The following is a 41,849-nucleotide window of genomic DNA, read 5'->3' on the forward strand; positions in this document are numbered from 1 at the left end:
GATTTATATATAGATTCTATGCTTTTAGAAGCTAAGATTATGGCAGCAACTCCCCCTCAAGGCTATCCTAATGCACCTACTTACTATATACCAGAGTATTTAGATGAACTCTATGAAGCAGGCAAACTAGATAAAAAACTAAACCCCACAATCCCAGCAATGTATAGAGAATCTTTCCCACAAGAATTACGTGATAAAATAGAATCTTATGCCAAAAAGCATAATATTAAATAAAAAGAAGTATTAATAAATGCTATATAAGGTTTCAATAATATAATCTACCACAAAGGATAAGCAATGCAAAAGAATAACTCTAGAAATACGCTCCCAAACATATTGTCAAAAAATGCTCACATAGATTCTAAAAGACGCGAAGCTATTAAAGATTTAAAAGACTTAAGCTTACTTGGTGTAGGTAGCATACTAGGATTGCAAATATATAAAGATTCTAAGACTCATAGCATAGAATCTCATTTCTTAGATTCTTACACAAATACATTAGATTCTACTTCTCTCTTAGAATCTAATACCCTAGATTCTCTGCATTCTCCCTCTTATTCTAATATCCCCAGTGAAATCCTCTCACTCCCTCTTAAATACTTTAATGTGCCACAAGCATACACCATGCTTTTAGAATCTAAATTTTCAAGAAATCAAAGAGAAAATCTACTCTACATCGTGCCATTACTTACAAGCAAAGAATTTAATCATACAATGCCTAGTCTCTATCATAACTATAATGTAGAAAATAATACACATAGAATCTATAATAAGACAAGCCAGTTTTTACAATACCACTATGATACTTTAGGTTCTTTACTCAAGGACCTACAATCTTATAACTTTATCATAAGAGATTTTAGGGTATTGGCACAAGATTTTAATAACTTAGATTCTAAAGCACTCCTACATAAAAAGATACAAGAGATTTTAAAGCTTATAATCATTGATGAAAAGCGAGAGGCAAAAACTAAAGAGGATTATGAGATACATTACAACAAGCAAGTGCCAGATTATACATTCTTTAATCACAAAGCCCTAGATAGCAAAGGCAATATCATAGATACAACAAGCCATATATCCCTCAATGATATACGCAGATACCAAGTGCCAGAGGGAAGTAGTTTGTATCAAGAATTTAAGGCTTTAGAAGAAGAGGATCAAGAGTCCGCCATTGATGCCTATAATGAAGCCTTAGAAATCCTAGCAGATTATAAAGACTACTTTTTTACCAACACTCCAAAGAAAAATGACCAAGGTAAGATATTAAGCTACAAAGATGATAAAAACAAAGCAAGGAGATTATTGCAATGCCTTAATACCATAGGGCAGAATAATATTAGGGCGTTGTATGTAGGGGTGAATGAGAGAGAGAATACAAACAATGCGCCAACAACACATCTTGCAGAGGCGACCAATAGCAAAGACAAAAATAACAAGAAACGTCCTAAATTCATAGGGCGTCTAGCTACCACTATTATTATAGAAGATGGATTGTGGTTGGGATAAGATTAAAATAATAAGATAAGGAGAAACAATGAGTGAGACATATCAAATCTATACGCCTAATGCATTGTCATTAAAAGTAGATAAGGGAACGAATAAAATTCATTTTACCCCTCGTGATCCGTATGTAGAAACAGGCAAATACACAGAGGAATATTCCAAAGCCCTGCTTGAAGCTTGGCAGATAATGGAAAAAGCAAAAAAACAATACAAACCCATCTACTTTGACCCAACACTTAAGACAAATCCAAATCATTTTAAAGAATTTAAAAGCTTTCGTGATCTCTATCTTAAAGATCCTATAAAAAAAGCCATAGCCCCTTGGACTAAAGCTGAAAAAGCCTATTATGAATCTTTACAAACCAAAAGAGAAAGATATCAATACCTAGTGATTAGAAGTGGATTAAGAAGTGCAGTCATAGATATACCCTTTGATGCTATTGGTGGAGTAGATGAACATGGTAGAGTAATCAATGAAGAATATGAAGAGATTTTTTATCAAGTAGATAGGAATAAAGATACATTAAAATCCTATCTACACATACAAGAATGGGGCATAGCCGCAGGGATACTAGGGAATCCAAGATATCTCTCAAGAGATAAAATGGGCTTTCAAGCACGACATATACAGGCTCTTATATTAAAAATGCAGCTTGATGCGACTACTATTACCTTTCAAAATTTAAATTATTTTGAGGCATATATAAAGCATATCATAGGCAACCAACGATTAGGATTACGCAAAAACCCCTTACGCCAACAACAGCTTAGAGCCATAGCCAAAAAGATAAAGCCAGATAGATTTGGTATGCTCCCATACATAGATGAGATAATAGGAGTGGATTGGGTGATGGATTTGAATATGTTATACGGGTATTCTGTGGATCAGAGCGGAGAAACTCTAGAAGAAATATTTGAAGAAATACAAGAGGGCAAACTCTTAGACCCAAGGGACCCTAGAGCTACAGAACAAACACGACGAGCCTTTCGAGAAAGAATAAAGAATATAATATTTTGGAGATATGATGTTGATTTATCTAGCGAAAGAACACAACAATCAGCTGATTTATATATAGATTCTATGCTTTTAGAAGCTAAGATTATGGCAGCAACTCCCCCTCAAGGCTATCCTAATGCACCTACTTACTATATACCAGAGTATTTAGATGAACTCTATGAAGCAGGCAAACTAGATAAAAAACTAAACCCCACAATCCCAGCAATGTATAGAGAATCTTTCCCACAAGAATTACGTGATAAAATAGAATCTTATGCCAAAAAGCATGGGATAAAATAGGAAGTTTTACATTGTAAAAAAGATTTATAAAAGAGGGTGTAAGCTATAAAATAAGCTTTAGCAACCTACTTGAGCCCTAACTTTAGTAAAATACACAAGCAATTATTAAAGAATAATAAATAAAAAGTTTCTTTTTTACTCGCATAATCAATTTCAATACCACATAGTTTAAACAAAAATGCTCATTATAATCTTAAAGAATCCATAATGTGCAAGTCTCCACTTCATGATAAATTTTTAGAAAAATTGTAATAATGGAGCAAAAGGTATGTTACCAAAGAAGAACACATGAGCAACGCAATAATATCTAAAAAAAGAAAAGTACAAAACCCTAACACATACCTTACACAATCGTATTACACAAACTAAGAATATATTCTATAATAAAAGTAATAAAAAAGGAAATTCTTCATAACACACATTTATAAATACTCTTTTGTTGCATGACAATATGGTATTATTAGGATGTGAGAATCATAAAATAAAACGATAATATTTTATCATGAATCATAAATATTAAATCTATACGAGGAAGCATATGCAGCTATCAAAATTTAGCGACTACTCATTTCGAGCATTAATCTACCTTGCACAACACAACGATGCGTTAAATACCATAGAAAATATGGCAGGTGAGCTTAAAATTTCACAAAATCATCTCAAAAAAATTATTCACAAGCTCTCAAAAGGTCATTTTATTGAAACTTTTAGAGGAAGAGAAGGTGGCATAAAATTAGCTAAAGAACCAAAAGATATTGGACTTTTTGATGTATTGCTCTATACAGAGATAAATACCGATTTTGTTGAATGCTTGAAGCATAATGCGAAACACACAAAGTGTCCCTATCAAATCAACTGCAATCTCAAAGCAATCATCCATAAAGCAAAAGATGCTTTTATGCGAGAATTTCAAAAATATAGTTTGCAAGACTTATTGCAAACAGATAATATTGTGTAATTATGTATAAAATGACCATATTAAGAGTTTGTAACATTTTGCAATACATCAAAGCCCTTTAGCCCCCTCCCCTTGCTTTATAAATCGCAAATCCGTGCCGATATGCTCATATAAGTGAAAAGGGGTGGATACATGATACAGCCAACACATATTCAGAATCTATTAAGCCAAATGGCAACAACCACGGGCAATAAGGAGATCAATGCTACTTTACCCATGCTTTTACGCATACTTGATAAAAAAGGTGCAGATAGATATCTTGTCCAACTCGGAAAACTCATAATTGAGACACAAAGCAACAAAGAACTTCAAATTGGAACAAATTATTGGGCAAATGTTAAACAGAGTAAAGATGGGTTATTAATTTCAGACCTCATTAAGCAACCAAAAATGCTTGAAAATCTAGCGCATGCAAAACTTAAGTTAAGCTCAAACGACTTAAAAGAACTACTTAATGAAACGCATAAAAATGGCAACACGCTTGAATCTGTTTTTAAGGAATTTCTACTAGAGAGACTGCCTCTTGCAACAAGCAAACAAGAATTTTTGGAGTTATCAAATCTGCTTGTGGCTCTGCAAAATGGTGTGTTTAGTATGGTAATACAAGAAGATAATGGCAAAGAAAGCTTAGTGCAGCTTAAAAAACAGGTGGAATTCTTAGAGTTTTATAGCATCTTCCATCACTTAGGTGAAATTAATGGTATTGTGTCACTTAATGAGGAAAGTAGCGTGTGTTTGCGACTTTGTGTTATGAGCGAAAAAGTGAAAAAGATTCTTGAAAATAGATTGCACGAATTACAAGGATTTGAAGAAATACAAATTGATGTTGGGCAAAATGAACCTTTGTGGGATTTAGAATCCTTTGAGCCATCATACATCCTTAATCTTAAAGGCTAAAATTTTTAAATCTTGTATCTTATGACATGATTTTAGCACATTACCTGTGTTTGCCTTAGCTTAAAATCACATCCTACAAACTCATTATACAAAAAAGGTTGTTTCTAAACAGGGCTACATTGCCTAAATGTATTGGATTTCATTCATTACTCACCTTGCAAAGCCTTAATATACCTTCTATGCAAACAAACCTAAAACCTATGAATTTTTCATATTAATCTATAATCTAGAAACAATCAACTTTTATATACTCCTTCATAAGCATTTTAAGAATTACTCAAGGATACAAGCACTAAAAGTTATCTAGTAAATGTTTTTTTGATATATACACGTAGCTCATAGATTTAAATGTGGTTATATATCAGACTAAGCCCTCCCCTTTTTTCAGATATACTCTAAAAAATATGTGCTAAATATATAAATAACAGACACAGAAAACTAGACTCTAATATTTGACTTTAATGAGTTACGCCTCTTTAGGAATTAAATCTAGGATTCTCTATCTCTATTGTAATAAGTCCTTTTGTGAAGGAAATAAAATCAATCCAATTGGACTTCTCTATGATTCTTGAAATCTATTTAACCACACTCTAACATCATGTTCGTCAGCCTCTTATACACATCTTATGTCCTCTTTCAGACAAATCCCACTAACTAAATCTAGCTTTATGAGCGATAATCTGCATTAATTTTAATGTAATCATAGCTTAGATCACAACCCCAAGCTTTTGCGCTATAGGTACCATCTTGCAAATCAATAAGGATTTTAATGGTATCTGCACTTAAAATACTCTTTGCCTTATCTTCACTAAAAGTCGTTCCTACACCATCTTTTACGATTGTAATTTTTCCTTTTTTACTTGCAAATGCAAGATTAAATTTGTTCGCATCAAAGTCGGCATTACTATACCCCATAGCACAGATAATGCGCCCCCAATTTGCATCCTTACCAAAAATTGCAGTTTTAACAAGATTTGAACCAATAATAGCCTTACTTAAGGTCTGTGCTTGTTCTAAACTTTGTGCATTCTTAATGGACACTTCAAGCAAATGTGTAGCACCCTCACCATCTCGTGCAATCTTTTTAGCAAGATTGACACATACTTTTCTTAAAGCTTTTTTAAAAATCTCATAATCTGCATTTTTGCTCGAGATCATCTCATTTTTTGCTGCACCATTTGCAAGAACAACCACCATATCATTTGTTGAAGTATCACCATCAACACTTATCTGATTAAAAGTCTGTGCATTAATTTCGCTTAAGGCTTCCTGCAATAATTCCTTAGAAATCGCTATATCAGTCAAAATAAAGCCAAGCATTGTCGCCATATTCGGATGAATCATACCTGATCCCTTTGCCATACCAAAGATTCTAAATTTATGACTACACCTTTTTCCTGCTTTTGCTTTCTTATTATATGCTTGTTGGGATTGGCAATCTAATTGCACCTGCATATTATTTACGTTTGTCTCACAGCTCTTAGCTTCTTTAGCATATTGCGCATCAACTTTAGAATCTTGTACTTTTTTACTTGAGTTTGCCTCTGTCTTTCCTGCAATCTTATCCTCACTATGAGCCGTATTTAAATCATTAGAATCTAAACCACTTGATCCTTCTAGTTGGCAGGTTATACCAAATGTCTTTGGAAAAGTATCTGTTGTCATAATGGCACGACTGGCAAGTTTTACAGAATCTTTACTATTGTTTTTTTGTGTTACCAACTTAGGAATAGCCTTTAAGATTCTAGACATTGGCAATTGAACTCCGATTACACCTGTTGAAGCAAGTAAAACATGCTTAGGATCTATGTGCAATACCTCCGCCAATGCTTCTGCACTTATCTGACAATTCTCTTCACCCTGTTTTCCAGTGCAAGCATTTGCACAACCCGAGTTAATCATAACTGCGTGGATGTCATTTTGTATCTTAGCCTTATTGTGAGTAATACAAGCTGCCTGTACGCTATTTTTTGTCCACACACCAGCACTCTTGCAAGGCTCATGCGAGCAAATAAGAGCAAGATCTAGTCGATTTTTATACTTTATATTTGCCTTTACACCAGATAGCTCAAAACCTTTAGGAAGCTTCGTATTTTTTTTTGCCCTAAGTTTTACTTGTGTTACCATACCATTCCTCACTCTTTAGAATCTGCGAGGATTCTAGCGAAAAACCTGCGAAGATTCTACTTTTTCAAAAGCTCATACCTATGGTATAGACCTAATAGGTGTAAAAAATTCACAATATATTATTTTTTTACCATATTATTTAATCAAGTTTAAATAACGTTTGTTCTAATGGACTTATGTCAATTTGTCCTGAAAGATAAAAATATTTGCGTAATACCAAAAGATTTAATAAGCCCTCCAACCTTTTATCATAAAATTTCATACAAAAGGCATGTGCATTTTGTATGATTTCTTTTGCTTCATTTGTGTGCGTCTTGTAGTATTCAAGAACAGAATCTAAATCACTATAATCGCGATTTATTGCTGCAAAATGCACTCCTTTTTCTAGCCTTTGCTCCATGAACCATGTTTCCATTTCAGGTTCTGGCATAATACAAAGTGAGTTTGAGCTTAAAACCCACTTCAAATTACTCGCCACATCATAACCCTCAAGGCTTAGTAAAAACTTGTAAGGCAAGTGCTCTTGTATTGACAGTTTATTTTTAATCCATTGTGGAGTAGAATCAGGTCGTCCAACATGTCCAATATCACAATTTGGATTTGTAAAGTGTTTTTCAAAAAAGCGGATTCTATGGTCTTGATACACCGCACCACGAAACAATAGTATATCTTTTTTATCTTCAAATCTTATTGGATCATGAATGAAATGAAAATGACGATACTTTTCAAGTTGCAGTAATACGGAATTGTTGTTGCAAGAAATAATAGGACGAGACTTGCAAATAGCAGGAAAACTCAAAAGATCACAAACATCATAAAACATATATGCCCAACGCAAATCGTCTTTAAAATATCTAGTCCATTCATAAGAATCATAAAAATATACCGATCCAGCCTTATAGGTATTATTTTTCAATATATCTATATTTGGTACAAGTTGTTGTAAGTTTGATAATCGACTAGGATAAGGTGGCAACGCGACTTGCAATGGCTGCACTTGCGCTAATTTATCTTGTGTTGAGGGTATACAAAAAGGCTTATCTAGCTTATTATAGTAATTAATGCGATTACTGATAACTTCTAGCTCTTTGTCATAGGTTTGCAGCAGTTTTTGTATTTTTACCTCAAGTTGCTTTTGTGTTATTATACGCGGTATCATCATACGCATGATACCTTTGAGATTATAGATAAAACGCGAACCTCTAGTTTGCAATAAATAACCCTCCAATACTGAACTCAAAAACTAACAACATAATACTATAAATAATACTATAAAACGTTGGCAAGACAATAATCTAGGCTAAACTTAATGTCATGTGTCATGAAACAAATTCTGAAATTCACAAGGCAGGTTTAAAACCATAGAAACTAAACTTTTCTTATTGATACCTCAAACCCACACCCACAACAAGACTAAAGCCCTAATTGCCAATTTATAGACATAGAGGATAAACAGCAATCAGACTGCAACAAACCCGATAAATCCAAAACCTGCATAACTCACAATGCATTATGTAATTCAAACATAAAACCCCTTGCTGCTTAACAAGGTTTGATCCCTTAGGATTTCAATTACTTGTTCACTGCTTCAAGTGCTTTTTGATAGTCTGGCTCGTTTGTAACCTCTTCGCATACTTCCACATAAGACACCTCGCCTTGAGGATTTACTACAATCACAGCACGTGTAAGCAATCCTGCGAGTGGAGAAGATTCTAAAATTAGACCATACGCTTTACCAAAATCTTTTGCTCTAAAATCACTTAATGTTATTAGATTTTCAATTCCTTCTGTGCTACAGAATCTTCCTTGTGCAAAAGGTAAGTCTAGAGATACAGCATATACCTTTGCATTTGCCAACTTTGTTGCCTCTTCATTAAATTTGCGTGTCTGAGTTGCACATACACCTGTATCAAGGCTAGGCACAACATTAATAATTTGATACACACCACTTGCACCGCCTACTTCTACTTGCGATAAGTCCTTTGCTACAAGGCTTACCTTTGGAGCTTTGTCGCCAAGCTTTATTGTGTTTGCACTTAATTTAGCTGGATTACCTTTAAATTTTACTTCCATAATTTTGTCCTTTTTCACTTTAATAATATCCTCAAAATGAATTCTTTAACTTAACTAATTTATTTTTATTTTCTCTTTTAAGGATTGGTGGTATTCTAACAAAAATATGTTAACTCTTTTCACACAATATCACATGTTAATCCCAAAAATCCAAGTAAGTGGTAGCATAATATCTTTTAGAGTTGCACATCCTCAAAAGCAATAATACATAATTTAATATATATATATATATATATATATCTAAACATTCCAACATCATTATATGCCATTTTAAATATCAGGTAATACCAACATTTTAATAACCAAATGTAGCAGCTGTTTTTCTTTGATTTTTTGTTCAAGGAATTTGTTGTTACCATTTTATGTTACAATGCACTTACTTTGTTCCAAAACATTTATTGCATTTTTTAAGGATACAAGATGTCATTAGTTATTGCAGGAAGGACCTTTAATTCCCGTCTGATTGTAGGTAGTGGAAAATACGAAAATTTTGAAATCACAAAAGAAGCTACACTCGCAAGTGGTGCCGAAATGATTACCGTTGCTGTGAGACGTGTAAATATTTTGGATAAAAATACACCAAATCTTATGGATTATTTCAAGGATACTGACATTTCATTTTTACCAAATTCTGCTGGTTGCACAACCGCAAGGGAAGCAGTCAATATGTTTGAGCTTGTGAGAGAAGGCACTGGGATTGACTTTATTAAGCTAGAAATCATTGGCGATACACAAAAAACACTCTATCCAGATGCAGTGGAGACGCTAGAAGCAACAAAAATTCTAGCAAGTAAAGGTTTTAAGATTCTAGTGTATACCAATGATGATCCTATTATGGCAAAAAGATTAGAAGATGCTGGAGCAGCTGCCATCATGCCACTTGCCGCACCTATTGGTAGTGGGCTTGGAGTGCAAAACAAATATAATATCATGTTTATAAAAGAAGCTGTAAAAATCCCTGTCATCGTGGATGCTGGTGTAGGCTGTGCTAGTGATGCTAGTATCGCTATGGAGCTTGGAGCAGATGGTGTGCTAAGCAACACTGCAATTGCACAAGCAAAAGATCCTATAAAAATGGCAAAAGCCATGAAACTTGCAGTTGAAAGCGGTAGATTGAGCTATGAAGCTGGCCGCATAGCAAAAAAACCTTTTGCCACTGCAAGCTCACCAACAGACTACATGCCCGCTCTCTAGTTATTTCCATTTTTAAACTTTTATCACTATATTGTCACAAGGAAGAAATTAAAATGTCTTATCCACTCAACAGAGAATCATTTGATATCTCATTACGATTTTGGTTAGAACGATTCTTTTACACAAAACTTATGGGATTAACCGCACACAGAGTAAAAGATAAAGCAATATTTGCACAAATTGTTCAAGATATACAAAGCGGTGGGTTAAATTCAATCGATGAAATTCACTCTATTTGTAAAAAAGCAAGAAAGATAGGATTGCTTGGGATTAATACTTATGCTAATCCACTTTTTACATTTTATAACTATTGTATGCGACTTGGCTTTTCAGATATGCGTGATATATATGTTGAAAATGTGCAGGAATTTTTAAGCATTTATACAGCAAATCTAAGCCTTACGACAATACGAAATTACCAGTTCGCTTTGACAAACTTTTTTGATTTCATACAAAGGCAAAATACCCTAGAAAATGGTGCAGCCCACGTTTATAATATGGATGTTTCACTAGCAAAGCGATCTGTATCGCATGATCTACCTGAATTTTTAACAGAGACAGAATTAAATGCGTTTTTAAATGCACTAAAAAGTTACAACATTAAACAGAAACATATAAATTCAATTGTGAGACTTAGAAATCAACTTGTAATTTTAATGATTGTGTATAGTGGTGCCCGTGTGAGCGAGATATTAGAAATTGGCTATAAAGATGTATCCCTAGAGGGAGATTATTATATGCTGCGTTTACGTGGCAAAGGCAACAAAATGCGTGTTGTTTTTATCGCAAAAACATTGATACAAGATTATTATAATGACTGGGTGGCACTGCGTGCTACTTTTCCTCATGTAGCCGATGATATGCCCTTGTTCATCAATAAGAAATTTCATATTCCTGCACAATCCTACATTTATATGGTGATTGAGAATCTGCTTTTAAGTGCTGGTATCCGTAAGGCAAAAAATGGTGCCCATCTATTGCGGCACAGCTTTGCTACCATGCTTTACAATAAAAGCAAAGATCTCATTTTAGTCCAAGAAAGCTTAGGGCATAGCAGCATTGAAACAAGTAGAATCTATACACATTTTGATAATCAACGATTAAAACATGCAGCAAATGTAATCTCAAATCTTAGTGATGAGAGAGATAATCGCCTAAATTAGCTAATCATTCAGAGAATGATTATATGTCCTCTAGCGCCTTGACTTGCCTTTTATGGCATGTCTGTCATCTTACGCATTGCTAGACAACTGCAGCTCAATAGCCTCGCTATGCCATTTTCAACAATATTTTCTATTGTTTTAACTTAGGTTGCTTATACGCCTCTCTTTTAACAAAGAATAAATCGATAATATATTAAAGCTCTTAGAACATAAATCATCAAAGAGCGTTTATCTGTGATGTTAAGCCGCATGAGAATCAACAAAGTGATTTTTCACAAACACCACATTACAACAAAACCCCTAATTTCATATAACCTATACTTCAAAATCAAGTTCAAGTAAAAATAAAATAAGCCTAAAATTTCTTAAACAAATTTTAGAATCTCTTAACAAAAGCGCTTACTATAAATTCCACACAAAGCTTTTAGTATTATAAAACAATAGATTTTAAAAATCACGCAAAAATGCTTTTTATGTATAAATTATCTTAACACCTCTAAATAATTTTACATTATGATAAAAAATATAGCCATAAAAGGTTAATTGGTATAAGTCAAGAGGTTTTTAGCATCAAAGATTAACATTAAAAGCTAAATAAAAACCAAAGACATAAGAATCCAAGTAATACGAAGTGAGTAAAGATTCTAAGTAGGTTTAGAATCTTAATATCTATTCTTTAATGCCCATTTGACTAATAAAACTAGCACCGGCACTTCTACAAGTGGTCCGATAATCGCCCCAAAGCTTTGTGGAGATGCAATCCCAAAGCTTGCGATACAAATCGCAATTGCAAGTTCAAAATTATTACCACTTGCGCTAAAAGAAATCGAGCAAGTCTTTTCATAGTTGATTTTGTTTTTGCGTGAAATAAACCAAGAAAAGAAAAACATACATACAAAATACAAAATCAAAGGCAAGGCAATTTTTAATGTATCTAATGGCAAAGTAAAGATAGCATCAGATTTATAAGAGCACATCATTAAAATTGTAAAAAGTAGAGTAATAAGCGTTAGCGGACTAATGAATGGAAGGAATTTTGTTTCATACCAAGAAGCTCCCTTTGTCTTTAGTAAAACAAAACGGCTTAAAAACCCTAACACAAAAGGGATTCCAAGATAAATAAAGACATTTTTGCTAATTGCACTAATGCTAATATCTATACTAGAATTTTCCATTTTTATGCCAAGTATTGAGGGTAAAAAGTCAAGATAGAAATATGCCAAGATTCCAAAAAATAGGATTTGAAACACACTATTAAAGGCCACAAGCGCACTTGTATATTCTCTATTTGCCTTTGCTAGATCACTCCATACCACAACCATTGCCACACATCTAGCAAGTCCGATAATAATCACACCTTGCATATATTCTACTTGATCTCTTAAAAAAATATAAGCCAAAATAAACATCAAACTAGGACCAACAATCCAGTTTAAAAAAAGTGAAAAAGCTAGAATCTTTTTATCATCAAAGACTTGTAGCATTTTGGCATATTCTACTTTTGCAAGAGGGGGATACATCATTATGATAAGACAAACAACCAAAAGCATATTTAGAGAGTTGTATTCAAAAATCGCCCAAAAATTATTGATATTTGGAACAAGATAGCCAAGCAATAAGCCCGCAGCCATTGAAAGAAAAATCCAAAGACTAAGGAATCTATCTACTATACCTAGCATACAAAACCTTTGAGTGAATTTGTCTTGATAGCCTGCAGAAGTGCATCAAGTTTAGAATCTAGTGTTTTTATAACTTGTTTAAAAGTCTCATCATCGCTTCCACTTGGATCCATTAGGGCAAAATCAAAAAAATATTCTGCCTTAAGGCTTGGACAAGCGACATTGCACCCCATGCTTACAGCAATATCTATATCTTTTGGTAGGGTATCTATAAGCTTTGCATAGTGATTTGTCATATCAAGATTATAAAGCTCATTAATAAGCCTTATAGCTTGGGGATTTACTCCCTTTGATGTGTCGCTTCCTGCAGAAAAGATCTCTAAATCTAATCCTAGATTCTTTGCCTTGTGTTTAGATAGTGCTTCTGCCATTTGAGAGCGACAACTATTATGCACACAAATAAATGCAATTTTCATCTCATCTCCTTAGAGCAAGCAGTTTTCTTTAATGGAGGTAGCAATAATCTAAGATTTTTGATTGCCTCTAAGCATTGTTTGTGGAAAGTAGAGAGTTCTTCTTCTATACTATAATATGCCCAAGTTCCCTTGCGATCGACAGATAAAAAGCCAGAATCTTTTAAGATTTTTAGATGGCGTGAAAGGCGTGATTGTGTCATTCCCAAAGAGATTTGCAAATCACATACACAAAGCTTGCCATTTTTATCTAAAAAAGCTAGTATCAAAACTCTACTTTCATCATTTAATGCGCCTATTATATGTAAAAAATTATTCATTTTGCCTCCTTATAAAACGTAAATAACTCCACCAAAACATATAGAAATAAGAAGAACTAATCCAATAAAAATAGCTAAAAATTTTGTCTTAAACATACTTTTTAATAAAATCAATTCAGGCAAAGAGCAGCCTGCGCCTGCAATCAAAAAGCTAAAGATCATACCCTCATTTACTCCTGCTTCAAGCAGTGCAATGCCAATAGGAATAATTGCTTCTACTCGAATATAGAGCAATACCCCTATGAGTGCTGCAAAAATAATGCTTAAAATCCCAAAATTTAGAGCATTTTGCAAAAAATCCTGTGGTGCAAATCCATGAATAAGAGCGCCTATCCCCATACCTATAGCAATATAAGGGATAAGTTTTTTATAATCTTTCAAACTTTGATAGAAAAGAGTTTTTAATAAATTATTGTTTTTTGGTTTTTCGCAACAAGAGTTTTTAGAATCGCAACAATTTGTTGCTGGCTTTGTTAAGCTAAAAGTAGTAATTTTAGTAGGCTTAAGGCTAAAGTTAGAAACATTAGGTTTTATTTCTTGTTTTAAAAAGTTTTTAGAATCTAGACTTTGTAAAAATAGAGCAATAATAAAAATTGCAATATAAAGAAAAATAATATAAAAGAGTGTGAGTTTTAGGCCAAAAGCCAAAAAAAGCATCACCACAATGATGGGATTGATAAGTGGTGAAGTAAAAAGATAAGCCATACATACACCAAAAGCCACATTTGCATTTAGTAATGCGCGAAGTAGTGGAATGGTAGAGCAAGAGCAAAATGGCGTTAGAGAACCAAGAAAAATAGCTTTAAAATAACTAAAATAAGAATCTTTGCTTAAATGTTTTTGGAAGGTGTTTTTGTATTTTTGGTTGATAAAACCTACAATCACAGAGATAAAAACAAAGAGCAAAGAAAGCTCTATAAAATAAACTGAAAAAAGTTTTAGTGATTGCATAAATACTCCTTTTGTTTTTTGTCATCTTGAATATTAACATAGTTATATCGATATATCAAGATATATTGATATATAAATTTACCAACAAGCTCGTTGTTTCTAAAGTAAGAAACTTCAAATAGATAGAAAGATTTAAAAATTTTTACCTATTTTCTTCTCCCCATTTGCACAATGCATCAAGCACAGGTATTAGTGTCTTTCCTCTCTCAGATAGGCTATATTCTACCTTTGGAGGGATTTGTGGATATTCTTTGCGATTAATTAAGCCATCTTGCTCCAATTCACGCAAAACATTAGTAAGTGTCTTGAAAGAGATGGGAGCTAAAATCCTGTTAAGTTCATTGTATCTTACAATGCCATCTTTATAAAGGCAATAAAGCACGCTCATTTTGTATTTGCCAGCTATTAGCGAGAGAGTATAGTTAAAGCCACATTCTTGATAATTACAGCTTGATTTTTTAGTATTTTGCACTTTTGTTTCCTTTAATACTATACTTTTGGTTAGTAACTTTCTTTATTTTATGTATTGACATTATAACTTGTATTACTTAAAATTCCAATTCAAATTAAATAAAAGGAATTATGTATGGAAACAATCAAACTAAATGATGGCAATACCATGCCAATCTTAGGATACGGTGTATTTCAAATTGATAAAAATCAAACTCAAAAATGCGTAGAAGATGCACTAAGTGTAGGCTATAGATTAATAGATACAGCAGCCATCTATGATAATGAGGAAGGCGTTGGCACAGCGATTAAAGCAAGCGGTATTAAGAGAGAAGAGTTATTTATCACTACAAAACTATGGATTAACAATATTAGCAAGAAAAATGCCAGAGGTGCATTTGAAACTTCATTAAAAAAACTTGGTCTTGATTATGTAGATCTCTATCTTATTCATCAACCATTTAATGATAGCTATGGTGCTTGGGAAGTTTTATGCGAACTTAAAAAAGAAGGATTAGTAAAATCAATTGGTGTGAGCAATTTCTATCCTGATAGATTGAGCGAATTTTGCTTCCACAATGAAATTAAACCCGCATTAAATCAAGTAGAATGCCACCCTTTTTTACCACGCTTTGATTTTGAAAATACAATGAAAGATCTAGGGATAACAATGCAATCTTGGGCTTCTTTTGCAGAAGGACAAAATGGTATATTTGATAATGAAATCTTAAAAGCAATTGCTTCTAAATACAACAAAAGTGTAGCACAAGTAATTTTACGATGGCTCATTCAAAGAGGAATTGCAGTAATTCCAAAAACACTTAGCAAAGAAAGAATGATAGAAAATATTAGTGTTTTTGATTTTGCGCTTGATTCTAGCGATATGGAAAAAATTGCAGAAATAGGCAAAAATGAATTTATTATCTGTAATCACAGGGAATTAGAGACTATAAATTTTTTATTAAATTTAGCAAAATAGTTAAAAAAACTCTATTTGATGTGCGGAATATCAAGGAGGAAGCATGACAATGGAGTGTAGAGAATTTAAAATAGCATATTTAGAGGAATGCTCCTCTTTATATGTGAATGTATTCAAAAGAGAACCATGGAATGAAGATAATAGTCTTGAAGATGTCAGAGGGTATTTTTTAGCACTTTTGGAGATGAATACATTTTTTGGATTTGTTTTGATGTGTGGGGATCATGTTGTAGGTGTATGTGTTGGTTATATAAAACCTTATATATTTAATTGCAGTGTATCCATGGAATATGAAATAGAGCAATTCTTTATTGCTAATGATTATCAAAACAGAGGCTATGGTAGGTGGTTTTTAGAAACTATAATACAACAGCTACAATCTTGCAAAAATAAACATAATATAAATGCTGTTATTCTAAATACACATATGGCTTATCCTGCTTTCTCCTTTTATAAGAAAGTTGGTTTTGACATTGTTGATGATTATTGTATTCTTGCGCGCTATATATAATTATTTGGAGCTATCATGAAAACTACCAATTTTATTCCTATTGATTTTGAATCATACAAAAGAAAAGAGCATTTTTTATTTTTTAAATCCAATACTTGCTCGTTTTCTTTAAGTGTAGAGCTTGATATATCCAATATTCTACTATTTAAAAAACAGGGAAGTTCATTTTTTGCTTTGATGCTTTATTGTATTTCTAGAAGTGTAAATGAATTTTTGGAATTTAAGATGGATTGCCAAAATGGTGTTTTGGGATATTATGAGATCATCCATCCAAGCTATACTATTTTTCATAAAAATAGTGAGACTTTTAGCTCTCTTTGGAGTAAGTATGATGAGGATTTTGTCAAATTTAACAAGAATTTGCAAAGTGATAAGACTAAGTTTGGAGAGAATCTAAGCTATGAAGCAAAGGCGATAAATTTACCAAATTTATTTTATGTCTCATCAATTCCTTGGATTAATTTTACTGATTTTAATTTGCAGATTGATAGGAGTAATTTTTATGCTCCAATTTTTACTTTATCTAAGATTAAAGATTCAAATATTCTGCTTAATATTAATGTAAATCACGCTGTTTGCGATGGTTATCATGTATCAAAGTTTATAGAAACTTTGCAAGAGAGTATTAATACTTTGGAGTTTGCTTGATGATTATAAAAGCGACAAAGAAAGAGGTTGGAACAATATCAAAACTAGCATTATTGCTTTGGCAAAAACATAATATAGAAGAATTAGAGCAAGAGTTTTTAGAAATTTTAGATTCTAAAAACTCTGCTATTTTTTTAAAATATATTGATGAAAATATAGTAGGCTTTGCTTATGTGAATTTAAGAAATGACTATGTAGAGGGTTCTCTTAGATCTCCTGTGGGTTATCTTGAAGGAATTTTTATCAAAGAAAATTTTCGCAAACGAGGCTTTGCCAAAGAATTACTAGAGTTTTGCGAAAAATGGGCAAAAGAACAAGGCGCAAATGAATTTGCAAGTGATTGTGAGCTAGATAATCAAAAGAGCTTTAGTTTTCACAGAGCTTTGGGCTTTAGTGAGGTAAATAGGATTATTTGTTTTATTAAGAAATTATGAAAGGAAAAAGTGATGAAAAATATACTTTTATTAAATGGCGGAAAAAGTTTTGGTCATTCTACTGGTAGATTGAGTGAGACTTTGCATAATGTAGCAAAAGAGACTTTATGTGATTTAGGATTTAATATAAGCGAGACACATATAGATAAGGGCTATAAAGTAGAAGAAGAATTACAAAAGATTCTAGATTCTGATGTTATCATCTATCAAATGCCTGGTTGGTGGATGGGTGAGCCTTGGATAGTAAAGAAATATATTGATGAGGTTTTTACTATGGGACATGGTAAGCTCTATACAAGTGATGGAAGATCAAGAAATGATGAGAGTAAAAAATATGGTAGTGGTGGTCTATCGCAAGATAAAAAATATATGTTTTCTCTTACTTGGAATGCACCGCTAGAAGCATTTGATGATAAGGAACAATTTTTTGAGGGCGTTGGTGTAGATGGTGTGTATTTGCACCTGCATAAAGCTCATCAGTTTTTGGGAATGCAACCACTACCTACATTTATATGTAATGATGTCATTAAGAATCCTCAAGTAGAACAATATATAAAGGACTACAAGGCTCATTTACTCAAAGAGTTTCAAGCTTAGAATAGTTTCTAACTACCCTCTTTGGACAATATTTGAAAACTTATTAAAAAGCCATTATGATTTGCATTTTTGCGTTAGGAGGAAAAATGCAAGGCAATACGCAAAGGCATATTAAACTTATAAAAATAGCAGCATTAAGCAGCATGGGGCGTTGCTTGTTAGCTTTTTTGTAGATATTGTATGAGGTTTTATTTTTGGTGTGCCTTTAGGTTTAATATCTGTAATAGGTTTTTAACCACTATTTATGAGGTTACAAAGCATTCAAGTGCAAAATATTATTTACCATTTTTTTATAATTGCTTATATTTTTATTGTTTTCGTAGTTTATATCACTGGTTTTAGCACGAGGTTTTGCTTTGGTGTGGATATAAATTATTGGCATATTACTCCTCTTAGCATGATGTCTTTCTTTGTGTTTGCTTGTGCGATTTTTATATCATTTAAGAATCTACATTATGAGCTTGCAAGAGTGATTTCTCAAAAAAACTTTTATCTATGCTTTTTGGTATTATCTTATAGCGATTTTTCTTGTGGCAGTTTTTCCATTCTTTGCACAAATTTATTATGAGGTTATATACATTAGAATTTGTAGCATTGTATTTATTATTGCCTTTATTATTCATAAATGTGATTTTTTATATCATCGCTTGGAGTAAGGTAAAAGAGCTTTCCTGTGAGAATAAAGAGATAAAAGAGTATCAAACCTATAAAGGCAATTTAACTTTTGTAAAAATACTTTTTGTTTTAGTTGGAATCTTGCTTGTATGCAATACTTTACATATATTTAGATATTATATGAAGATTTTGGCGTTATGATGGCAATTACTGGGCTTATAGCTTGTGTTTTGTTGGCTAAAAATACTTAAAAATGGCTTTTAGTATTGTATTGGATACTTATGTTTTTACCTCCAATGCTTATTGCTTATTATATATTGTATTTTGAGTGGTTGTTTGTGTTAGCTAACATTGCTATAATCTTGCTTTCTTTACATCCCAGTAAAATTACTCAAATAAATTCGTTTAAGAGTATTGCATATATCAGTGCATTTTTATGTGTTATAATAAGCGTATTAACCTATTGTGCTAGGAGATATTAAGTTCGCACTTTCAAGTCCTGTAATGTCTGAACTCACAATGTTGCGAGTTTTACTCGTTGGTGTATTGTTTATACTTGGGGCTTTGATGATGAAGAGAGAGAATGAGACTTTAAACCAATAGGTGCTACCTTAGATAAAAACATTATCTCTGCGGTTTGTAAATTTTGTGAATGAAATTTGCATGAGAATCTTGTATGGTTTGCACATTTTTAGAAGAAAGGCAGGAATGAAAGAGCGTCATATCTATATTTTATTAGTTATCGCAATGTTTTTATGGGGGCTATCTTGGCCTGTTTCTAAGATTTTGACTACCTATGCACCTCCTTCGGTTATCACCTTTTGGCGTTTTTTCTTTGTATGTTTAGGTTCACTCGTTATGCTTCGTTTCTTAAATATCTCACTTAAAATCCCTTGGCAGACTTTTAAATGGGTATTTTTGGCTGGGATACTAAATGGGCTTTATATGCTTATGTTTTTTATGGCATTATCCTACGGAGAAGCTGGAAAGGGTGGCGTGATTGTTACGACGATGATCCCTATGTTTTCTTATGTCTTTTTTATGCTGGCTGTAGTGCTTAAAAAAGGTGATAAATTAAGCAAGAGAGTTAGAAGAAGTGAGGTTTTAGGGTTAATTTTGGGCTTATTTTCAGGACTTTGTCTGCTTAATATTGGCTCACCTAACGAGATTTTTAGCAAGTTTAACACGCTATTTTTACTCTGTGCGTTGGCGTGGTCAAGCATCACACTCTTTACACACAAAGCTAAAGGGGCACACCCTCTAACAATAAATCTTTATATTAATTTCGTTTCCACATTGATGTTTTCATGGGTTTTGTTTCTAGATGATCCTTTTGCTGCGCTGCAAAGTGATGTGAAGTTTTGGATAAATATGTTTGTTCTGGTATGTTTATCTACGATAGTTGGCACGAGCATCTATTATTATGGCATACATAGGCTTGGCAGCGTAAGGGCGAATTCTTTCATTTTGATTACACCTATAAGTGCGCTTATATGTAGCTTTTTACTTCTAAATGAAGTGCCAAGTCTGCTCACTTTGCTAGGCTGTGCTTTAGCATTGTTTGCAATATATTTTATTAATATATATGGCAAAGCACAATTCAACAAATAATCTTAGAATCCGTTGAATTTTACAATGTTATCAAAATGTCTTTAGCATTAAGAATAGCTTTTACTCCCTCCCCTCCCCTACAAAATGACCTCCAATATTTGTTTGGATAAATTTGGTATTCAGCTTTTTACAAGTCTTTCTTTTATTGTACCTAGCACAATCTTGTCACCTTTTGTGCTTATGATAGTTTTTGCATATATTATTTTATATAGTGTAAGTATCATTTTGTGGTATTTTGTGGGTAGATTTTAACATTCTAAAGGTTGATAGCACTTGTGGTATTTATCTTATAAAACTAGATAGCAGAAATTGGTTTAAAACTATATTATTGGAGAGAGATTAGAAAGATAGCAATAGTATCATTAATATTTTTAGTGCAACAATACATATGGTTATACTAAAAACATTAAAGAAACAAAAAGTTTATGGTTAATTCTACAGAAGAATAGTGCAGTGTGTTAAACCAAGAAACTAGTTCAATGATATTAGTTTTGAATTCACTTGTTAGATTTAAGGTTTTTAATAAATATTGAAATGTAACTTTTATTTTTGTATTTATGTGGTATGACATTAATGTCATATAGTTCATGTTAGCTGTGATGTAAATTATTGTTTTATAGCTATCTCTTTTATAATCTTAGCTGGATTTCCACCTACTATTACATTGCTAGGCACATCTTTAGTCACTACTGCACCTGCTGCGATGATTGAGTTTTCACCTATTGTTACACCTGGACATATCGTAGCATTTATACCAATCCATACACGATTGCCTATATGTATTGGTTTGCAAAATGTAGTGGCTCGATTATAGGGATTTATATCATGATTTATCGTGGTCAGACACACTTTTGGAGCGATATATACATCATCTCCTATTGTAATTCCTCCTCTATCCATGAAAGTGCAAGATGAATTAATAAATACATTTTTGCCAAATTTTATATTACGTCCAAAATCAGTATAAAATGGCGGCATAAGCCATAGGGTAGAATCTATCTCTTTTCCCATAAGCTCACTTAATATATCACGAATAGAATCTGGCTCATGATAGCCACTATTTAGCTTAGCTACACATTTTTGTGCATGTATTATAAGAGGGAGAATCTCATTTTCAAATTCTTCTCCTTTGTTTTCTACTCCAAGTCCTGCTAAGTCTTTTTCTAGTAAAGTCATTTTTATTCCCTTGTTATTTTTACTTTAAAATTGCCTTTTTGTGCTCTTAGTAGTTCTAGATTCCCTTGCACTTTTCCTAGAAATATAATATCTCTATTAAAGGGCTGTTTTTCATAAAATATTCCTATATTTCCCCATGGTGCATAATAAAATAAATCACCAATTTCAGGCTCATACCCATTGCTATTGTTATTTTTTAATTCATTTGGTAGATGAGCTATTTTTTCTTTTCCTATAAAATCACTAAACTCTAGCTCAAGTGGCAAGGATTGATAGAATTCCTTTGAGGTTTCATTTTTATCTAGATTTACAAGCAATTCTTGATTATTAAAAAGTAGTTTTATTTGCATATCCGCTCCTAATAAAAAGGTGTTTATAAGTATCAAGAAAATAATAATTTTTTGCATTAACTCTCCTATTCTTTGTCTTCTTTTAATGCATTTTCATATTTTTCATCGCTGACTAATTCTAGCCACTCTACATTCTTACCCTCGATCTCACTCGTAAGAGCAATATGTGCTCCATTAATAGAATCTGTAGCACCATGAAAATGCTTCACTCCTATAGGACAGCTTATCACATCGCCTTTTTTGGCAATTACTGCTTTTTGTCCCTCTGCTTTTGTGATGATTTCTCCCTCTGTTACGATTAGGGTTTGTCCTTTTGGATGGGTATGCCACGCACTTCTAGCACCTTTACTAAATCCCACTAAGCCTCCGCTAAAATCTCTCCACTCATTTGCCTTAAACATCATATTTACTTTAACTTCTCCGCTAAAGATTTTAGAATCACCCTTAAAACTCCCATGAATTCCTGCCTTTTCTACTCTTTGCATATTTTCTCCTTTATTGGCTGTGTTGGCAAAAACAAAAGTCACGCTCAGTGCTACCAAACATAAAATCTTTCTCATCTCTTTCCTTATTTTAAATTTGCTTTAAAAAATTCTGCGATTTTGCTAAAAGGGATTTTATCTGCATTATCATACAAATCCACATGATTAGCATTTTTTACGATAAAAAGCTCTTTATTATCGCCTTTTAGATTTTTAAAAGCATCTTCGCTAAAATATCTGCTATGTGCATTTTCTCCATGTATCATAAGCACAGAAGCATTTATCTCATCGCTGAATTCAAGAATAGGAGCATTGATAAAGCCAAGCGATGAGGTAGCATTCCACGCACCATTTGAGTTGATCGATCTTTTATGAAAACCTCTTTTGGTTTTATAATACTCCCAATATTCTTTGATAAATTGTGGCTCATTGCCGCTAAGTTTTTGTGGTAAAGTAGGCGCTAGCTCAAAAGTACCATTTTTAAAATCTTTTGTGCGTGCTTCATTTAGCTTTTTCTTTAGCTCATATCTTGCTTGTTTGTCTAAGCTATCATTATATCCATAAGCATTAACCCTGCTCATATCATACATTGTAGAAGTTACGATAGCTTTTATCCTTGTATCCATGGAACCTGCATTTAAAGCAAAACCACCAAAACCACAAATTCCTAAAATGCCTATTTTACTAGGATCAACATTTGCAAGATTGCTTAAAAAATCCACCGCCGCACTAAAGTCTTCTGTGTTGATATCAGGGCTTGCCACATTTCTAGGACTTCCTCCACTTTCTCCTGTAAAGGAAGGATCAAAAGCTAAAACAATAAAACCTGATTCGGCTAAAGTCTGCGCATAAAATCCTGAAGCTTGCTCTTTTACCGCTCCAAAGGGACCACTTATTGCAATTACACCAAGCTTTTTAGAATCTATATTTTTAGGGATATATAAATCCCCAACTAAAGTAATGCCATAGCGATTTGTAAAGCTTACCTTTTGAATCTCTACCTTATTACTAGGCTTAAACACCTTATCCCAAGTCTCTTTTGCTTGTAATGTATTTGCAAAACCAAACATCATAGATATACTGCATATAGCACTTAATAACTTACTTCTCAATCTTTGCTCCTGTAATTTTTTTTGTAAGTATAAAAGATGAGAGTAGCTCTAAGTCAAGAGAAACGGAGAAAAATAAGCTAATATGAGAATAAATATAAAGCTTGTTATGCTCTAAAAGTATGTAAAATAGGGGATTGTATGGTATAGGATTATGAGATTATTATTTTGTGTAGAGCTAAAATTTTTTGTGTTATAATTATTATTTATGTGGGGTGGGGTGAAAATATCTTGTCATTTTTTAATAGTGCAAGGGTGCGTTTCACAACCAATTCTATCTATAACTCATAATGAGGCTAAAATAATATAAATAACAAAACAGGGGATATTATGATTACACAATTTATAGATGAATGTAAGAGTTTTATGAGTGAAAGAGTGTATGATCGTTATATAGAACGATTTGCTTATGGGATTGATGCTTCATGTTATCGCTATATTCCGAAATTGGTGCTAAAACCACGAGATGAGAATGAAGTTCAAAAGATTATTTTGCTTTCGCAAAAATACCATATTCCGCTTACATTTCGTGCCTCGGGCACAAGTCTTAGCGGACAAGCTTGTAGTGATAGTGTGCTTGTTGTATGTATGAAGCATTGGGATAGTATTGAGGTCAAAGAAGATTCTATTATTTGTGGGTGTGGTGTAATTGGTGTTGAGGCAAATAATTCTTTAAAGCCTTTAGGCAAAAAGATAGGACCAGATCCTGCCACGATTAATAATGCGAGTATTGGTGGAATATTTTCAAATAATTCTAGTGGAATGTGTTGTGGTGTGAAACAAAATAGTTATCAAACTATCAAATCTATTCGCGTAATAATGCATGATGGTTTCTTGCTTGATACAGCAGATAAGACAAGCGTTGATGAGTTTATAAAAACGCATCCTGCTATGGTGCATGAAATTATATCGCTTAGAGAAGAAATAATGGCTGATAGTGCTTTATGTAGCGAGATTAAACGAAAGTTTGCTATTAAAAACACTACAGGCTATGGGCTAAATTCATTTGTTGATTTTGATAATATTTGTGATATTTTGAATCATATTTTTATTGGTGCAGAGGGGACGCTTGGCTTTATCTCTAGAGTTGAATACTATAGTGTAGAAGATTTTAAATACAAGGCATGTGCTTTGCTTTTTTATGAAGATTTAGTCACTGCTTCACATGCAATTGAGATTTTGGCAAATAATGATGATATTGTTAGTGCAGCGGAGATTATGGATTATGCATGTTTGAAATCCATTATTTCATTGCAGGGGATTCCGCGTGAGCTAGAGAGAATAAAGGAGGGTAATTGCTGTATCTTAATACAATTAGAATCTAATGATATGCAATCCTTGCAATCTCGTATTGATTTTATTCGCACACAACTAGAAACTATACCTACACTTTTTGATATAAGATTTAGTTTTGATAAAAAAGAGCAAGATTCTTGGTGGAAAATCCGCAAAGGTATTTTACCTCTCTCTGTTGCAAATAAAAGAAAGGGTAGCACAGTTATAACAGAGGATATTTGCTTTGAAATTAAGAATTTTGCGCGTGGTATTGAGGGGCTTATAGAGCTTTTTAAAACATATGAGTTTGATGGGATTGTTTTTGGACATGCATTGAGTGGGAATGTGCATTTTATTATTACGCCACTTTTGGATGACGAAAAAGAAGTGGAGAATTTTGCAAAATTTATGGATTCTATGGCAAAGCTAGTAGTATCTCTTAAGGGTAGCACAAAAGCAGAGCATGGCACAGGTCGTATGGTGGCACCTTTTGTAGAATTAGAGTGGGGTGCAAAAGCATATGCTATAAATAAGCGTATTAAGAAAATTTTTGATCCGCATAATCTCTTTAATCCTGATGTTATTATATGTGATGATCCAAATATTCACATCAAGAATCTTAAGCCAACACATAGTATTGATGAATTTATGGATTCTTGTATGGAGTGTGGATTTTGTGAGAAGGTGTGTCCTAGCAAGGAAATTACACTAAGCCCACGCCAGAGAATAGCAGTGTATAGAGAGATACAAAGATTGGAATCTAAAAATAATAAAACTCAGAGCGAGATTGAAGAGCTGCAGAGTTTGAAGCAAGACTATAAATATTATGGGGTGCAGACTTGTGCAACTTGTTCAATGTGTTATATGATTTGTCCACTAGAGATTGATACTGCTAAAATCGCTACAAATATTAATAATGCTCATGCCAAGGGTATAGGGGTGGCAAGAAGTATTTCCAATAATCTTGGCACCGCGATTAAGTTTGCAAAGTTTGGTGTAAAGATGGCAAACGCCGCTCAAGCATTGTTAGGGAGAGAAAATACAAAAAATATGAGTTTGTATTTAAATAAAAAGATTGGCACACCTATAATTCCAGTATCAATGCCAAAAAGCAATGCTTATAAGCTAGAAAATAGAGAGAATGGTAGCGAAGAAAATGTAGTGTATTTTACAAGTTGTTTAAATAGAATCTTTGCGCCTAATACAAAGGATGCACGAAGTATCCAAGAAGTATTTGAGAGCTTGTGTAATAAAGCAAAAATTAATTGTTATTATCCTAAAAATATTTCTAAAATGTGCTGTGGAAAGGCTTTTAAAGACTTTAGCCTAAAAGATAAAACACTCAATCCAATTTATCAATCTTTGCAAGAAATTAAGCAAGAATTTAGTGGTAAAAAATATGTTGTTGTTTGTGATCATAGTGCTTGCAGTGGTGAGATTATTGCCAAATTAAGAGAGAGTGATGAGTTTTGTGATATGAAATTCCAAGATGTAAGCGAATTTGTATGGACAAATATTATTCCGCGTCTGAATATTCAACCACTTAGTGAAGATGTTGGGCTATATATGGTGTGTTCAAGTAAGAAGTATGGATTTAGTGAATATCTCAAGAGTATAGCACAAGCTTGCACAAAAGGAGCGACTATCGAGCATTTGCAAACGCATTGTTGTGGCTTTGCGGGAAATAAGGGTTTTAGCACACCTGAGTTAAATAACTCTGCATTAGATGGTCTAGGATCATATTTTGCGACACAGAATCTAAAGCGTGCCTATAGTAGTTCGAGCACTTGTGAGATAGGACTAAGCGATAAGACAAATATACAATGGCAACATATTATATATTTGCTTGATGAAGTAAGTGGCTACAATAGATTATGAATTAAGTTAAAATAATGGCTTTTGCCATTATTTTAAATTGTTGCAATAAATTTTATGCCTTGAATGCCTTCTTTTAAAGAATTAAGAGCTTGTGGAATTGCATCAAAATCAATAACTTCAAATTTGGGAAGTAGTAATTTATTTTCTAAAGCTAGAGTATAGAGTTTTGTAGCATTTGAAATCAAATGGCTAAAATCTTTATCATCTCCATAACTATGAATTGCTCCTAGAGCAATTTCATGAAGACTTGGACAAGTGCTAAAAGCTTCAATATTATTTTTATTGACACGCCCTAAAATTGCCACAATATGACCATAGTATTTTAATAAGCCTAGAAGTTCATCTGCCTTTCCTGTTGTGTCAAAAATAACATCAAAGCGAGAAGAGGTAATATCTGCACTATAATCAAAACAATTTAAAACCCCTTGTTGCAACAATGCTTGATGATGTATTTTGCTAGAAATAGTGGAAACCTTAGCGCCTTGCAAGATGAGTAAAGAAACAAGGATTTTTCCAAGCATGCCTCCAGCGCCATTGACTAAAACTTCTTTTCCAAAAATATTTGGAATTTTTTCAATAGCTTGAAAGGCGCTTAATCCAGGGCATGGCATAGCTGCAGCGAGCAGATTGTTTGTGTGTTGTGTAATCGGAATTAAGGCTTTTGCTTTTACAATAGTGTAGTCTGCAAAACTCCCATCGTGTTTTAAGTCGCAGTGATAAGCATAGCGTGCACCAATTTGTATTCTAGAATCTTGCGCGCTTATTGCTACTCCCATGCCATCAACACCGATAAAAGTTTGCTCATTTTTTATTACTTTCCAATCCACAGGGTTAAGGCTTATTGCCTGATTTTTGATTAAAACTTCATCATCATTTAGAGCTCTTAAATCTTTTTGAATAAGGGATAAAGAGTGATTTTTAAAAACATATCCTTCTAGTATTTGTGGTATTTGCATTTTACTTCCTTATATTTAAAAATAGAGACAATATTATAGTCATTACTTTATTGAGTTTCAATACAGAAAAATAGGTTATATACTAACCTAGAGCATAGTTAATAAAATATTAACAAATAAAAAAATACTTAGGATATAATGTCCCTATTCAAAAAATAAGGAGGAATTAAAATGCTTGAGATGATGGGTAATATTGCTTTAGACAAATATATGGGTGAATGGTTTGAGATGGCTAGAAAACCAGCATTTTTCCAAGAATCTTGCAAAAGTTCAAAGGCAAAATATGAGTTAATCTATGAGGGCAAAACCCCAATTGTAAAAGTTACAAACAGCTGCATTAAAAAAGATGGAGTAGTATCTAAAATTGATGGTAAGGCTAAGATTAAGGGCCCTAGAGCATTAGCGGTGCGATTTAATTTCTTTATGAATGTGTTTAATTCAATAAATTATGAAGTAATTTTTGTGGATGAAGATTATCAAGTTGCAATTGTAGGTAGCCCAAATAAAAAATATTTGTGGATTCTCTCAAGAGAAAAGCTTCCTAAAGAAGAGATAGAAAAATTCCTTGAAATTGCTAAAGAAAGAGGTTTTGATACTAGTGATGTGATTTTTGATGAATGGTAAAAAATCTCTTTGCCAAAGAAAAAAGAGGATAGCCTCTTTTACTTGCTTAGAATCTATGCAGATAATTCAAAAAATATTTTCTTTAAGTATTTGTCGAATTAATAAATTCTGCAAAAATTGCAAAATAAAATCAAAAAACTTGTAAAAAATTATATAATCTTTTTTACAGAGATTTTTATAAGGTTTTTTATGAGTAATAAGATAGTAGGAATGTATCATTTTCCACAGGATTTGAAAAAGTTCAAAGATATTCCCTTGTTTTTGGGAGAGCATATTGCTTTTGCAGCCTATAAGCAAGAGAAGACTTATGCTTCAAGAGTGCATGTGCAAATGCATTCTTTTATACTTATTCAAGAGGGAAGTAAGATCTTGCACACTAAAAATGGCGATGTAAAAATTTCTGCAGGTGAAGGGTTGTTTTTGAAAGCAGATCATTACACGCTAAGTAATATTATCGCGGATAATGCGCCCTATCAGGCTATTTTGCTTTTTTTGATAATACGGCTTTGATAGAATTTATTGCAAAATATAAAAATAAGCTTAAACAATTACCCACAAATCAAAAAAATATCGTTCAAGATTCTGTTTTTAAAGATTCTCATGAAATCTTTAGGCTTTGGGCTACACCGACACTATCAAGCATTGTTTCAAGCTTTGATTTATATATTCATAGTTTTATCAAGAGCCATGGAGAAAGGAGTAATATTTTACATAATAAGTCTTATGATTTTGCCTTATTGCCGCTAATTACGCATAAATTTGAAGAATTATTTCTCTATCTTAGTATGGAATATAGCGAGATTTTTAACGCATTTTTGCAAAGCATTTTGAGAGAATGTAATCTCAATTTGGATATTGCACTATCTTTGTGTCAAAGGGATTTTATCAATGTTAATGAAATGGCGGAATTAGCTAATACCGATCAGGCAAGTTTTAGCCGTAAATTTAAACAGGCATTTGGTCTAAGTCCTAAAAGTTGGCTAGATGAAAAGCGATTTGAAAAGGCTATTGCACTTTTACAAGATTCTAATAAGAATATTCAAGAGATTTGTGCTGAATGTGGCTTTAGCTCTACATCTTGGTTTATTGAGCGATTTAAAAAGCGTTTTAATCAAACACCAAAGCAATATCAAAAATCTAAGTTTTTTGCAAATATTACGCTCTAGTGTCCAAATATATTTTTTTAAAAATCAAAAAACTTATATTTTTTATCATAAAAATTACACAAAAAAAATTCTTTTTTTTCTACAATACTCCCAAGCAAGTAAAATTGCAAAATTAATTTTTAGGGGAAAAATATGTTGAAAAAAACTTTTGTTTCAGCGGCACTTTGTCTAGGTTTGGCAGGTGTAGTATCAGTTTTGAGTGCAAAAGATCTCAAAGGCTTTTCTCATCCAGAAAGTGTTCATGGGAGCAAAAATGTTGTGTTTGTAAGCAATGTGGGTGAGCAATTAGAGCCTTTAGCAAAAGATAATGATGGCTTTATCTCAAAGCTTGATAAAGATGGCAATGTGCTCGCAAAAGACTTTATCAAAAATCTTGATGCACCAAAGGGTATGAATAGCATTGGAAATACGCTTTATGTTGTAGATATTGACAAGCTTAAGGGCTTTGATATGGATAGCGGCAAGGAAGTATTAAATATTGATGTAAAAGGTGCAGTCTTTTTAAATGCAATTGAAGTTTTGGATAATAAGACTTTGTTAGTAAGTGATACTGGCACAGGTATTATTCACAAAATTGATCTTGCAAACAAAAAGTATGAAACTTTTGTAAAGCTAGATTCTAAATTTGGTGGTCCTAATGGTTTATTGATTGATAAGAAAAACAATCGCGTAATCACGGTAGGTTATGATCCAATGGGCAAAGGTAAGGGAAGTATCGTGGCAATTGATTTGAAAAGTAAGCAAATCAAGGCTTTAAGTAAGCCACTTGGCGCATTAGATGGTATTGTTTTGGCAAAAAATGGCGACTTGCTAGTAAGTGATTGGGGTGAAAATCTCCAAGGTGTTATCTATCGCATCGATAGTAAAGGCAATATCACTAAGTTAAAGATGGGTGCTATCGGTGGTCCTGCTGATATGTTTAGCGATGGTAAAAGCCTTTGGATACCTGCAATGGCTGAAAACAAGGTAATTAAAATCGATTTACCTTAATTTATCATTGCCCTAAAGGTTAGGGCAAAATTAGTTACTTGTGAAATTCATTTAAAATTGTAAAATTCTTGGAGGGGGCTCTTTTTATTTTACCAATTCTTTTGATTCTTATTGTTTTGTAATTCTTACTTTCCAGCATGTGATGTTTTATTTAGATATTTCTTAAAATGATTTGATGATTCTATAATATTGCATATATGGTGTAATATTGTTGTGGTATTTAAGCAACAATACATAAGATTTTTATCATACTAGCCAGTTTTTTAAGACAAATCTTTTTCGCCATTCTTCTTTAATTATTGATATTTGCTTTTAGAATTAGTGTTTTCTGTATCAGTCAAATTTTCATGAAAGCCTATAGGTAAATTACTGAGAAAACTATAATTTTATTAGGTAAGTTGAGTTAGATTTAGGATGTAGTGACATTTTATAAGATTTGAGAAACACTTATTGCATTTCCCAAACTGAAATAAGCATGAACTCACTTATTTCGCATATGTGTGTAAATAACTTTGTTCATAATGCGGAGAGATTATAACATATTAATAAACTTCATATGTTATTTTTTCTTCAAGTTTTTTTTAGAATATCAATATTTTTCCATTCGACAAACCAATTTTTTTGTTTTAATGAAAAATTAATAATATTGCTGCAATCATCTTTATTTTTATATATAAATGATGCTATCTCTCTTTTAAAATTTATATCAAGAAATGGGCAAGAAAGTGTGTCCATGATTAGCAATAGCAATTCAGTATCTTTTATGTCTTTTGAATTAATAGTTTTGCATTTATCTGTAATTTTTTCTTGTATATATTTTTTTATATTGTTATATTCAAAATCGTTCTCAATATAATAAAGTAATACCACGATATCAAAATAATTCATCTCATTATTTAAAAAAAAATTTCTAATTCGTAGTTATTTAGTTTTATGTATTTTTTTTATTTCTCTTAGATTAATTAGCAAGTATAGGTTTTCGTTTCTTGTATATTTTTTAGAACTATTTTTCTTTAGAGTATGATAAATTTCATCAAAAATAGTTTTGTAAAATTTATTTGTTTGCAGAGGTCTAAAATATAGATATCATTGCTTAAGATTTTATTATGGTGAATGATGTGATGGAATTTAATTTTATGTTTAAAGCATCATTACCTCTTTTTGCTCACATGATAATAAATGCAACTATTCTTATACACTATGGGTGATAGTAAACTTATGTGCTACAATGTGTGTTAATAGGTTATTACTACTAATATAGAGCTCCTTAATGCTTATTTAAAGCGCAAGGGTGTATATTTTTTACTTTTTCCACATTACTGCATTGCAGTAATTACTTATTAAGCTGCAAAGAGATTGTGATTTATTGAATTTAAATAAGCTTATTTTTTATTCAAAATATCATACTATGGATTTTTACATTTTTTAAACATGACAATATCTCTAAGGCCATGCCTCTCATGGTGTAATGCGGGCTATTGTATTATTTATGTGGGGTATAGACGTTTGATGTCAAGAAGAAGTGTGTAATTATAATCATTCAACCTTTTCTATTTCAATCAATGCTGCCTCGCTTTTTCGCAATGCAACTTGTGCACCATTTACATATACGCTATAAGTGTGTTGCCACATTGACACATATCCAAGTCGCACAAAAGCTCCCTCACAGATACCTAGAGAGTGAAGTCTTTGTATCAGAAGATTCTGCATACCACGTACAGATCTCACTTTATAAGTCTCATTGTGTCGCATATCAAGCAAAGTCATCAAACACCACCATATAACGTCTATTCCAAAAATGAAAAAGTACTCAAAATGGTAACATAAAATTATAAATTCGCAATCTTTATGCTACAATTTGCTCCTAAGATTTGTAGTGAACAATATTTTAAAAAGCAATTTATTGAGGAAATATCCATGAAATTTCACCAGCATATCTCTGCTTTGCCTACCTATGAAGTTGGAAAACCATTAGAGCTCGTTATGCGTGATTACAATATTGAGCCGCAAAATATTATCAAGCTTGGCAGTAATGAAAATCCATTAGGCACATCGCCACTTGCAAAGAAAGCAATCATTGAAAATGCAAACAATGCATATGTGTATCCTGATGATTCTTATTATGAGTTGAAGGAATCTCTCGCAAAGAGATATAATATCCAAAGCAACCAAATTATTATTGGAAGTGGTAGTGATCAGATAATTGAGTTTTGTATCCATGCAATTTGCGATAAAGATACCAAGGTACTTATGGCAAAAACAACTTTTGCTATGTATGCCATCTATGCAAAACATTGCAATACTACTATTTTACGCACAGATGATTTTTTTCATAATCTAGATTCTATGCTGCAGTATTATGAAAAGTATAAACCTAGCATAATTTTTTTATGTACGCCAAATAATCCTCTTGGCGAAGCATTACGTAGAGATGAGGTGCTCGAGTTTTTGGGAAAGATTGGCAAGGAATGTTTGGTAGTGCTAGATTGTGCTTACATGGAATACTGTGCCTATAGAGATTCTGATTATGCGATTACCCCTAAAGATATTATAGGCTTCTCAAATGTGATTTATTTGGGGACATTTTCTAAAATATATGGACTAGGTGGTATGCGTGTTGGATATGGTATTGCAAATACTGATATAATTAACACACTAAGTAAGATAAGACCACCTTTTAATATTACGACGCTCAGTCTCAAGGCGGCAAATGCAAGTTTGCTTGATGAGCAGTTTTTACTAGATTCTGCGGCAAACAACTTTAAAGAGATGGAAAAGTATAAAAATTTTGCGAGGCAGTATGGAATCGAGATGCTAGAATCTTATGCAAATTTTATCACTTTTATATTGCATAATAAGTTAAATTCCACTAAAATAAGCAACTCATTGTTACAACAGGGAATTGTTGTGCGAGATTTGGCGAGTTATGGGCTTAATGCTATACGAATCACCATTGGAATCCCACAGCAAAATGACATTGTTATACAAAAACTAATAGATATACTGCAAGAATTATGAGTATTCTAAGGAAGGTGAATTTTGGATTTTAAAGCGATATTTACGCAGTTGCAGAATTTGATTAAAAAGTTAAATCGAAAACAGCAAATCGTTATTCTTGTAACTGTTATTGTTGTTGTTGCCTTTCTATCATATCTTATCGTATCTTCTCTAGGTTCGAAGAAGGGGAGCAACGTTGATGGTTTTGGGATTCTTTTTGCGGCTGAGAATCCTTCAGATGCAGGATCTGCGATAAATTATCTTAAACAGCAAAATATTCCTTATAAAATGATTAACGAAAATACCATCGCGGTGCCACAAGATCAAGTTTTTGTTTTGCGAAATGAGCTTGCTGCACAAGGGATTATAAAAGGTAGAGTTGATTATGATATTTTCAATGAAAATAGCTTTGGTGTAACACAAAGTGAGTTTGATGTTAAAAAGTTGCGTGCGATCAAGGGGCAGCTTGAAAAGACATTAATGGCGTTGGCTCCTATACAAGACGCAAGGGTAGAAATTGCAGAACCAAAGGATGATGTATTTGTAAAAACTCGTGCTGTGCCTAGTGCAAGTGTCGCATTAACGCTTAGAGATGGAATGACATTAACGCAAAATCAGATTTTTGGCATTCAGAATCTTATTGCCAATTCATTTAATGGGCTTAAACCAGAAAATGTAATTATGGTGGATCAATATGGCAACCCACTAAACAAGCGTGATGAGGCAACAATTGAGAATGAACAAGCATTTAAAAACTTTGCTTATAAGGTGCAGGCTGAACAAGAAATCGCAAATAAGATAAGACAATCTCTAAGCCGACTTGCCGGTGGCACAGATAGGATGACTGTCAGTGTGAATCTAGATTATGATTTTGGGAAACAAGAAAGTACAGAAGAGATCTATAGCAAGGAACCCGCTATTGCAAGTGAAACGGGTAAAGAGATAAAGAGAAAGGGGCGTGCACCAAAGGATCCAGGTGGCGTTCCGGGTGTTATAAACAACATTGCTGAGGTTAAGGATTTAGATTCCAATAATCAAGAAGAGTATGAAGAGAGTCAGTTTGTCAAAAACTATATACCAGATAAGAAAACAACGACTATGCGATTACAGACACCACAACTTAAGCGTATGACTGTTGGGGTTGTGATTGATGGTACATATACCGAGGAAACAAACGAAGAAACAGGCTTTATCACAATGAAGTATACGCCACGAAGTGCAGAAGAGCTTGCAGAAATTAAAAAAATTGTTGAAGCAAGCTCTGGTTACGATGAAAGTCGTAATGATATTGTGAGTGTTATCGCTGGACAGCTTAATGCTGTAGGTTCTGGCACACCACCGTTAACAAATTTTGAAAAAGTTGCTCAAGCAGTTGAGAAATATCTTGGCCCTTTTATGCCACTGTTGCGTTATGTGCTTGTTGTTATTGTGCTGTTTTTCTTCTACAAGAAAGTTATTGCACCATTTGCAGAACGCATGCTTGAAGTCCATGAAGAAGAGGAAACAGAAAAACAGCCATTGTTTGATTTTGATGATGATGATGACACTCTAAATAGAGCCAATGAAATGCGTAAGAGAGTGGAAGAACAGCTTGGTATTGGTAGCGGGTTTAATGAAGATGCTGTAAAATATGATGTGCTATTAGAAAAAATCAAAGAAGCAGTGAGAACGAAACCAGACGAGATAGCAGGTCTATTTCAGGCACTTATACGCGATGAAATAGAAATGAAATAGAATAAGAGGGACAAAAGATGGCAATGACCTTAACTCCGAAACAAAGAGCACAATACGATGAACTTTCTATGTCTGAAAAAGTAGCTATTTTACTTATTCAAGTTGGAGAAGAAATTACAAGTGAAGTTTTTCATCACTTAGATATAGAATCTATTACTGAAATCAGTAAACATATTATGCAACTAGGTGGCACAGATAAGGCTGTTGGTGCTGCTGTATTGGAAGAATTTTACACGATATTGCAATCTAATCAGTATATCAATTCTGGTGGTGTTGATTACGCAAGAGAACTTCTTATTAAAACGCTTGGTCCAGAGATTGCAAAGAGAGTGCTTGATAAACTTGCAAAAACTATGCAATCTACAAAGAACTTCGGCTATTTGGATAAAGTAAAACCGCAACAGCTCGCAGACTTTATTGTGAATGAGCACCCACAGACTATAGCTTTGATTTTAGCACATATGGATTCTGGTGGTGCAGCTGAAACTCTAGGATTTTTTACAGATGAGTTACGTGCTGAAATCTCCATTCGTATGGCAAATTTAGGTGATATCTCACCTTCTGTTGTAAAAAGGGTTTCAGCAGTGTTAGAACAGCAAGTAGAATCACTTACAAGCTATAAAGTTGAGGTGGGTGGTCCTCGTGCAGTTGCTGAAATGTTTAACCGTATGGGGCAGAAAACTGCAAAAGCTACATTAGCACAAATAGAGCAAAGAGATGAGCAACTTGCTAATGAAATCAAAGAAATGATGTTTACTTTTGAAGATATGATTAAACTTGATAAATCTGCTATTATTGAAATTCTAAAAGTTGCAGACAAAAAAGATTTGGCATTGGCGTTAAAGTCAAGTGCTGATGAATTGAAACAGAAGTTTATGAGCAATATGAGCTCTAGAGCAAGTGAGCAGTTTGCTGAGGAAATTCAATTTTTAGGTGCAGTTAAGGTACGTGATATAGAGGCAGCACAAAGAAAGATTATTGAAATAGTTCAAAATCTATCCGAACAAGGCTTAATACAATTAGGAGAGCAAGACGATGTTATCTCGTAATCACAATCTTATACAAGATGAACAAAAAGGCGAACATTCGATCAATAAATATGAATTCAAAGCCATTGTTCCATTGGAGGTTCATACAAATTCGAGTGTCGATTCTGCAGAAAGCATAACAGATGAACAAAGTGTTGAGCAGGTGAATGCATATCGCCCCCAGCCTATGAACTCTTTAGAGAAAGAATTAATTGAGAAATTACTGCATAAGAGCGATGAGTTGTCTGGTAATCTAGCAAAGCTTGAAATGCAATTTGAGAAAAGCCAGGTTAGTATGCAAGAGACACTTGAAAAAACAAGTGATGAGTCGTATAAAAGGGGTTTTGAAGAGGGGAAGAATGAAGCAAAACAAGCTATGGAAGCAGAAATACGAGCAGAGCGTGAAAAAATAGTGCAATCACTCATTACCTTGGAAAACACACTTAAACAATCACAAGTTCATCTCGAAGCTCTTGAAAAAGAATTAAGCTCTATTGCCATTGATATGGCAAAGGAAGTTATAGTAAAGGAAATCGAAGCAAATTCACAAAGAGTTGCTTTGGAGCTTACAAGATCTTTGCTATCAAATATTATGGAGGCAACACAGATTAGCATCAAGGTGAATCCTATTGACTATGTATATTTGAAAGAAAATTTAAAAGACAGGGAAAAGATACAAATTGAAGCCGACAATGCTATTTCTCGTGGAGGCATTGTTATTTCTTCTAATCTTGGCAACCTTGATGGAAATGTGATGTCTCGCTATAAAATGCTGAAGCAATCAGTGCTAGATAACTTAAATGATTAAAAAAATAGGATAGTGGTTATGGCGATTTTATTTCCTGCAATTGATTTGCTAAATGGGAAGGCTGTGCGTTTAACAAAAGGTGAAAAAAGTAGTGTCAAAGAATATGGTAATGCACTTGATTTTGCGAAATATTTTGAAGATTGTGGTGCGACATGGTTACATATGGTCGATTTAGATGGTGCATTTGAGGGAAGTCCAAAGAATCTTAATGTGATAGAGCATATTGCAACTAGCACTAATTTACATATACAAGTTGGTGGCGGTATTCGCGATGAGGAGACGATAAAAAAATATATGAATGTTGGGATACATCGCGCAATTTTAGGTTCTGTTGCCTTGCAAAACCCAGAGTGGGCTATCTTAATGGCAGATAAATATCCAATCGCTTTAAGCATAGATTCTAAAGATGGCAAGATAGCTACTCATGGTTGGGTTAATGTGAGTGATATTAAGGCGAGTGAATTTGTTGCCAATCTAAAATGTAGTAATGTGCAAGCAATAGTGTGTACAGACATTCAACAAGATGGTATGCTTTCTGGTATTAATTTTGCTTTAACTGAGGAGATTGCAGAAATCAGCGGTATCTTTACTATTGCAAGTGGTGGTTTTTCTGGACAGAAAGATTTAGATATGCTACATAATTACCCAAAAATTGGCGGTGTTATTATAGGAAAAGCGTTTTATGAGGGTAAGCTTGATTTTAAAAGTATAAAATTTTAATCTTAGTTATTAAAAGTATGTTATAATACGCCGATAAGGAAATTAATTAATTTGTGTAAGGAGCAAACATTGAAATTGCTTGTAGTTGATGATAGTTCTACGATGAGACGGATTATTAAAAATACTCTTCAAAGACTTGGTTATGAGGATATTTTGGAGGCTGAGCATGGAGTTGAAGCATGGAATCATATGAGTACTGTGGAGGGTATCAATGTATTAATCACAGACTGGAATATGCCAGAAATGAATGGTTTGGAACTCGTAAAAAAAGTTCGTGCAGAGGAAAAATATAAAGATATTCCAATTATTATGGTAACAACTGAGGGTGGAAAGTCAGAAGTTATTACTGCATTGAAAGCAGGAGTTAATAACTATATAGTTAAACCTTTTACACCACAAGTTCTGAAAGAGAAGTTAGAAGTTGTGTTAGGGATTAATGAATAAAAGACCGCTTTGTTCAGCTTTTTTGTTTGCTCACACTTATACAATAGGTTGATTGTATAAGTGTGAGTCCATTAGAATAAATAAGAATAATTCGCACCTAAAAATACTTGAAATCCTACAATGTTTTCTGTCGCTTTTGAATGGGTGGCAACGCTTTTTGTCGAAAACTCGAACTGGTGGTGTTTTGCTACAACGGTTCTCACACCAAGATTTAGTCCTATTGTAATTCCGCTGAAATTTGGAATATCTATGTTTTGAATGGTTAGTGCACTACCGCCAGGATACAATGTAGTCATATAACCTGCACTCATACCAATATATATACCGACTTTTTGCGATTCCGTGCTAGTAAAATCATGCATGAAATCCATATTCATATCACCAATCACTGTGATACCTGATACTTTTAAGTCTCCGAAAGCATAACTTGGTGCACCAAAAACACCGCCAATACTGAGATAGTATCTCATACCATTTGTTTTATCAAAATATCTTTGTCCTCCCACACGCACATTGAGACCAAAACCAGCATTGATTTGTATTGTTTCTTTTGTTGGAATGCCACCTTGTGCGGTATTACCACCAATTGTTAATCCTGTATTTGTAAGTGCTCCTACAGAACCACCAAAATCAACACCAAGAAAAAAGCCATTTCCTTTGTTATCAGCAAATGACATATTTGCACAAACGCAGCTCACAAGAACCGCACTTAACAGATGCTTTCTCATATAGATCCTTGAATAAAAATTTATACTATAATCGTTCATTTATATTTTTTTTAAACTAGAAAAATAGACAACATGCTTGTTTTATAGGTCATTTTATACCACATCTCTCCTATCTGTATAATACATTTTGGCTATTATGTTTATGTTAAATACATATTGATTTATATCTTTATGTGCTCTGCATTGTTATAGGCTCAACCTCTTTTTATTGATAGTTCGATTATAAAAGAGATGTTATGAGGTATGTTGTAACACTTCTTATTAAAAATTATAGAGGTATAATGTGAATCTTATTTCATTATTTATCCAATAAATATTCACAAGTTAGTGCCATAATGTGTAAATAGATAATAAAAATTATAAGAGATCATCAAAGCATTCATTTATAAATTGTTTTAAGACAAATTAGCTTTATGAGCTTATGTTGGTAGCTTAAGATCTGTGCCGATGAAGTCTCGCCCTAAATCCTTTGCACATTCAAACACGCTAAAACCTCCACTTGCTGGATCTAGTATTAAATCGCCTACATTAGTGCAAGATTCAATCAAGATCCTTTGCAATCCTTTGGGTTTTGAATGTGGGTGGACTTTTAGTTCATTGATTGGAATCTTTTCACTCCATACATCACGGATATTGCGTAATTTCCAGGTATTTTTTGCTTTGATTGGAAGTTTCTGCAAGACAAGTAAATATTCAGCCTGTCTTCTTGTGCGATAACCCATACCCATTTTCATCTTATCCCATGTAATGAGATCTACAACCTGTAATCTTGCATGTTCTATCCATGTCTTTACGCCTTCGCATAGATGGAATTTATCAATCCACAACATAAGGTAGCAACTTGGTTTTAGCACACGAGCAATCTCGTAAATAAATATCTTAATTTGTTTTTCACTCATTTGCAAAAGCGCGTTTCTTTCCTTTTGTCGTTTTCCTTCATTGCCATAACGCATTTTGTCAAGTACGCCGCGATATTGTGGATCAAAAAAGCATAAGTCAACACTACAAGATTCTAGACTTACCATGAGGTCTAAGCCATCAATGTTAAGTTTGGTGTTGCGTGGATATTGTGCATTTTTAGATTCCATAATTGTGCCTTTAGTGAATAACATGATATAATGTTTATGGTTGTATAAAGAAATTGAGATTATAACATAAGCTATACTTAAACAGACTACTGATACACATCTACATTCTATAATACGCACTATTTTAAGCCATATTTACCAAGTTTTTAGCTTTTGTGCTACGTTTTTGAGATAAATAAGAGTTAAGTGGGCATAGGATGCAGACTATCTGCGTATTAGTGTGCTCCTAACAAAAATGTATAAAATCGTCGATCTAGTACAGAAAGAAAGGAATATACATGAGGAAAAAAGCCGCAGCACTCGCATATGAGGAATATAAAGATCACGCTCCACGTGTCGTTGCAAGTGGGCAGGGAAAGATTGCAGAGGCAATTATCGCAAAGGCAAGAGAATATCAGGTACCACTTTTTTGTAATGCCGAACTTGTTGATTCTCTTATAAAAATGGAAGTGAATAGCAACGTGCCAGAGGCATTATATCAAGCCGTTGTGGATGTTTTTGTATGGTTGCAAAACACAGAAAATACAGCACATATTAGTAAAAAATTAGAATGATGTAATATATATCTGATTTTTTAAGTATATCTATATAGCTTTTTGGTATAACAAGACTTCTGTTTTTTATATTGTTTATGCATATGTCTGCGTAAAGCTAAAATTAACTTTTTATTTGGTAAGCAATAATAGGGTAACAAGATAGTTTGATCCATGAATTATTTTCAAGATTTCAAATCTATATACTTGATTAAACTCTGTTAGCTATTTTTCATATGTAAATCCCTATATATTATTCTACATCACAACAAGTTGTTATAAAGTTGCATTTAGATACACTTGATTGCTACAAAGCAACACAATTAAATATGTTTAACTTCAGATATTTATACATATTGCTTAAGTAATTAACTGCTGAGATATGCTTATTTAATGAACTTTTTTGTCTATTATAAAGAAATCCTAGGATTTGCAATGGACAAAAATAGACGTCCTTAAACAATTGACTATGTTTCTCTTGGATTATCTTGTATAATATTTTTCGTATCTTACTTTCTAATGAAATATCATTTTTGCCTAAAGCTCTTGCTCTATTTGCCATATTTTTTATTTCTTCTTTTATAAATCTTTCTTGTTGTTCTTTGCTATGAAATATAAAGAGTTTTACTATATAATCATAAGGAAGTATTATCTTTCTAGCTCCAGGTGTATTGCAAGCATATAAAGCTTTGATATTATTTCTATTCTTATCATCACATAAACTTAAAGTAAGCATTTGAGCTAGAGCACTACCCAGAGAGTGTCATGTAATGGTTAGAGACTCTTTTTCTTTGATTTGTGGATAATTACTAGCACAAGTTTCATAAAAGTTTATCATATCATCATATTGTTGTCTTGGTATAGAGCCTATAGTTAAAGAAGCATCAGCTACAAATAAATCTTTAAAGGAATTCATTTCTGTTCCTCTAATAGCTAAAATATAATTGATATAGCCATATTCACTTGTATAGCTTTCTTCTTTAGTTTTACTATTAATTTGTTTTCTTTTCTCTCCAAATAAAGTAGCAGAGAATCCACTTTCAGTATTTGGTTGATGAATGAGTAAATCATAGCGAGAAAAGAATCTTTTTGCTTGGAGTAGGGAGAAGTGCCACCCAAGAAATGTTTATGATACCAAGAATCTTGAGGTTTGCCAATATGTCTTTAAAATATTTATATTCTATATTAAGAATGTCTGCAGGGGTGGGGTAAATGGATTGTAATTGTTCATCGGTTTTACTAGAATCTAAAATAGAGATTTTTAGAAAAGATTCAAATAAACTTGTTAAAGATTTTATTAAACAGCAAAGGAAAATAGATATAGCCTTTATCGATCCACC

Annotated in this window: 44 protein-coding genes and 1 pseudogene; 26 read left to right on the plus strand and 19 right to left on the minus strand. The window is 33.0% G+C overall.

Annotated elements, in window-relative coordinates; translation table 11 throughout:
• The 5 genes and pseudogenes from LS81_RS07560 to LS81_RS07580 form a co-directional block, all read left to right on the plus strand.
• A pseudogene (locus LS81_RS07560) lies at positions 1-234 on the plus strand (hypothetical protein); the annotation flags it as partial.
• A gap of 63 nt (positions 235-297) precedes the next feature.
• A complete protein-coding gene (locus LS81_RS07565; RefSeq protein WP_034345708.1) occupies positions 298-1,509 on the plus strand; it encodes a hypothetical protein in 1,212 nt (403 codons plus the stop codon).
• Positions 1,510-1,537: 28 nt separating this feature from the next.
• A complete protein-coding gene (locus tag LS81_RS07570; protein WP_104696511.1) occupies positions 1,538-2,803 on the plus strand; it encodes a hypothetical protein in 1,266 nt (421 codons plus the stop codon).
• Positions 2,804-3,341: 538 nt separating this feature from the next.
• Positions 3,342-3,761, plus strand: coding sequence for an RrF2 family transcriptional regulator (locus LS81_RS07575; protein ID WP_104696512.1), 420 nt, complete (start codon positions 3,342-3,344; stop codon positions 3,759-3,761).
• A 132-nt stretch (positions 3,762-3,893) separates the two neighbouring features.
• Positions 3,894-4,658 carry a hypothetical protein gene (locus LS81_RS07580; protein WP_034344521.1) on the plus strand — a complete coding sequence of 255 codons (765 nt, stop codon included), beginning with the start codon at positions 3,894-3,896 and terminating at the stop codon, positions 4,656-4,658.
• Positions 4,659-5,324: 666 nt separating this feature from the next.
• Here the strand turns inward: LS81_RS07580 and argJ are convergent.
• From argJ to tpx, 3 genes are all read right to left on the minus strand, one after another.
• Entirely contained in the window at positions 5,325-6,785 is a 1,461-nt protein-coding gene (gene argJ / locus LS81_RS07585; protein ID WP_034344519.1) for a bifunctional ornithine acetyltransferase/N-acetylglutamate synthase, read from the minus strand.
• A 139-nt stretch (positions 6,786-6,924) separates the two neighbouring features.
• Positions 6,925-8,025: a glycosyl transferase family 90 gene (locus tag LS81_RS07590; RefSeq protein WP_237022212.1), complete on the minus strand. Its 1,101-nt coding sequence runs from the start codon at positions 8,023-8,025 to the stop codon at positions 6,925-6,927.
• Positions 8,026-8,357: 332 nt separating this feature from the next.
• Entirely contained in the window at positions 8,358-8,858 is a 501-nt protein-coding gene (gene tpx / locus LS81_RS07595) for a thiol peroxidase (RefSeq protein WP_034344515.1), read from the minus strand.
• Positions 8,859-9,278: 420 nt separating this feature from the next.
• Between tpx and LS81_RS07600 the strand changes: the two genes are divergently transcribed.
• Positions 9,279-10,052 (plus strand): thiazole synthase, encoded by a 774-nt coding sequence (locus LS81_RS07600; protein ID WP_034346628.1) that lies wholly within the window; start codon positions 9,279-9,281, stop codon positions 10,050-10,052.
• 53 nt (positions 10,053-10,105) lie between these two features.
• On the plus strand, positions 10,106-11,215 hold the full coding sequence (locus LS81_RS07605) for a tyrosine-type recombinase/integrase (protein ID WP_034346629.1): 1,110 nt from the start codon (positions 10,106-10,108) through the stop codon (positions 11,213-11,215).
• A 662-nt stretch (positions 11,216-11,877) separates the two neighbouring features.
• Here LS81_RS07605 and arsB read toward each other — a convergent pair.
• The 5 genes from arsB to rrpA all read right to left on the minus strand — a co-directional run bounded on the left by arsB (position 11,878) and on the right by rrpA (position 15,050).
• Positions 11,878-12,894: an ACR3 family arsenite efflux transporter gene (gene arsB, locus LS81_RS07610; protein WP_034346631.1), complete on the minus strand. Its 1,017-nt coding sequence runs from the start codon at positions 12,892-12,894 to the stop codon at positions 11,878-11,880.
• Positions 12,888-13,310: an arsenate reductase/protein-tyrosine-phosphatase family protein gene (locus tag LS81_RS07615; RefSeq protein WP_034346632.1), complete on the minus strand. Its 423-nt coding sequence runs from the start codon at positions 13,308-13,310 to the stop codon at positions 12,888-12,890. Before LS81_RS07615 ends, arsB begins: the two co-directional genes overlap by 7 nt.
• Complete coding sequence (locus LS81_RS07620) at positions 13,307-13,627, minus strand: ArsR/SmtB family transcription factor (protein WP_034346633.1); 321 nt, start codon at positions 13,625-13,627, stop codon at positions 13,307-13,309. Before LS81_RS07620 ends, LS81_RS07615 begins: the two co-directional genes overlap by 4 nt.
• Positions 13,628-13,636: 9 nt before the next feature.
• Positions 13,637-14,578 (minus strand): permease, encoded by a 942-nt coding sequence (locus LS81_RS07625; RefSeq protein WP_034346635.1) that lies wholly within the window; start codon positions 14,576-14,578, stop codon positions 13,637-13,639.
• Positions 14,579-14,720: 142 nt separating this feature from the next.
• A complete protein-coding gene (gene rrpA, locus LS81_RS07630) occupies positions 14,721-15,050 on the minus strand; it encodes a MarR family transcription factor RrpA (protein WP_034346636.1) in 330 nt (109 codons plus the stop codon).
• Positions 15,051-15,164: 114 nt separating this feature from the next.
• On the opposite strand from rrpA, the gene LS81_RS07635 reads away from it, so the two are divergent.
• From LS81_RS07635 to LS81_RS07655, 5 genes are read left to right on the plus strand one after another with little or no spacing between them, the layout of a single operon-like run.
• Positions 15,165-16,007, plus strand: coding sequence for an aldo/keto reductase (locus LS81_RS07635; protein WP_034346638.1), 843 nt, complete (start codon positions 15,165-15,167; stop codon positions 16,005-16,007).
• Positions 16,008-16,050: 43 nt separating this feature from the next.
• Positions 16,051-16,518, plus strand: coding sequence for a GNAT family N-acetyltransferase (locus tag LS81_RS07640; RefSeq protein WP_034346639.1), 468 nt, complete (start codon positions 16,051-16,053; stop codon positions 16,516-16,518).
• Between the two features lie 15 nt (positions 16,519-16,533).
• Positions 16,534-17,166 carry a CatA-like O-acetyltransferase gene (locus tag LS81_RS07645; RefSeq protein WP_034346641.1) on the plus strand — a complete coding sequence of 211 codons (633 nt, stop codon included), beginning with the start codon at positions 16,534-16,536 and terminating at the stop codon, positions 17,164-17,166.
• Positions 17,166-17,600 (plus strand): aminoglycoside 6'-N-acetyltransferase, encoded by a 435-nt coding sequence (gene aac(6'), locus LS81_RS07650; RefSeq protein WP_034346642.1) that lies wholly within the window; start codon positions 17,166-17,168, stop codon positions 17,598-17,600. The genes LS81_RS07645 and aac(6') overlap by 1 nt, the downstream gene beginning before the upstream one ends.
• Positions 17,601-17,612: 12 nt before the next feature.
• On the plus strand, positions 17,613-18,197 hold the full coding sequence (locus LS81_RS07655; RefSeq protein ID WP_034346644.1) for an NAD(P)H-dependent oxidoreductase: 585 nt from the start codon (positions 17,613-17,615) through the stop codon (positions 18,195-18,197).
• A 250-nt stretch (positions 18,198-18,447) separates the two neighbouring features.
• On the opposite strand, the gene LS81_RS12365 is transcribed toward LS81_RS07655, so the two are convergent.
• Positions 18,448-18,579, minus strand: coding sequence for a hypothetical protein (locus tag LS81_RS12365; protein WP_267892501.1), 132 nt, complete (start codon positions 18,577-18,579; stop codon positions 18,448-18,450).
• A gap of 182 nt (positions 18,580-18,761) precedes the next feature.
• On the opposite strand from LS81_RS12365, the gene LS81_RS11305 reads away from it, so the two are divergent.
• Both LS81_RS11305 and LS81_RS07660 read left to right on the plus strand, forming a co-directional pair.
• Complete coding sequence (locus tag LS81_RS11305) at positions 18,762-19,013, plus strand: hypothetical protein (RefSeq protein WP_034346647.1); 252 nt, start codon at positions 18,762-18,764, stop codon at positions 19,011-19,013.
• 507 nt (positions 19,014-19,520) lie between these two features.
• The gene (locus tag LS81_RS07660) at positions 19,521-20,423 is read left to right on the plus strand and encodes a DMT family transporter (protein WP_034346649.1); all 903 of its coding nucleotides are present in this window, start codon (positions 19,521-19,523) and stop codon (positions 20,421-20,423) included.
• Positions 20,424-21,029: 606 nt separating this feature from the next.
• Here LS81_RS07660 and LS81_RS07665 read toward each other — a convergent pair.
• The 4 genes from LS81_RS07665 to LS81_RS07680 form a co-directional block, all read right to left on the minus strand.
• Positions 21,030-21,599: a sugar O-acetyltransferase gene (locus LS81_RS07665; protein WP_034346650.1), complete on the minus strand. Its 570-nt coding sequence runs from the start codon at positions 21,597-21,599 to the stop codon at positions 21,030-21,032.
• A 2-nt stretch (positions 21,600-21,601) separates the two neighbouring features.
• A complete protein-coding gene (locus LS81_RS07670; RefSeq protein ID WP_034346651.1) occupies positions 21,602-22,006 on the minus strand; it encodes a cyclophilin-like fold protein in 405 nt (134 codons plus the stop codon).
• An 8-nt stretch (positions 22,007-22,014) separates the two neighbouring features.
• The gene (locus LS81_RS07675) at positions 22,015-22,434 is read right to left on the minus strand and encodes a cupin domain-containing protein (RefSeq protein WP_034347237.1); all 420 of its coding nucleotides are present in this window, start codon (positions 22,432-22,434) and stop codon (positions 22,015-22,017) included.
• 83 nt (positions 22,435-22,517) lie between these two features.
• On the minus strand, positions 22,518-23,504 hold the full coding sequence (locus LS81_RS07680; RefSeq protein ID WP_104696514.1) for an alpha/beta hydrolase: 987 nt from the start codon (positions 23,502-23,504) through the stop codon (positions 22,518-22,520).
• Positions 23,505-23,870: 366 nt separating this feature from the next.
• On the opposite strand from LS81_RS07680, the gene LS81_RS07685 reads away from it, so the two are divergent.
• On the plus strand, positions 23,871-26,693 hold the full coding sequence (locus LS81_RS07685) for an FAD-binding and (Fe-S)-binding domain-containing protein (protein ID WP_104696513.1): 2,823 nt from the start codon (positions 23,871-23,873) through the stop codon (positions 26,691-26,693).
• A 32-nt stretch (positions 26,694-26,725) separates the two neighbouring features.
• Here LS81_RS07685 and LS81_RS07690 read toward each other — a convergent pair whose 3' ends face one another.
• Positions 26,726-27,649 (minus strand): alcohol dehydrogenase catalytic domain-containing protein, encoded by a 924-nt coding sequence (locus LS81_RS07690; protein ID WP_034345167.1) that lies wholly within the window; start codon positions 27,647-27,649, stop codon positions 26,726-26,728.
• A gap of 171 nt (positions 27,650-27,820) precedes the next feature.
• On the opposite strand from LS81_RS07690, the gene LS81_RS07695 reads away from it, so the two are divergent.
• From LS81_RS07695 to LS81_RS07710, 4 genes are all read left to right on the plus strand, one after another.
• Entirely contained in the window at positions 27,821-28,273 is a 453-nt protein-coding gene (locus LS81_RS07695) for a lipocalin family protein (protein WP_034345164.1), read from the plus strand.
• A gap of 189 nt (positions 28,274-28,462) precedes the next feature.
• Positions 28,463-28,783 carry a hypothetical protein gene (locus LS81_RS07700; protein WP_052096480.1) on the plus strand — a complete coding sequence of 107 codons (321 nt, stop codon included), beginning with the start codon at positions 28,463-28,465 and terminating at the stop codon, positions 28,781-28,783.
• The gene (locus LS81_RS07705; protein WP_052096479.1) at positions 28,780-29,439 is read left to right on the plus strand and encodes a helix-turn-helix domain-containing protein; all 660 of its coding nucleotides are present in this window, start codon (positions 28,780-28,782) and stop codon (positions 29,437-29,439) included. Before LS81_RS07700 ends, LS81_RS07705 begins: the two co-directional genes overlap by 4 nt.
• Positions 29,440-29,574: 135 nt before the next feature.
• Positions 29,575-30,429, plus strand: coding sequence for an NHL repeat-containing protein (locus tag LS81_RS07710; RefSeq protein ID WP_411710190.1), 855 nt, complete (start codon positions 29,575-29,577; stop codon positions 30,427-30,429).
• Positions 30,430-30,999: 570 nt separating this feature from the next.
• Here LS81_RS07710 and LS81_RS07715 read toward each other — a convergent pair.
• On the minus strand, positions 31,000-31,317 hold the full coding sequence (locus tag LS81_RS07715) for a hypothetical protein (protein ID WP_034345160.1): 318 nt from the start codon (positions 31,315-31,317) through the stop codon (positions 31,000-31,002).
• Between the two features lie 648 nt (positions 31,318-31,965).
• Positions 31,966-32,196 carry a FeoA family protein gene (locus LS81_RS07720; protein WP_034345158.1) on the minus strand — a complete coding sequence of 77 codons (231 nt, stop codon included), beginning with the start codon at positions 32,194-32,196 and terminating at the stop codon, positions 31,966-31,968.
• 150 nt (positions 32,197-32,346) lie between these two features.
• Between LS81_RS07720 and hisC the strand changes: the two genes are divergently transcribed.
• The 6 genes from hisC (at position 32,347) to LS81_RS07750 (ending at position 38,160) form a co-directional block, all read left to right on the plus strand.
• Positions 32,347-33,447, plus strand: coding sequence for a histidinol-phosphate transaminase (gene hisC / locus LS81_RS07725; RefSeq protein ID WP_104696458.1), 1,101 nt, complete (start codon positions 32,347-32,349; stop codon positions 33,445-33,447).
• Positions 33,448-33,468: 21 nt separating this feature from the next.
• Positions 33,469-35,160, plus strand: coding sequence for a flagellar basal-body MS-ring/collar protein FliF (gene fliF / locus LS81_RS07730; RefSeq protein ID WP_034345155.1), 1,692 nt, complete (start codon positions 33,469-33,471; stop codon positions 35,158-35,160).
• A gap of 17 nt (positions 35,161-35,177) precedes the next feature.
• Positions 35,178-36,209 (plus strand): flagellar motor switch protein FliG, encoded by a 1,032-nt coding sequence (gene fliG / locus LS81_RS07735; RefSeq protein ID WP_034323274.1) that lies wholly within the window; start codon positions 35,178-35,180, stop codon positions 36,207-36,209.
• Positions 36,196-36,996 (plus strand): flagellar assembly protein FliH, encoded by an 801-nt coding sequence (gene fliH / locus LS81_RS07740; RefSeq protein WP_034345151.1) that lies wholly within the window; start codon positions 36,196-36,198, stop codon positions 36,994-36,996. Before fliG ends, fliH begins: the two co-directional genes overlap by 14 nt.
• A gap of 18 nt (positions 36,997-37,014) precedes the next feature.
• Positions 37,015-37,716 carry a 1-(5-phosphoribosyl)-5-[(5-phosphoribosylamino)methylideneamino]imidazole-4-carboxamide isomerase gene (hisA, locus tag LS81_RS07745; RefSeq protein WP_034345149.1) on the plus strand — a complete coding sequence of 234 codons (702 nt, stop codon included), beginning with the start codon at positions 37,015-37,017 and terminating at the stop codon, positions 37,714-37,716.
• A 69-nt stretch (positions 37,717-37,785) separates the two neighbouring features.
• Entirely contained in the window at positions 37,786-38,160 is a 375-nt protein-coding gene (locus LS81_RS07750; RefSeq protein ID WP_034323820.1) for a chemotaxis response regulator CheY, read from the plus strand.
• Positions 38,161-38,231: 71 nt separating this feature from the next.
• On the opposite strand, the gene LS81_RS07755 is transcribed toward LS81_RS07750, so the two are convergent.
• Positions 38,232-38,888, minus strand: coding sequence for an outer membrane beta-barrel protein (locus LS81_RS07755; RefSeq protein WP_034345146.1), 657 nt, complete (start codon positions 38,886-38,888; stop codon positions 38,232-38,234).
• Positions 38,889-39,307: 419 nt separating this feature from the next.
• Positions 39,308-39,976 (minus strand): DNA-methyltransferase, encoded by a 669-nt coding sequence (locus tag LS81_RS07760; RefSeq protein ID WP_034345143.1) that lies wholly within the window; start codon positions 39,974-39,976, stop codon positions 39,308-39,310.
• Positions 39,977-40,254: 278 nt separating this feature from the next.
• Between LS81_RS07760 and LS81_RS07765 the strand changes: the two genes are divergently transcribed.
• Positions 40,255-40,530 carry an EscU/YscU/HrcU family type III secretion system export apparatus switch protein gene (locus LS81_RS07765; protein WP_034345140.1) on the plus strand — a complete coding sequence of 92 codons (276 nt, stop codon included), beginning with the start codon at positions 40,255-40,257 and terminating at the stop codon, positions 40,528-40,530.
• A gap of 742 nt (positions 40,531-41,272) precedes the next feature.
• On the opposite strand, the gene LS81_RS12035 is transcribed toward LS81_RS07765, so the two are convergent.
• Positions 41,273-41,425, minus strand: a complete 153-nt coding sequence (locus LS81_RS12035) for a hypothetical protein (RefSeq protein ID WP_199769744.1) — start codon at positions 41,423-41,425, stop codon at positions 41,273-41,275.
• Positions 41,426-41,849 lie beyond the last annotated feature (424 nt).

Origin of the sequence: Helicobacter trogontum (assembly GCF_000765905.2) — a bacterium.
GTDB classification, from domain to species: domain Bacteria; phylum Campylobacterota; class Campylobacteria; order Campylobacterales; family Helicobacteraceae; genus Helicobacter_A; species Helicobacter_A trogontum.

Coding starts and splice junctions, on each gene's coding strand:
- LS81_RS07720 (WP_034345158.1), bottom strand. CDS start 32,196: ATGACTTTGCTTGATATGCGACACAATGAGACTTATAAAGTGAGATCT.
- LS81_RS12035 (WP_199769744.1), bottom strand. CDS start 41,425: ATGAATTCCTTTAAAGATTTATTTGTAGCTGATGCTTCTTTAACTATA.
- arsB (WP_034346631.1), bottom strand. CDS start 12,894: ATGCTAGGTATAGTAGATAGATTCCTTAGTCTTTGGATTTTTCTTTCA.
- LS81_RS07640 (WP_034346639.1), top strand. CDS start 16,051: ATGACAATGGAGTGTAGAGAATTTAAAATAGCATATTTAGAGGAATGC.
- LS81_RS07670 (WP_034346651.1), bottom strand. CDS start 22,006: ATGCAAAAAATTATTATTTTCTTGATACTTATAAACACCTTTTTATTA.
- LS81_RS07635 (WP_034346638.1), top strand. CDS start 15,165: ATGGAAACAATCAAACTAAATGATGGCAATACCATGCCAATCTTAGGA.
- LS81_RS07675 (WP_034347237.1), bottom strand. CDS start 22,434: ATGCAAAGAGTAGAAAAGGCAGGAATTCATGGGAGTTTTAAGGGTGAT.
- LS81_RS07685 (WP_104696513.1), top strand. CDS start 23,871: ATGATTACACAATTTATAGATGAATGTAAGAGTTTTATGAGTGAAAGA.
- LS81_RS12365 (WP_267892501.1), bottom strand. CDS start 18,579: ATGCCAATAATTTATATCCACACCAAAGCAAAACCTCGTGCTAAAACC.
- LS81_RS07660 (WP_034346649.1), top strand. CDS start 19,521: ATGAAAGAGCGTCATATCTATATTTTATTAGTTATCGCAATGTTTTTA.
- hisA (WP_034345149.1), top strand. CDS start 37,015: ATGGCGATTTTATTTCCTGCAATTGATTTGCTAAATGGGAAGGCTGTG.
- LS81_RS07600 (WP_034346628.1), top strand. CDS start 9,279: ATGTCATTAGTTATTGCAGGAAGGACCTTTAATTCCCGTCTGATTGTA.
- LS81_RS07755 (WP_034345146.1), bottom strand. CDS start 38,888: ATGAGAAAGCATCTGTTAAGTGCGGTTCTTGTGAGCTGCGTTTGTGCA.
- LS81_RS07645 (WP_034346641.1), top strand. CDS start 16,534: ATGAAAACTACCAATTTTATTCCTATTGATTTTGAATCATACAAAAGA.
- fliG (WP_034323274.1), top strand. CDS start 35,178: ATGGCAATGACCTTAACTCCGAAACAAAGAGCACAATACGATGAACTT.
- tpx (WP_034344515.1), bottom strand. CDS start 8,858: ATGGAAGTAAAATTTAAAGGTAATCCAGCTAAATTAAGTGCAAACACA.
- LS81_RS07760 (WP_034345143.1), bottom strand. CDS start 39,976: ATGGAATCTAAAAATGCACAATATCCACGCAACACCAAACTTAACATT.
- LS81_RS07665 (WP_034346650.1), bottom strand. CDS start 21,599: ATGACTTTACTAGAAAAAGACTTAGCAGGACTTGGAGTAGAAAACAAA.
- LS81_RS07570 (WP_104696511.1), top strand. CDS start 1,538: ATGAGTGAGACATATCAAATCTATACGCCTAATGCATTGTCATTAAAA.
- LS81_RS07615 (WP_034346632.1), bottom strand. CDS start 13,310: ATGAAAATTGCATTTATTTGTGTGCATAATAGTTGTCGCTCTCAAATG.
- hisC (WP_104696458.1), top strand. CDS start 32,347: ATGAAATTTCACCAGCATATCTCTGCTTTGCCTACCTATGAAGTTGGA.
- LS81_RS11305 (WP_034346647.1), top strand. CDS start 18,762: ATGAGGTTATATACATTAGAATTTGTAGCATTGTATTTATTATTGCCT.
- LS81_RS07680 (WP_104696514.1), bottom strand. CDS start 23,504: ATGATGTTTGGTTTTGCAAATACATTACAAGCAAAAGAGACTTGGGAT.
- LS81_RS07565 (WP_034345708.1), top strand. CDS start 298: ATGCAAAAGAATAACTCTAGAAATACGCTCCCAAACATATTGTCAAAA.
- argJ (WP_034344519.1), bottom strand. CDS start 6,785: ATGGTAACACAAGTAAAACTTAGGGCAAAAAAAAATACGAAGCTTCCT.
- LS81_RS07655 (WP_034346644.1), top strand. CDS start 17,613: ATGAAAAATATACTTTTATTAAATGGCGGAAAAAGTTTTGGTCATTCT.
- LS81_RS07605 (WP_034346629.1), top strand. CDS start 10,106: ATGTCTTATCCACTCAACAGAGAATCATTTGATATCTCATTACGATTT.
- LS81_RS07695 (WP_034345164.1), top strand. CDS start 27,821: ATGCTTGAGATGATGGGTAATATTGCTTTAGACAAATATATGGGTGAA.
- LS81_RS07715 (WP_034345160.1), bottom strand. CDS start 31,317: ATGAATTATTTTGATATCGTGGTATTACTTTATTATATTGAGAACGAT.
- LS81_RS07690 (WP_034345167.1), bottom strand. CDS start 27,649: ATGCAAATACCACAAATACTAGAAGGATATGTTTTTAAAAATCACTCT.
- LS81_RS07625 (WP_034346635.1), bottom strand. CDS start 14,578: ATGCAATCACTAAAACTTTTTTCAGTTTATTTTATAGAGCTTTCTTTG.
- LS81_RS07700 (WP_052096480.1), top strand. CDS start 28,463: ATGAGTAATAAGATAGTAGGAATGTATCATTTTCCACAGGATTTGAAA.
- LS81_RS07580 (WP_034344521.1), top strand. CDS start 3,894: ATGATACAGCCAACACATATTCAGAATCTATTAAGCCAAATGGCAACA.
- LS81_RS07575 (WP_104696512.1), top strand. CDS start 3,342: ATGCAGCTATCAAAATTTAGCGACTACTCATTTCGAGCATTAATCTAC.
- LS81_RS07620 (WP_034346633.1), bottom strand. CDS start 13,627: ATGAATAATTTTTTACATATAATAGGCGCATTAAATGATGAAAGTAGA.
- fliH (WP_034345151.1), top strand. CDS start 36,196: ATGTTATCTCGTAATCACAATCTTATACAAGATGAACAAAAAGGCGAA.
- LS81_RS07765 (WP_034345140.1), top strand. CDS start 40,255: ATGAGGAAAAAAGCCGCAGCACTCGCATATGAGGAATATAAAGATCAC.